The sequence below is a fragment of the Streptomyces sp. NPDC054863 genome (assembly GCF_053610825.1).
Map to the genome: position 1 here is coordinate 1 of NZ_JBSGZD010000031.1, position 47879 is coordinate 47879.

The 47879-nt window shown below is 71.8% G+C and carries 40 protein-coding genes, 1 tRNA gene and 1 pseudogene; 24 read left to right on the forward strand and 18 right to left on the reverse strand.

Annotated features, from left to right (window positions below; all coding sequences use genetic code 11):
* The 10 genes from ACWGIG_RS08900 to ACWGIG_RS08945 all read left to right on the forward strand — a co-directional run.
* Positions 1–620: SIMPL domain-containing protein (locus ACWGIG_RS08900; RefSeq protein ID WP_453320853.1), on the forward strand; the 620-nt coding region annotated here is incomplete at its 5' end.
* A gap of 259 nt (positions 621–879) precedes the next feature.
* Positions 880–2088, forward strand: coding sequence for an MBL fold metallo-hydrolase (locus ACWGIG_RS08905; RefSeq protein ID WP_453320854.1), 1209 nt, complete (start codon positions 880–882; stop codon positions 2086–2088).
* A gap of 288 nt (positions 2089–2376) precedes the next feature.
* Entirely contained in the window at positions 2377–4326 is a 1950-nt protein-coding gene (locus ACWGIG_RS08910) for an ATP-binding protein (RefSeq protein ID WP_453320855.1), read from the forward strand.
* A gap of 4 nt (positions 4327–4330) precedes the next feature.
* A complete protein-coding gene (locus ACWGIG_RS08915; RefSeq protein WP_453320856.1) occupies positions 4331–4768 on the forward strand; it encodes a roadblock/LC7 domain-containing protein in 438 nt (145 codons plus the stop codon).
* Positions 4769–4770: 2 nt separating this feature from the next.
* Entirely contained in the window at positions 4771–5142 is a 372-nt protein-coding gene (locus tag ACWGIG_RS08920; RefSeq protein ID WP_453320857.1) for a DUF742 domain-containing protein, read from the forward strand.
* Complete coding sequence (locus ACWGIG_RS08925) at positions 5120–5815, forward strand: GTP-binding protein (RefSeq protein WP_453320858.1); 696 nt, start codon at positions 5120–5122, stop codon at positions 5813–5815. Before ACWGIG_RS08920 ends, ACWGIG_RS08925 begins: the two co-directional genes overlap by 23 nt.
* A gap of 13 nt (positions 5816–5828) precedes the next feature.
* Positions 5829–6398: a GAF domain-containing protein gene (locus ACWGIG_RS08930; protein ID WP_453320859.1), complete on the forward strand. Its 570-nt coding sequence runs from the start codon at positions 5829–5831 to the stop codon at positions 6396–6398.
* A 151-nt stretch (positions 6399–6549) separates the two neighbouring features.
* On the forward strand, positions 6550–7737 hold the full coding sequence (locus tag ACWGIG_RS08935) for a Gfo/Idh/MocA family protein (protein WP_453320890.1): 1188 nt from the start codon (positions 6550–6552) through the stop codon (positions 7735–7737).
* Between the two features lie 109 nt (positions 7738–7846).
* Positions 7847–8764 (forward strand): alpha/beta fold hydrolase, encoded by a 918-nt coding sequence (locus ACWGIG_RS08940; protein ID WP_453320860.1) that lies wholly within the window; start codon positions 7847–7849, stop codon positions 8762–8764.
* 161 nt (positions 8765–8925) lie between these two features.
* On the forward strand, positions 8926–9285 hold the full coding sequence (locus tag ACWGIG_RS08945; protein WP_453320861.1) for an MmcQ/YjbR family DNA-binding protein: 360 nt from the start codon (positions 8926–8928) through the stop codon (positions 9283–9285).
* 55 nt (positions 9286–9340) lie between these two features.
* Here ACWGIG_RS08945 and ACWGIG_RS08950 read toward each other — a convergent pair whose 3' ends face one another.
* Entirely contained in the window at positions 9341–10237 is an 897-nt protein-coding gene (locus ACWGIG_RS08950; protein WP_453320862.1) for a transketolase family protein, read from the reverse strand.
* An 85-nt stretch (positions 10238–10322) separates the two neighbouring features.
* Positions 10323–11042 (reverse strand): transketolase, encoded by a 720-nt coding sequence (locus ACWGIG_RS08955; RefSeq protein WP_453320863.1) that lies wholly within the window; start codon positions 11040–11042, stop codon positions 10323–10325.
* Positions 11043–11178: 136 nt separating this feature from the next.
* Between ACWGIG_RS08955 and ACWGIG_RS08960 the strand changes: the two genes are divergently transcribed.
* Positions 11179–11252: transfer RNA gene (locus ACWGIG_RS08960), tRNA-Pro, on the forward strand.
* Here ACWGIG_RS08960 and ACWGIG_RS08965 read toward each other — a convergent pair.
* Together ACWGIG_RS08965 and ACWGIG_RS08970 are read right to left on the reverse strand one after the other, a co-directional pair.
* Positions 11218–13140 (reverse strand): BTAD domain-containing putative transcriptional regulator, encoded by a 1923-nt coding sequence (locus ACWGIG_RS08965; protein WP_453320864.1) that lies wholly within the window; start codon positions 13138–13140, stop codon positions 11218–11220. The genes ACWGIG_RS08960 and ACWGIG_RS08965 overlap by 35 nt on opposite strands.
* 177 nt (positions 13141–13317) lie before the next feature.
* Positions 13318–14481 (reverse strand): hypothetical protein, encoded by a 1164-nt coding sequence (locus ACWGIG_RS08970; protein ID WP_453320865.1) that lies wholly within the window; start codon positions 14479–14481, stop codon positions 13318–13320.
* A 201-nt stretch (positions 14482–14682) separates the two neighbouring features.
* On the opposite strand from ACWGIG_RS08970, the gene ACWGIG_RS08975 reads away from it, so the two are divergent.
* Positions 14683–15873 (forward strand): acetyl-CoA C-acetyltransferase, encoded by a 1191-nt coding sequence (locus ACWGIG_RS08975; protein ID WP_453320866.1) that lies wholly within the window; start codon positions 14683–14685, stop codon positions 15871–15873.
* Positions 15874–16497: 624 nt separating this feature from the next.
* On the opposite strand, the gene ACWGIG_RS08980 is transcribed toward ACWGIG_RS08975, so the two are convergent.
* The 7 genes from ACWGIG_RS08980 to ACWGIG_RS09010 form a co-directional block, all read right to left on the reverse strand.
* The gene (locus ACWGIG_RS08980) at positions 16498–18261 is read right to left on the reverse strand and encodes a purine-cytosine permease family protein (protein ID WP_453320867.1); all 1764 of its coding nucleotides are present in this window, start codon (positions 18259–18261) and stop codon (positions 16498–16500) included.
* Positions 18262–18416: 155 nt separating this feature from the next.
* Positions 18417–19580 (reverse strand): anhydro-N-acetylmuramic acid kinase, encoded by a 1164-nt coding sequence (locus ACWGIG_RS08985; RefSeq protein WP_453320868.1) that lies wholly within the window; start codon positions 19578–19580, stop codon positions 18417–18419.
* Entirely contained in the window at positions 19577–20818 is a 1242-nt protein-coding gene (locus ACWGIG_RS08990; RefSeq protein WP_453320891.1) for an MFS transporter, read from the reverse strand. The genes ACWGIG_RS08985 and ACWGIG_RS08990 overlap by 4 nt, the downstream gene beginning before the upstream one ends.
* A gap of 168 nt (positions 20819–20986) precedes the next feature.
* Positions 20987–22597, reverse strand: a complete 1611-nt coding sequence (locus ACWGIG_RS08995) for an ABC transporter substrate-binding protein (RefSeq protein WP_453320869.1) — start codon at positions 22595–22597, stop codon at positions 20987–20989.
* Positions 22598–22615: 18 nt separating this feature from the next.
* Positions 22616–24712 carry an ATP-binding protein gene (locus tag ACWGIG_RS09000; RefSeq protein ID WP_453320870.1) on the reverse strand — a complete coding sequence of 699 codons (2097 nt, stop codon included), beginning with the start codon at positions 24710–24712 and terminating at the stop codon, positions 22616–22618.
* Positions 24713–24849: 137 nt separating this feature from the next.
* Positions 24850–25752: a carbohydrate kinase family protein gene (locus ACWGIG_RS09005; RefSeq protein ID WP_453320871.1), complete on the reverse strand. Its 903-nt coding sequence runs from the start codon at positions 25750–25752 to the stop codon at positions 24850–24852.
* Positions 25753–25832: 80 nt separating this feature from the next.
* Positions 25833–26888 carry an MBL fold metallo-hydrolase gene (locus ACWGIG_RS09010; protein ID WP_453320872.1) on the reverse strand — a complete coding sequence of 352 codons (1056 nt, stop codon included), beginning with the start codon at positions 26886–26888 and terminating at the stop codon, positions 25833–25835.
* Between the two features lie 492 nt (positions 26889–27380).
* Between ACWGIG_RS09010 and ACWGIG_RS09015 the strand changes: the two genes are divergently transcribed.
* The 4 genes from ACWGIG_RS09015 (at position 27381) to ACWGIG_RS09030 (ending at position 31568) form a co-directional block, all read left to right on the forward strand.
* Positions 27381–29099, forward strand: coding sequence for a sensor histidine kinase (locus tag ACWGIG_RS09015; protein WP_453320873.1), 1719 nt, complete (start codon positions 27381–27383; stop codon positions 29097–29099).
* The gene (locus tag ACWGIG_RS09020; RefSeq protein ID WP_453320874.1) at positions 29087–29740 is read left to right on the forward strand and encodes a LuxR C-terminal-related transcriptional regulator; all 654 of its coding nucleotides are present in this window, start codon (positions 29087–29089) and stop codon (positions 29738–29740) included. Before ACWGIG_RS09015 ends, ACWGIG_RS09020 begins: the two co-directional genes overlap by 13 nt.
* A gap of 389 nt (positions 29741–30129) precedes the next feature.
* Positions 30130–30627 (forward strand): hypothetical protein, encoded by a 498-nt coding sequence (locus ACWGIG_RS09025; RefSeq protein WP_453320875.1) that lies wholly within the window; start codon positions 30130–30132, stop codon positions 30625–30627.
* A 155-nt stretch (positions 30628–30782) separates the two neighbouring features.
* Positions 30783–31568 carry an SAM-dependent methyltransferase gene (locus tag ACWGIG_RS09030; protein ID WP_453320876.1) on the forward strand — a complete coding sequence of 262 codons (786 nt, stop codon included), beginning with the start codon at positions 30783–30785 and terminating at the stop codon, positions 31566–31568.
* Positions 31569–31587: 19 nt separating this feature from the next.
* Here the strand turns inward: ACWGIG_RS09030 and ACWGIG_RS09035 are convergent, their stop codons facing one another.
* The 5 genes from ACWGIG_RS09035 to ACWGIG_RS09055 all read right to left on the reverse strand — a co-directional run bounded on the left by ACWGIG_RS09035 (position 31588) and on the right by ACWGIG_RS09055 (position 37632).
* Positions 31588–32496: a helix-turn-helix domain-containing protein gene (locus ACWGIG_RS09035; RefSeq protein WP_453320877.1), complete on the reverse strand. Its 909-nt coding sequence runs from the start codon at positions 32494–32496 to the stop codon at positions 31588–31590.
* A 76-nt stretch (positions 32497–32572) separates the two neighbouring features.
* Entirely contained in the window at positions 32573–32821 is a 249-nt protein-coding gene (locus ACWGIG_RS09040; RefSeq protein ID WP_453320878.1) for a DUF397 domain-containing protein, read from the reverse strand.
* A gap of 596 nt (positions 32822–33417) precedes the next feature.
* Positions 33418–33843, reverse strand: coding sequence for a pyridoxamine 5'-phosphate oxidase family protein (locus tag ACWGIG_RS09045; protein WP_453320879.1), 426 nt, complete (start codon positions 33841–33843; stop codon positions 33418–33420).
* 82 nt (positions 33844–33925) lie between these two features.
* The gene (locus ACWGIG_RS09050) at positions 33926–35818 is read right to left on the reverse strand and encodes a CASTOR/POLLUX-related putative ion channel (RefSeq protein ID WP_453320880.1); all 1893 of its coding nucleotides are present in this window, start codon (positions 35816–35818) and stop codon (positions 33926–33928) included.
* A 155-nt stretch (positions 35819–35973) separates the two neighbouring features.
* Positions 35974–37632, reverse strand: coding sequence for an IclR family transcriptional regulator domain-containing protein (locus ACWGIG_RS09055; protein WP_453320881.1), 1659 nt, complete (start codon positions 37630–37632; stop codon positions 35974–35976).
* Between the two features lie 144 nt (positions 37633–37776).
* Between ACWGIG_RS09055 and ACWGIG_RS09060 the strand changes: the two genes are divergently transcribed.
* The 8 genes and pseudogenes from ACWGIG_RS09060 (at position 37777) to ACWGIG_RS09095 (ending at position 46040) form a co-directional block, all read left to right on the forward strand.
* Positions 37777–38559, forward strand: a complete 783-nt coding sequence (locus ACWGIG_RS09060; protein WP_453320882.1) for a CoA transferase subunit A — start codon at positions 37777–37779, stop codon at positions 38557–38559.
* On the forward strand, positions 38559–39206 hold the full coding sequence (locus ACWGIG_RS09065; RefSeq protein ID WP_453320883.1) for a CoA transferase subunit B: 648 nt from the start codon (positions 38559–38561) through the stop codon (positions 39204–39206). Before ACWGIG_RS09060 ends, ACWGIG_RS09065 begins: the two co-directional genes overlap by 1 nt.
* Positions 39203–40390, forward strand: coding sequence for a thiolase family protein (locus ACWGIG_RS09070; RefSeq protein WP_453320884.1), 1188 nt, complete (start codon positions 39203–39205; stop codon positions 40388–40390). The genes ACWGIG_RS09065 and ACWGIG_RS09070 overlap by 4 nt, the downstream gene beginning before the upstream one ends.
* Positions 40391–40400: 10 nt before the next feature.
* A complete protein-coding gene (pcaH, locus tag ACWGIG_RS09075; RefSeq protein ID WP_453320885.1) occupies positions 40401–41189 on the forward strand; it encodes a protocatechuate 3,4-dioxygenase subunit beta in 789 nt (262 codons plus the stop codon).
* Positions 41189–41758 (forward strand): protocatechuate 3,4-dioxygenase subunit alpha, encoded by a 570-nt coding sequence (gene pcaG, locus ACWGIG_RS09080; protein ID WP_453320886.1) that lies wholly within the window; start codon positions 41189–41191, stop codon positions 41756–41758. The genes pcaH and pcaG overlap by 1 nt, the downstream gene beginning before the upstream one ends.
* Positions 41745–43106: pseudogene (gene pcaB, locus ACWGIG_RS09085) on the forward strand (3-carboxy-cis,cis-muconate cycloisomerase); the annotation flags it as partial. The gene pcaG and the pseudogene pcaB, both read left to right, overlap by 14 nt.
* Before the next feature lie 578 nt (positions 43107–43684).
* A complete protein-coding gene (gene pcaDC, locus ACWGIG_RS09090; RefSeq protein WP_453320887.1) occupies positions 43685–44851 on the forward strand; it encodes a bifunctional 3-oxoadipate enol-lactonase/4-carboxymuconolactone decarboxylase PcaDC in 1167 nt (388 codons plus the stop codon).
* A gap of 4 nt (positions 44852–44855) precedes the next feature.
* The gene (locus ACWGIG_RS09095) at positions 44856–46040 is read left to right on the forward strand and encodes a 4-hydroxybenzoate 3-monooxygenase (protein ID WP_453320888.1); all 1185 of its coding nucleotides are present in this window, start codon (positions 44856–44858) and stop codon (positions 46038–46040) included.
* On the opposite strand, the gene ACWGIG_RS09100 is transcribed toward ACWGIG_RS09095, so the two are convergent.
* Together ACWGIG_RS09100 and ACWGIG_RS09105 are read right to left on the reverse strand one after the other, a co-directional pair.
* Positions 46013–46909 carry an MFS transporter gene (locus ACWGIG_RS09100; RefSeq protein WP_453320889.1) on the reverse strand — a complete coding sequence of 299 codons (897 nt, stop codon included), beginning with the start codon at positions 46907–46909 and terminating at the stop codon, positions 46013–46015. The two genes, ACWGIG_RS09095 and ACWGIG_RS09100, sit on opposite strands and share 28 nt — an antisense overlap.
* A gap of 67 nt (positions 46910–46976) precedes the next feature.
* Positions 46977–47873 carry a hypothetical protein gene (locus tag ACWGIG_RS09105; RefSeq protein WP_453320892.1) on the reverse strand — a complete coding sequence of 299 codons (897 nt, stop codon included), beginning with the start codon at positions 47871–47873 and terminating at the stop codon, positions 46977–46979.
* Between the last annotated feature and the right edge of the window lie 6 nt (positions 47874–47879).

The window sequence follows — 47879 nt, forward strand, 5'->3', positions numbered from 1 at the left end:
CCTCCACGGTGACCGTCACCGGATCGGGAGCGGCCACCGCGGCTCCCGACCTCGCCATCGTCAACGTCGGTGTCGAGGCGACCAGGCCCACCGCGAAGCAAGCCCTCGCCGCCCAGTCCGCCGCCGCCAAGGCGCTGCTCGCCGCGGTCAAGGCCCAGGGCGTCGCCGACCGGGACGTACGCACGGAGAGCCTCTCCCTCAACGCCGTCCACAGCTACGAGAACGGCGTCGCCAAACTGACCGGCTACCAGGCGTCGCAGAGCTTCTCCGTCAAGGTGCGCGCCCTGTCGCGCACCGGGGCCGTCATCCAGGCAGCCATGGACGCGGCAGGCGAGGCGGGCCGTATCAGCGGCGTGACCTTCGACGTCGCGGACCCCGCCGCGCTGCGCGCCGTGGCACGCAAGGCGGCCTTCGAGGACGCCCGCAGCAAGGCGGCCCAGCACGCGAGGCTCAGCGGTCGCGAGCTCGGCAGGCTGATCTCGATCGTGGAGTCCGACGCCGGTCGGCCGACCCCGGTGGACGTGCCCCCGGGAGCCGCTGCCGACGAGCCCTCCGTGCCCGTAGCCCCCGGCCAGATCCAGGACGAGGTCACCGTCACCGCGGTCTACGAACTGGACTGACCCCACCCCACGGCTCGTGCACCCCGCACGGCTCGTGCACCACGTGAGGCTTCGTGCACCACGTGAGGCTTCGTGCACCACGTGAGGCAGGAACGGCGCGCACGGCACATCATGACGGAACGGTCCGGGCATACCACCGGGCCCGCGACCGTTCTGTACACAGTCGCCCCGTGCCGTGCGGCGCCCCGTAACGGCCCCGTTCCCCGGCCGTCGAACACGGTGCACATAATGGAATGAAGCCGACCCCCTTGGAGGTGCCGTGACCAGCGCGGATTCCCCGCAGAAGTCGCTGCGTGCGCAGTTGCGCGGACTGCGGACCGCGGCGTTCGGAGCCGACCCGGCGGGGGAGCGCATGGCGCGCATCCGCCGTTCGCCGAACTTCGCCGACGGCGTCTTCCAGAATCCCGAGGGCACCCGGGGGGACCGGCCCTCGTCCGGATCCATGGCCGGCCTCATGAAGACGTACTTCCGCAAGGAGGAGCGCGTCCTGCGCGCCCCGGCGGGGACCGTCCCGGTGTACGCGACCACCCTCGCCGACATCGCCGAGCCGCCCGCCTCCGGGCTCCGCCTGACCTGGATGGGCCACTCCACCGTCCTCGCCGAGATCGACGGGCGGCGGGTGCTCTTCGACCCGGTCTGGGGCGAGCGCTGCTCCCCGTTCGGCTTCGCGGGCCCCAAGCGGCTGCACCCCGTGCCCGTACCGCTGCGCTCGCTCGGCGAGGTCGACGTCGTCGTCATCTCGCACGACCACTACGACCACCTCGACATGCCCACGATCCGTGCGCTCAAGGCGACCGGCGCGCTCTTCGCCGTGCCGCTCGGCGTCGGTGCCCACCTGGAGCACTGGGGCGTACCGCAGAGCCGGATCCGCGAACTGGACTGGAACGAGACCACGGACGTCGCCGGGATCAGCCTCACCGCCACCCCCGCGCGGCACTTCTGCGGCCGGGGACTGCGCAACCAGCAGCACACCCTCTGGGCGTCCTGGGCGGTCGCGGGCCCCGAGCACCGGATCTACCACAGTGGCGACACCGGATACTTCGAGGGCTTCAAGGACATCGGCGCCGCACACGGCCCGTTCGACGCGACGATGATCCAGATCGGTGCCTACAGCCCGCACTGGCCGGACATCCACATGACCCCCGAAGAGGGCATGCGGGCCCACCTCGACCTCCAGGGCGGCAGCCCGCGCGGCATCATGCTGCCGATCCACTGGGGCACCTTCAACCTCGCCCCGCACCCGTGGGACGAGCCCGCCGAGGGCACTCTCACCGCGGCTGCCGAGGCGGGGGCGCGGATCGCCGTGCCGTGCCCCGGAGAGCCTTTCGAACCCACGTCGGACGTGGTCCCGTCGGCGCCCTGGTGGCGCGGCGTCGCCGCCCGCGGGCCCGGCGGGCGTACGACCGGGGCAGTACGCCCGGTGACGTCCGCGGTCGTCGCGCAGAAGGAGACCGCCGCGTCCGCGTGAGCGTGCCCCGTCCTTCGCGAGCGTGCGTGTGATTCCGGTGAACCGGCCGTCCCCGATCCAGGGGGCGGCCGGTTTTCGTTCGTCCGTACGAAGCCTCATACCAGAGAGGGACCCCGGGCGGGGAACTTCGGCAACAGCCCCTCACCCGTGGATGCGTGCCGACTACTGTGAGTGCCCGGTGATCAACAGGGGCCCACATCACCCGAGTTGAGTGCAGCCCTGGGCGAGTGCTCACACATGTCCAAGACACGCCGAAATCCCTGGGGCCCCCACGTACCGAGGACGCTGATGTCTCATCTTCGCGCACCTGGCGCGCGAGCGGACCGCCGCGAAGGCGGGCGGCACGGCCGGCCGGGGGCACGTACCCCCGTGGCGTCCACCCCCGAAGCGCACCTGCGCTCCCACCTGCTGCGCGCCGCCGTGCTTCCGGCGGTCGTCGTCGCACTGAGCGGGGCGGGCGCCGTGCTCCACACGGTCCGCACCACCGGAGCCCGGCCCACGCAGGGCCTGTGGGCGGGCCTCGCCGTGGCCGCCGTGCTCGCCGCCCTCGCGGTCCTCGTGGCCGTGCTCGCCGCCCACCGCGCCGCCGGATCCGTGTACGTACGGTGCAACGAACTGCGCCGCACCAGCGCCCGCAGCCAGGACGAACTGCGGGCCGTCGTGGACGGGCTGCGGCGCGGCGAGAGTCCCGACATACGGCGCACCGTCCCGGCCGTCGCCCCTCGTACGGGTGATGAATTCGACCTTCTGGCACAGGAGATGGGGCGCGGGCACGACGCCGCGGTGACCGCCGTCGTCCAGGCGTCGCAGTTCTCCAGCAGCGCGGGCACCGACCAGAAGGTCGAGGTCTTCGTCAACCTGGCCAGACGCCTCCAGTCCCTGGTGCACCGCGAGATTCAGCTCCTCGACGAACTGGAGAACGAGGTCGAGGACCCCGACCTGCTCAAGGGCCTCTTCCACGTCGACCATCTGGCCACCCGCATCCGCAGGCACGCCGAGAACCTCGCCGTGCTCGGCGGGGCCATCTCGCGCAGGCAGTGGAGCAACCCGGTCAGCATGAGCGAGGTGATGCGCTCCTCGATCGCGGAGGTCGAGCAGTACTCGCGGGTCAAGCTGGTGCCGCCGATCGACGGCACCCTGCGCGGCCACGCGGTCGCCGACATCATCCACCTGCTCGCCGAACTCGTCGAGAACGCGACGGTGTTCAGCGCCCCGCACACGACGGTGCTGCTGCGTGCCCAGTTCGTGACCGCCGGGCTCGCCATCGAGGTCGAGGACCGCGGCCTCGGCATGCCGGTCACCGAGCAGAACAAGATGAACGCACTGCTCAGTGACCCCGACCAGGTCAATGTGCAGCACCTGCTGCAGGACGGCAGGATCGGGCTGTTCGTGGTCTCCGCGCTGGCCCGCAGGCACGGCATCGCGGTCCGGCTGCAGAACAACATCTACGGCGGGGTGCAGGCCGTACTCGTGCTCCCCGAAGGCCTGTTGGGCGACGACCACGAATCCGGGTCCGCCGGTGCGTCCGCCGCGCGCCGGCCTGCTCCGGTGCCCGCGCAGCAGCAGGGCGACCGGACGCCGATATCCGGGGTGCCCGCGGCGCGGGAGCCCGAACCGGCTGCCTCGTACGTACGGGAGCAGCAGGCCGCCCCGAGGCCAGGGCCCCAGGCGGGGCCCCAGGCCGGACCCTCCGGGGGGACCACCGGCAACCACCCGCTCCCCGTCCGCGGCGAGCGGAGTGAACGGCCCAACCCCGCCGCCGCGGTCCCCGGAGTCACCCACGGACTCGCCGCACCCCCGGAGTTCACCGTGCCGGCCGAGCCGGTGCACAGCGCCGCCCGGGCCACCGCCGAAGGCGTCGTACGCGGGCGGGTCAGCCGGCCCCGACTGCCCACGCGCCGCAGCCAGGAGAACCTCGTACCGCAGCTCAAGGACGGTCCGGCGCCCCGCAAGGACGACGACCGGCCCGCCCTGCCCGACCCCGGGCTGATGGCCGCCTTCCAGCGCGGCATCGGCCTGGCCGAGGCGGCGGACGTACGCACCGAGGACCTCCCACCGGAAGGACTCGCCGCGGAAGCCGCGGAGCGTACGGAACTCGCGGCACGTGCGGAACCCGCGGAGCGTGCGGAACCCGCGGAACGTGCAGGACTCGCGGAACGTGCAGGACCCGTGGCCCGCGCGGGCCGCCCCGAAGACGCCCACCCCGACGACGTGAACTTCCCCACCCCCAAGGAGTAGCCCCATGGTGAGCGATGCGCCGACCAGCCAAGTGACCGACCTGGACTGGCTGTTGAGCGGCCTGGTCCAACGGGTCCCGTACACCCGCAGCGCCGTCCTGCTCTCCTCCGACGGGCTCGTCAAGTCCGTCCACGGCCTCGACACCGACAGCGCCGACCACATGGCGGCCCTCGCCTCCGGCCTCTATTCGCTGGGCCGCAGCGCGGGGATGCGGTTCGGCGACGGCGGCGAGGTCCGGCAGGTGGTGGTCGAGCTCGATTCGACGCTGCTGTTCGTCTCGACGGCCGGGTCCGGAACCTTCCTCGCCGTACTGGCCGGGCGGGAGGCCGACGCCGCCGTCCTCGGGTACGAGATGGCGATGCTGGTCAAGAGCGTACGGCCGTACCTGGCGACGCCCGCACGGCAACGGGCGGGCAGCACGGCGAACGCCCCGGGACACTGAACGTGGCGGCCCCGCAGGACGGGCCGTGGCTCGACGACGCGGCAGGCCGGCTGATCCGCCCGTACACGGTGAGCAACGGCCGTACCCGCCCCACCACCGAACTCGACCTGCTGACACTGGTGATGGCCACCGGCGCCGCCCTGCCCGTGCACCTCGGCCCCGAGCACGTCACCGCGCTCGGCCTGTGCGACGACCCCGTTTCGGTGGCGGAGATCGCGGCCCATCTGCGGCTCCCCGCCGTCGTCGCGAAGGTCGTGCTGTCCGACCTGGTGGACTGCGGCGCGGTCATCACGCACGCGCCGATCCTCCAACACCCCCAGACCGACCGCGACTTGCTGGAGGCAGTGCTCGATGGTCTACGACGACAACTCTGACTACGGCCCCGACGGATACGGCGGTGACGGCCACGACGGATACGGTGACGGCCGCGACGGATACGGCGGCGGAGGAGCGGCCCCCGGGCCAGAGGTGTTCCCCACCGCACTCAAGATCCTCGTCGCGGGCGGCTTCGGCGTCGGCAAGACGACCTTCGTCGGAGCGGTCAGCGAGATCGACCCGCTCAGTACCGAGGAACTCCTCACCCAGGCCGGGGCCGCCACCGACAGCCTGGAGGGCGTCGAGAACAAGTCCATGACGACCGTCGCCATGGACTTCGGCCGCATGACCCTCGACGAACAGCACGTCCTGTACCTCTTCGGCACCCCCGGGCAGGAGCGGTTCTGGTTCATGTGGGACGAGCTCTCCAAGGGTGCGCTCGGCGCCGTCGTCCTCGCCGACACCCGCCGCCTGGAGGACTGCTTCGCCGCGGTCGACTTCTTCGAGCAGCGCGGCATCGGATTCGTCGTCGCCGTCAACGAGTTCGACGGCGCCTTCCGGTACGAACCCGAGGAGGTGCGCGGCGCCCTCGACCTCAGCCCGGACATCCCGATCGTGATCTGCGACGCCCGGCTCGCCAGCTCCGGAATCGCCGCCCTGGTCACCCTCGTCAAGCACCTCCTCAGCAGCACGCCCGCTGTCCCGCCCACGACCCACGGAGCCCACCCATGACGGGAGCCCACATATGACGTACGACAGGATCGGCCACCTGCTGCTCACCCCCGCCGACCGCGAAGGGCCCGAACGGGCGCGCAGGCTTCGGGAGTTGGGTCTGAGCGGGCGGCCCGACCCGGTGCTCGACGCGTTCGCGGTGCGGCTCGCGGAGGCGACCGGCGCGCCGTACTCCATGGTCAACTTCATCGACGAGAACCGGCAGTTCTTCGCCGGACTGCACACCCCGCACGGCACCCTCTCCGGCAGCGACCTCGGGGCCGCCGCGGCGGCCGGGCGGATCGGGCGCGCGATGGCCCGCGACCACGGGTACTGCCCGCACGTGGTGGCCCGCCGCAAGGCCCTCGTCCTGGAGGACGTCTGCGACTACCCGCGCTTCGCGGGCAACCCGGTCGTCGACGAGATCGGCATCCGCTCCTACCTCGGCGCCCCGCTCATCGACCGCTCGGGCATCGCACTCGGCGCGATCTGCGTCGTCGACACGCGGCCCCGGCAGTGGGGAAAGGAGGGACTGGAGACCATCAAGGCGATGGCGGCCGAGCTGATGGCGGGGATCGGGCGCCGTGAGGACGGCGGAATCTGAGCCCGGCCCGCTCCGGCCCGGCCTGCCCCGCTTCGCGCGAGGGCGTTAACGTCAACTCCCGTACCGCACAGGGGACTCTGCCAAGGGAGTACGAACGATGACAGACCTGCCCGACCCGCTCGACCTGCCCGACCCGCCCGGTGCGCGCGACCTGGCCGACCTCCGCATCGGCGTCCTGGGCTACGGGCTGCGCGGCAGCCTCGCCCGTACCGCGCACCGGCCCGGCGCCGGAGCGCGCGTCGTCGCCCTCGCCGACCCCGACGACCGCGCCCGTACGCTCGCGGCGCAGGCCTTCCCCGACGCGGTGACGTCGGCCGACCACCGCAAGGTGATCGAGGATCCGGCCGTCGACGCCGTACTGGTCCTCACTCCCGACCACACCCACGCCGACCTGGCCTGCCAGGTACTGCGGGCGGGCAAGCCGGTGTTCGTCGAGAAGCCGCTGGAGACCACGGTCGAGGACTGCGACAGGATCCTGCGGACGGCGTACGAGACGGGCACCCGGCTCTACGTCGGGCACAACATGCGGCACATGCCGGTCGTCCGGCTGATGCGCGACCTCATCGCGGGCGGTGCGATCGGTGCGGTCAAGACCGTGTGGGTACGCCACTTCGTCGGCTACGGCGGCGACTGGTACTTCAAGGACTGGCACGCCGAGCGGGAGCACACCACGGGGCTGCTGCTGCAGAAGGCGGCCCACGACATCGACGTCCTGCACTGGCTGGCCGGCGGCTACGCGCGCGACGTGCAGGCGATGGGCGATCTCATGGTCTACGGCGACAACCCGCACCGGCGGGCGCCCGGCGAGCCCAAGGCCGACGACTGGTACACCAAGGACGGCCACTGGCCGCCGCACACCCAGCGCGCCCTGAACCCGGTCATCGACGTCGAGGACGTCTCGCTCCTCAACATGCGCCTCGACAACGGTGTCCTGGCCGCCTACCAGCAGTGCCACTTCACCCCCGACTACTGGCGGAACTACACCGTCATCGGCGACGCCGGCCGTCTGGAGAACTTCGGCGACGGTCCCGGCGGGCACGTCAAGGTGTGGAACACCCGCCGCTCCTCGCACCGTTTCGACGCCGACGAGGTCCACGAGATCCCGGCAGCCGACGAGCACGCGGGGCACGGCGGCGCCGACCCGCTCCTCATCGACGAGTTCCTCCGTTTCGCACGCGACGGAGGTACGACGGACACCTCGCCGGTGGCGGCCCGGATGGCCGTCGCGGCGGGCTGCCGGGCGACGGACTCGTTGCGCGACGGCGGGACGCCGCGCCGGGTGCCGGAGCCGGACGCGGAGCTGGCCGCGTACTTCGAGCGGGGGCAGACTCCGGCATAACCGCCCGGCAGCGGGGGAGGGTCAGCACCGTGTACGCACTCACGCACTCACGTTTGCGGGTCCACGCGTCCACGCAACTCACGCCACGGAGAGAGGCAGGCCGACCCTCATGACCACCCCCGGCACGGCGACCGCGCACGACGGCGTCCAGATCGCGACGTACGCCTGGCTCCCGGACAGCGGACGCCCGCGCGCCCTCGTCCAGCTCGCGCACGGCGCCGCCGAACACGCCCAGCGCTACGACAGGTTCGCCCGCCACCTCGTCGCCCACGGCTACGGGGTGATCGCCTCCGACCACCGCGGCCACGGCGCGACCGCCACGGGCACCGGCGGGTTCGGCGTGGCGGGCGACGACGGCTGGCGTTCCACGGTCGCCGACCTGCGCACGGTCGGCGACCAGGCGCGGGCGCTGCACCCGGGCGTTCCCGTGGTGCTGTTCGGCCACAGCCTCGGCGCGATGCTGGCCCGCGACTACGCGCAGGAGTACCCGGACGATCTGGCCGGAGTGATCCTCTCCGGGGTCTTCCGCACGCTGCCCGGCACGGACCTCGAAGCGGCGGCGGCCGGACTGGAGCGGACGGCCGAGGCGGACGGCCGGGACGCGCCCGCCTCGTTCACGGCCGACCGGTTCGCCTCCTTCAACGACGCGTTCCCCCATCGCACCGGCTTTGAATGGCTCTCCCGCGACGAGGCCGAGGTGGACGCCTACGTCGCCGACGAACGCTGCGGCTTTGCCTTCAGCGTGGGCCTCTCCCTCGATTGGGTGCACGGCATCCGCAAGCTCAACGACCCGCGCCACCTCGCCCGCATCCCCGCCGACCTGCCCTTCCACCTCGCGGTCGGCACCGAGGACCCCTGCCACCAGGGCATGACGCTCGTCCACGAACTCCTGGAGGACCTGCGCTACGCGGGCATCGAGGACCTCACCTGGAAGGGGTACGAGGGAGCCCGCCACGAAATCCTCAACGAGACCAACCGGGACGAGGTCCAGGACGACCTGACGGCCTGGCTCGACAAGCACGTCTAGTACGTCCGCACGTCTGGTAGGTCCGGCACGTCCGGTGCATCCAGTTCATCCGGTGCATCCAGTTCATCCGGTGCATCCAGTACATCCGGTACATCCGGCACGTCTGAGGCGCACGTGCGCAGCTCACGGCGATTGTCAGTGGGGGCCCGTACGGTTTTCCCATGACGACTTCCGCAGACGTACGCAGGGCGGCGCTCGCCCTGCCGGACACGGCGGAGAAGCTCTCCTGGGGCAGCCCGACCTTCCGGGTCGCCGGGAAGATCTTCGCCGCCCTGAGCGACGACGACCGGTCGGTGGCCTTCAAGTGCCCGAAGGAGGAACGGCCCGAGCTGATCGAGGCGGAGCCGGAGAAGTTCTTCGTCCGGGCCGGCCACGACGACCACTACGACTGGCTGCGCGCACACCTGGCCGCCCTGGAGGACGAGGAGGAGCTCCGCGCCATCCTCCTCGACTCCTGGCGCCAGGCCGCCCCGCGCAAACTGCTCGCCCTCCACCCGGAACTGGCCGATCCCGACGGGTAGATCCGGAGCGGCTTCACCTGGAACCGGGAGCGGTCCGCTCAGATCCGGAGCGGCTTCACCGGAGCCCGAGGAACGCGCCGATCCGGTCCCGCAGCGAGGCCGCGTCGAGCCCGTGCGCCGCGAGGTGCTCGGCCATGTCCCCGTACCGCCGCAGTTCGCGCCGGGCCACGCCCAGGCCCAGCACCCGGTGCGGCAGGTCAGCCAGCGCGTCGTTCGCCGCACCGGTCGAGGTTCCGGCCATGTAGGGCTCGACCAGTACGACGTCGGCGTGCCCGGCGGCCCGCAGCGCCGCTCCGTCGAAGGGCCGCACCGTGGCCGCGTACAGGACGGTCACGTCCAGCCCCGCCACGGCGGCCAGTACGTTGTCGAGCATCGGCCCGACGGCGACGACGGTCCCGCCGTGTCCCTCCCGTACGGTGACGAACCCGCCGTCGCCCCGTACCTCCCGCGCCTGCGCGTTGCTCTGCAACGACAGCCGTACGTAGACCTGCTCGTCCCCGTCCGCGACGGCGTGCCGCAGCAGCGCCTCCGCCTCGTCGGGGTGGCCCGGCACGTGCACGGTCCACCCGTCGAGCGTGTCCAGCAGGGCCACATCGCCCGGCGCCATGTGGGTGAAGCCCCCGGCGGGCCAGTCGTAGCTTCCTCCCGCACTCACCAGCACGCCGCCCACGCCCTGGTGCCCGAAGTCCAGCTTCACCTGCTCGAAGGGCCGCTCCACCAGGAAGCTGGCGAAGGTGTGCACCACCGGCCGCATCCCGGCCAGGGCCATTCCGGCACCCGCCCCGACGAGCAACTGCTCCCGGATACCGACGTTCACCACCCGTTGCGGATGCTTGCGGCGGGCGGGCGCGAAGCCGTCCGCGCTGATGTCGGCCAGGACGACGGCGACCCGGGGGTCCTCGTCCAGCAGCCGGTCGGTGGTGGAGATGAAACGGTCTCGCATCGTGTCCATGGTGAACTCCCCTTGTCCTGCTGGTCCGTTGGCGATCGGTCCGTTGGTGATCGGGCCGGTGTCGGTCGCGGTGTGGGTCGCGGTGTCAGTTCTTGGGCTCGACGCGGGCCACGACCACGTGCGGGCGGCCCGGGTGCGGTGCGGTGTACGCCGCGTACAGCGCCTCGTGGTCGCGGCCGTCGACCGTGGTGGCCGACCAGCCGGCGGCCTCGAAGCGGGAGGCGATCCCGCCGGGCCAGCCGTGCGTGGCGGAGGAGTTGTCGACCACGAGCGCGTGCAGCTGCCCGAGCCCGGCGGGCCCGGCGAACGCGATCGCCTCGTGGTTGCTGCCCTCGTCGAGCTCCGCGTCCCCGAGCAGCACCCACACCGCGGGGTCGGTCAGCCCCTGCGCCCGCAGCCCCAGCGCCGTGCCCACCGCCAACGGCAGCCCGTGCCCGAGCGAACCGCTGCCGATTTCCGCGCCGGGGACCAGCAGCCGGTCGGGGTGGTGCCCGAGCGGCGAGTCGTACGCCCCGAACCCGGGAAGCAGGTCGTCCCCGAAGAATCCCTTCGCGGCGAGCACCGCGTAGTACGCCATCGGCCCGTGCCCCTTGGAGAGCAGGAAGCGGTCCCGCCCCGCGTCGTCGACGGTCTCGGGCGTCACCCGCAGCACCCGGTCGTAGAGCACCCAGAGCGCGTCCAGCGTGGAGGTCGCGGCGGGGCCGTGCTTCTCGTCGCCGGTCATCAGCCCCATCAGGCGCGGCAGGTCCGGATATCCGTGGGTGGCGTGTGCGTCGCGCGTGGTTGTCCTCGTCCTTGTTTCCATGGATACGACGATGCAACCTCAATCGGACTTGAGGTCAAGGCCGGCACACAGGCAAAGACGTTCGCAACCACGTCCTGAAGTGCGGTATCGTTCTCATGCGCGCTCAGCCAGGGGAAACCCCAGGTCAGGCGGGCATCGGGACGTGGCGCAGCTTGGTAGCGCACTTGACTGGGGGTCAAGGGGTCGCAGGTTCAAATCCTGTCGTCCCGACAGTAGTCGGAAGTCGGAAGAGGCCGTTGGCCGGGAGAGATACCCGGACAGCGGCCTTTTTCGTGATCCGGGCGACCGGCTCCCGGGCCAGTGCCCGGATCAGCCGGTGGAACTGGTACTGGTCCGGAGCATGCTCGGCCGAGGCCAACAGATGGGCGTCGGTCAGGGTGTCGATCAGCTCCATTGCCTCGTCGTCCGAGGTTTCCAGTTGCCTCGCCGCGTGGCGGAGCGAGAAGGGTCCCGGCCGGAGCTGAGCGAGCCGATGCAGCGCGCTGTGTGCGCGGTTGCCCAGCTGGTGGTGGCTCACGGACAGGCTACGGCGGACACTGAGGTCGCCCAGCTCCAGTTCGTCGAGCAGGTTCTCGCCGACGGCGAGCCGCTCGGCCAGCCGGGCCAGGGGCCAGTGCGGGCGGCGGGCCAGCCGGGCCCCGCTGATCCGCACCGCGAGGGGCAGGCGGCCGACGAGCGCGACGATTCTGGTGGCGGCGTGCGGCTCGTCGGCCACCCGCTCCGGGCCGATGAGGTGCGAGAGCAACTCGACGGCCTCCTCGGGGGCGAACGCGCCCAGCCGGACGTGGCGGGCCCCTTCCAGCGCCGCGAGACTGCTCCGGCCGGTGATCAGCACACCGGACTCGGCGGCGGCGGGCAGCAGCGGCCTGATCTGCTGTTCGTCCTCGGCGTCGTCGAGCATGATGAGCAGCCGGCGCTCGGCCACCTGACTGCGGTAGACCCGGATCAGCTCGGACAGGCGGTCGCAGTCCACGCCGGTCACCCCGAGGGCCCGCAGCAGCTCGGTGAGCGCGTCGACCGGGGTGACCGGGTGCGGGCCGCTGCCACCGAGGTCGATGTGGATCTGCCCGTCCGGGTACCGGCCGCGGATCCGGTGCGCGACCTGCGCGGCCAGTACGCTCTTGCCGATCCCGGCCATGCCCACGATCGCGCAGACCGAAGGCGATCCACGCCCGCCGGACCGTATCCGCAGCGCCTCGTCCACCTGCTGCGCCGCCCGCTCCCGGCCGGTGAAGTCCATCGGAACCGGAGGCAGTTGGGCCGGTGTCCAGGCCTGCGGCCGTGGCCCCGGCCGCTGTGGCAGCACCCGGCGGGGCGGGCCGGGGGTCTGCTCGGGCCCGCGCGGGGCGGCGGCCGCCGGCCGGATCCGCTGCTCGTCCGTCAGGATCGCCTGGTGGGCCTGCTTGAGGCGCCGTCCTGGCTCAAGCCCGAGGTCCTCGATCAGCAGCGTCCGGTACTCCTGGTAGGTGCGCAGGGCCTCCACCTGCCGTCCGCAGCGGTGCAGCGCCAGCATCAGCTGGGTGCGCGGGCGCTCCCGGTGCGGGTGGGCCACGACCAGTGCCTGGAGCTCGGCGAGCAGCGCCGCGTGCCGACCCAGCATCAGTTCCGCCTCCATGCGGTCCTCGTCGGCGACCGTCCGGGACTCTTCCAGGCGAGGGGCCTCCACCGCGGCCAGGTGTTCGCTGACCCCGGCGAGCGCGGGGCCGCGCCACAGGGCCAGCCCGTGCCGGAAGTTCTCGACGGCCTCCTCCAGGCGCCGCTCGGCCTTCAGCGCGCGGCCACGGGCGATGTGCTGTTCGAACTCCAGCAGGTCAAGACCGGCGACCGGCAACCGGAACCGGTAGCCGGAGTGCTGCCTTTCGATCCCCACCTCGCTCCCCAGCAGCCCACGCAGCCGGGACGCATAGGTCTGGATCTGCTTCTGAGCGGTGCCCGGTGGCTGTTCGTCCCAGAGCATCGCGTGCAGCACGGCGTCCGAGACCACCCGGCCGCGCGCCAGCAGCAACAGCGCCAGCACCGAGGTGATCTTCGAGCCGCGCAACTCGACCCGTCGGCCGTCCCGCCAGGCCTCGACCGGGCCCATCAGCAGGAATCGCATGGCGTCTCCCCCCGAGGACACGTGAGTGCGAACGCACCGCGTTCCCGTGTCACGCGGTGATCGGTTCGCGACGCAGTCAAACATGCGTCCGGAGAAACCGGCGCCGCTCTTTCCCGGACGGGAAAGAGCGGCGGACGTGGAGGGAGACGCGCCGGCCGGGGCGCCACCTCGTTCAGGTCACCCGGCAGACGGCGCGGCTGCGGGGAGGACGCTCACGAAGTCGTGCGTGCCGCTCGCGTCGGTACCGTTCCCCGCGACGAAGAGGCGGCCGTCGCCGGTCCCGGCCAGGGAGGTGACGGTCGAGGTCGTCGCCAGCGGCCCGGCGTACTGCTCCCAGCCCTGGCCGTTCCAGCGCGAGAGTCCCTCGTTCTTGGTGTGCGAGACGCCGGCGAACAGCTCGGTGCCGTGGAAGGCGAACCCGTTGAGGTAGCCGAAATAGCCGTCTTCCGCGGCGTTCACCGGAAGGTAGCTCTTGGTCCAGTTCTGGCCGTCCCGGTGCAGAGTGAAGATGCGGTCCGACTTTTCGCCACTGGCGCCGGTCTCCTTGCCCCCGACCCAGACCTTGCCGCCGCGGCTGATCACCTTGGTCCACAGGCCGTTGGTCGGGGTGACCTCCGGAACGTTCACCTGCGACCACGCGGTGCCGTTCCAGTGCGCCACGTAGGGCTGGCACAGGTAGGCCCCGGTGAGGGTGCACTGCTCCCCGGCGGCCCAGACGTCATTGGCCGACGACGCGGACACCGAGCGCAGGTCCGTGGACTTGCCGGCGATCGTCGGCAGCTTGGTGACGGTCCACCTGGTCCCGTTCCAGTGGCCGACGGTGGCCCGGTCGTCGCGCTTGGCGTAGCCGGTGTTGTAGGCACCGACGGTCCACACGTCGGTGGGTGACACCGTGGCGATGGCCGTGGAACGGAACGCCTTGTCCGGCTGGCTGCGGTCGGTCCACTTCTGGCCGTTCCAGTGGTGGGCGAGCCCGGAGCTGTTGTACGGCCCCTCCAGGAGCCAGAGGTCGTTGGTACCGGTCCCGGCAGTGACGAGGGAGCGGGAACCCAGCGCGACGGGAACGCTGAACTTGCTCCACGTCCCGTTGGTCAGCCGCCACTGCTGGCGGCACTGCCGGGGATCGGTGGGCCATCCGCAGTTCACCAGGGTCTGCCCGAACACCGTGTCACCGCCGATCCCGGCGAGGCTCTCCAGGGTCCCCGGCGACGGGACGGGAAGCTGCCCCCAGGAAGCGGACTCCGTACCGGCCGTGGCCGGCGCGACGCCGAGGCCCAGGGCGGTGCCCAGTGCCGTGACCGTCGCGAGTAGAGCATTTCGAATGCCATTGCGTCGTTTCATGTTTCTTCATCATCACGACCTGCGCATATTGGTTTCATATCGAGGAATATTCTCCCCATGTGGAGGAGGTCTCCCCGGTCCCCGCTTCGCGTCCGTGCAGTTAGCTTGTTGTGCCGCGCCTCACACCGCCGGGCTCCGGTAGTCAACTCGTCGGTGGGGTAAGCAAGTTGATGACCATGAACTTCTTCCCATGGAGGACTTGTGTCCGGATCCGTCATCCTCGCCGGGGCCCGTACGCCCACCGGCCGGCTACTCGGTGCGCTCAGGGATTTCTCCGGAGCCCAGTTGGGCGGAATCGCGATCAAGGCGGCACTGGAGAAGGCGGGTGTGACGCCCGAGCAGGTCGAATACACGATCATGGGGCAGGTGCTCACCGCGGGTGCGGGGCAGATCCCGGCCCGTCAGGCAGCAGTGGCGGCGGGGATCCCCATGAGTACCCCGGCGCTGACCGTGAGCAAGGTGTGCCTGTCCGGAATCAACGCGATCGCGCTGGCGGACCAGTTGATCAGGGCCGGTGAGTTCGACCTGGTGGTGGCGGGTGGCCAGGAGTCCATGACGCAGGCGCCGCACCTGCTGGGCAAGTCGCGTGCGGGCTTCAAGGCCGGCGACGTACCCCTGATCGACCACATGGTTCACGACGGGCTGTTCTGCCCGTTCGACCAGGTGGGCATGGGCGTCTCGACGGAGAAGTACAACAGCCGCTACGAAGGGCTGACCCGGGAGCGGCAGGACGCGTTCGCCGCCGCCTCGCACCAGAAGGTGGCCGCCGCCATGGCCGCGGGGCGGTTCGCCGAGGAGATCGTGCCGGTGACCGTACCGCAGCGCAAGGGCGACCCGGTGGTGTGTGACGCCGATGAGGGCGTACGCCCCGACACCACGGTGGAGGCGTTGGCGAAGCTGCGCCCCGTGTACGCCGAGGACGGGACCATCACCGCCGGGTCTGCGTCGCAGATCTCCGACGGCGCCGCTGCGGTGGTCGTGGCGAGCAAGGCCAAGGCCGAGGAGCTCGGGCTGTCCTGGATCGCGGAGATCGGCGCGCACGGTGTCGTGGCGGGGCCGGACGCCTCTCTGCACGAGCAGCCGTCGAACGCCATCAGGGCGGCGCTGGCCAAGGCCAAGCTGCAGCCGGGCGATCTGGACCTGGTGGAGATCAACGAGGCGTTCTCCGCGGTCGGCATCGTGTCCACCGAGCAGCTGGGCATCAGCCCGGACATCGTGAACGTCGACGGCGGAGCGATCGCGCTCGGACATCCGATCGGCGCATCGGGTGCCCGGCTCGTCGTGCACCTGGCCTACGAACTGCGGCGCCGCGGCGGCGGTCTCGGTGCGGCGGCGCTGTGCGGCGGCGGGGGACAGGGTGACGGGCTGCTGATCCGCGTCCCGCGGGCCTGACGGTCGATCGGTTCGCTTGCTGGACGGGCGGGTTCGCCGGCCCGTCCGGTGGACCGGGCCGTGGGGCGCTGCTCGGGGTGCCGTGCCCCACAGCCCGGTCGGCGCCTTCACCGGTCGGGGTGGCTGCCGGGCTGCGCGGCGGCGGGGATCTGGCCGCACGCGCAGCAGGTCCTGCTGCCGGCCCCCGTGCCCGAACCGCCGCGCGCGGTCGGGTACGCGGGTCTTGTGCTCCTCCTGGTCGGCGTCGCCGACGAATTGCGGCCGGGCCCCCGCCGCCTGCGGGACCGTGCGGTCGGCCGGACGGTCCTGGGCACCCTGGTGCTCGGCCTGGTGCGGGTCTTCTTCGTCAACACCGGACTCCAGATCTGGGCGCGCTGCTCAACACCAGGGGACTCACCGAGATCGTTCTGCCACAGGCCGGGTACAGCGCCGGATCGCCCACCCCCGCCCTGTACCTCGCGCTGCTGGTCAAGGCGCTGGTCACCACCGCCATGACCGGTTCGCTGCTGATGCTGCTCGACCGGTCCACGGCCAGGGCCGATGCCCGTCCCGTACGGGGCGCGGAGCCAGCGCGGGAGCGCTGTGCGGCACCCCGGCCGGGCGGGGCGGCCGTCCCTCACACTCTCATGCGGCGCCCGACGGCTGCGCGGGCAGGACGTGCGTACCGGACCTGTCGGTCGTGAGGCACAGCGAGCAGATGATGCCGCCCGCCGCACTGGCCAGGACGTCCGGGCGCTCGAAGGGCTGGGCGCAGACACCGCAGTCGTACGTCGTCGCGCTCGGGTTGCCGTCCGCGTCGAGCAGCGGCTCCTCGATGCCGTCGTCCGTGCGGCGCAGGTAGTAGCGGCCCTTGGTGACGATCGCCACGGCCGGGGTCAGGAGTACGGCGACGACGACGGCGACCAGCGGAGAGTACGGCTGGACCGCGTCCCCGAACAGGCCGAAGTAGACGGCGATGGACAGGAGGGAGGAGGCCAGGAAGGAGACCGTGCCGACCGGGTTGACCGCGTGGAGCATGCCGCGGCGGAACTCCGGCTGCTTCGGGGACAGCTTCAGGACGTACTTGTTGATGCCGATGTCGGTGGCGACCGTCACGACCCACGCCATCGCGCAGTTCGAGTAGAAGCTCAGCACGCCGTTGAGGAAGGCGAACATGTTCGCCTCCATCAGGACCAGCGAGATCGCGAGGTTGACCAGGACGAAGACGATCCGGCCCGGGTAGTGCTTGGTCACGCGGGCGTACGAGTTCGTCCAGGCGAGGGAGCCGGAGTAGGAATTGGTGACGTTGATCTTGACCTGGCTGAGGACGACGAGCAGCAGCGCCAGCGGCACGACCAGCCAGCCCGGCATCAACTGCTTGAAGGCGGCGGTGAATTGCTCGATCGGCTCCACCGCGGAAGCGACGCCGACCGCGTCCACGACGTACACGGCGAGGAAGACGCCGATGGCCTGCTTCAGTGCACCGAAGACCACCCAGCCGGGGCCCGCGAGGAGCGTCGCCGCCCACCAGGAGCGCTTGTTCTCCTCGGTCTTGGGCGGCATGAAGCGCAGGTAGTCGATCTGCTCGCCGATCTGGCCCATGAGGGAGAGACAGACACCGGCGCCCAGCATCACCGCCGCCGCCGAGATCCCGCCGCCGCCCGAGCTTCCCCCGTACGAGAGGAACCGGCTCACCGATTCGGGCTCGGTGGCGACGACGTACACCAGCGGCGCGACGATCAGGGCGATCCACAGCGGGTTCGTCCAGGACTGGAGCTTGGTGAGCGCCTTCATGCCGTAGACGACGAGCGGGATGATGACGAGGGTCGAGAAGGCGTACCCGGCCCAAAGGGGCATCCCCAGTGCGAACTTGAGGCCCTGCGCCATGATGGCGCCCTCGGTGGCGAAGAAGATGAAGGTGAAGCTGGCGAAGATGACGCTGGTGACGACCGACCCGTAGTAGCCGAAGCCCGAGCCGCGGGTGATCAGGTCCAGGTCGAGGTTGTAGCGGGCCGCGTAGTAGGCCAGCGGGATGCCGGAGACGAAGATGACGGCCGCGGCGAGAAGGATCGAGAGGAGTGCGTTGCCGGTGCCGTGGGTCATGCCGATGCCCGCGCCGATGGAGAAGTCCGCCATGTACGCGATGCCGCCGAGCGCGGACGCGCCGACCACGGCGGGGGTCCAGCGGCGGTAACTGCGGGGAGCGAAGCGGAGGGTGTAGTCCTCCAGCGTCTCCTTCGCGGCACGGCCTGTGTCGTCGGACTCTGTGTCGTCGGACTTTGCGCCGTCGGGCCGTGCGTCGTCGGGCCCTGCGCCGTCCGGGCCTGCGCCGTCGGGGTCCGGGGTGGGGGAGCCCGGGGCGGGGGCCGTCTTCCGGGGCTCGACGGCGGGCGACTGGTCGACCGTCACGGGGGCCTCCAATGAGGGTGGGGGTACGTGATCGGCGACAGTAGGCAGGGGGTGTTTCCGGCCCCCGTCCCGTGCGTAACACACGTATTTCGGCGCGGGCGTGGCGCGTCGGGTCCCGGGCGCCTTGGGTGCGCCGGTATACGGCGGGGCGTGCTTCAGCGCAGTACGAGCCGTTCGGCCGGGCCGTCCGCCTCCGGCAGCCGCAGCCCGCCGCGCCCGGGCGTGATCGTCCCGAGGACGCGCGGACCGGCGGCCCCGGTGCAGTCCGGCACGTTGCCGGGCAGCCCGTGCCAGGTCAGGAACCCCAGCACGGCGAAGGCGTACGCCTCCTTCGCGTCGGACGGCAGCCCGAGCTCGTCCGACGACCGCACCGGCAGTGCGCCGCCCCACTCGTCCCTGAGCGCCGCCATCAGGACCGGATTGCGGGTGCCGCCGCCCGAGGCGATCACCTCGGTCGCACCCAGCGGGCGCAGTGCGTCGGCGACCGTCCGCGCGGTGAGCCGGGTCAGCGTGGCGAGGACGTCGGCCGCGGGGAGAGTGCCGAAGCCGTCCAGGGCGGCCCGCAGATAGGGCAGGTGGAACAGCTCCTTGCCGGTCGTCTTCGGGGCCGGAAGCCGGTAGTACGGTTCGGCCAACAGGCGTCGCAGCAAAGGCTCGTGGACCTGGCCGGCCGCGGCGAGCGCGCCCTGCGCGTCGTACGCGAGCCGACCGCCGGTCAGGTCCTGGACGGCCGCGTCGAGGAGGGCATTGGCCGGGCCGGTGTCGAAGGCGAGCGGCGCATCGGGCGAGGGGACGGTGACGTTGGCGATCCCGCCCAGGTTCAGGGCGACCGGCACCCCGGGCCGCCCGCGCAGCCACAGCAGGTCCAGCAGGCTCACCAGGGGTGCGCCCTGCCCGCCCGCCGCGAGGTCGCGCGGCCGGAAGCCGGACACCACCGGGCGGCCCGTCGCCTCCGCGATCCAGGCGCTCTGCCCGATCTGCAGGGTGCCGTACGCCCGTCCTTCCGCCACCCAGTGGTAGACGGTCTGCCCGTGCGAGGCGATCAACTCCGCCTGCCCCGCGCAGAGTTCACGGTCCGCCCGCACGGCGAGGGCGGCGAAGGCCTGCCCGATCAGGGTGTCCAGGCGGCACACCTCGGCCATGGTGGTACGGGACGGGGGCAGCGCGGCGGCGAGTGCGGCCCTCAGTCCGTCGTCGTACCGTCCGCTGACCATCCCGAGCGGAGTCAGGGTCAACACTCCCGCGTGCAGGGTGAGTTCTGCTGCCGCTGCGTCGATCGCGTCGTACGACGTCCCCGACATCAGCCCGACGACCCTCATCGCAGCGGCTGCCGGTGGTCGTCGCCGCGCAGCGTCAGCAGGGCGAGCACGCTGACGACGCACGCCCCGGCCGCGTAGTAGGCGGGGATGTCCGCGTCGCCGGTCCGCTTGATCAGCTCGGTGATGATGAGCCCCGCGCAGCCGGAGAACACGGCGTTCGACAGGGCGTACGCGAGACCGAGGCCGGTACAGCGCACGGACGTCGGGAACATCTCGGCCAGCATCGCGGGCCCCGGCCCGGCCATCAGCCCGACCACCGCACCCGCGACGAAGACGGCGGCGCCCTTGGCCACGGTCGAAGTCCCCTGGTCCTGAAGGAGGTTGATGAGCGGAAGGGAGAGTGCGGCGACCAGGGCCGCCCCGGTCAGCATGACCGCACGCCGCCCGATCCGGTCGCTCAGCAGACCCGCCGGGATGATCGACGCGGCGAAGCCGAGGTTGGCGAGCACGGTCGCCACGAGCGCCTCCCGGAAGGAGGTGTGGAGGGTGGACTGGAGGTACGACGGCAGGACCACCAGGAAGGTGTACCCTGCGGCGGCCCATCCCATGATCCGTCCGGCGCCCAGCACGATCGCCCGCAGGACGTCCGCGGTGCGCGGCGATGCGCTGGAGGTCGCCTTCTCCGTACGGAAGTTGGGTGTTTCCTCCAGTCGCAGGCGCAGCCACAGCGCGACCAGGCCCAGCGGCAGTGTCAGCAGGAACGGCACCCGCCAGCCCCAGTCGCTCAGCGCGTCCGCCGTCAGCACGGTGGCGAGCAGCGCCGCCACCCCCGCGCCGCCGAGCAGCCCGAGCGCCACCGTGAAGGACTGCCACGACCCGTAGAGCCCGCGCCGCCCGGCCGGTGCGAACTCCGTCAGCAGCGACACCGCACCCCCGAACTCCCCACCGGCGGAAAGGCCTTGCAGAATCCGCAGCAGGGTCAGCAGCCAGGGGGCCGCCGCGCCGATCGTGGCGTACGTCGGCAGCAGACCGATCAGTGTCGTCGCGGCCGTCATCGCCGCGATGACCACGATCAGCGTCGGCCGCCGCCCGATCCGGTCGCCCAGCCGGCCGAACAGCGCGGCCCCCACCGGCCGGAAGAAGAACGCCAGCGCGAACGACGCGTACGTCTTGACCAGCGCCTCGGCGTCGCCACCGCCCTCGGGGGTGAAGAAGTTCGCCGCGATGACCGTCGCGAAATAGCCGTAGACGCCGAACTCGTACCACTCGACGAAGTTCCCGACCGACCCCGCGACCAGTGCCCGCCGGGAGCGGGCGGGCGGCGGTGGCGCGCCGCCGGGCGGGACCGGCGGGACGGACGGGGCGGGATGTTCGGCCGGGGGAGTCACCCTTCCTCTCTGCCCGGTGGGCGCGCCGGGGAAGCGCCAGGCGACGCGAGCGGCCGGGTGCTCCGCGGCATCACCCGGTCAGGTCAGCGGCTTTCCGCCCCGTGCCGAGACCGCGAGGGTGCGGACCGTGCCGTTGGCTTCGATCTCGATGATCGGGATCGCCTTCTGCTCGGGGGAGCCGTCGTTCTTGAACGAGATCAGCCCGCTGGCGCCGCGCACCGCGTCCTTGCCGCTCAGAGAGTCCCAGATCTGGATGACGTCCGAGCCGGTCACCGTGCCGTTGGTCTCCGAGTTGGCGGCGGCGAGCCGGATCCCGGAGACCGCGGTGAGTACCGCGTCGTGGCCCATGATGGCCTGCCCGTCGTCCAGCGCCTCCCCCTTGAACGACGTACGGAACCGGCCGCCCTCACCGAACGACGACTGCGCCGGGCCCTGGTACGCGTCCTGTCGCAGCGCCCAGCTCCCCGGGTGCGCGAGGCCGGTGTAGACCAACCGCACATTGCCGTACTTCAGTGTGTCCTTGATGTCCTGGAACCCCGCCGCCTGCGCGGTCTGGGAGGCGTCGTCGCCGGAGATCACCAGCACCTGGCGGTCCTTCGCGCACGGGCGGTCCTTCAGCGGGGCCAGGAAGCGCGGCAGGTCGATGCCGCGGCCCGCGAAGTAGATGACGTCCGGCTCCGCCGCGCAGATGGTCGACATCCGGGTCTTGAACGCGGTCGCCACCCCGGCGCGCGAAGAGTCGTACATCTCGGGTTCCGCGGCGGCCAGCCGGTCCTTGGGGAAGGCGGCCAGGAACCTGTCGCCCAGCGTCTGCGTGTACTGGTCGTCCTTCCGCTTGTCCTGGACGACCAGCACCCGCTTCTTCGCGTACTCCTTCTGCTGGAGGAACGCCGCCGCGGCGAACGCCTCGTCCGAGTTGACCGGCGCGACCCGGACCAGACCCGGTACACCGCTCAGGGTGTCGGCGGTCAGCACCGAACCCACGGCGCCCAGGTCGAGGCCGGGCGCGGCGGGGTTCGCCGTGGCCCCCTCGGGTGGCGCCTTCTCCGCCGTGATCCTGCGGATCAGGCCCTCGGTGGCGTCCGTGCTGGTGCCAAGCCCCGCGACCGCGACGATGCGGTCCTTGGGCGTGCGCAGCCGGATCTGCTCCAGCGTCGCGGAGGCCTGGGCCGAGCCGTTGCCGATGTGCGCGAGGAGCAGTTTGATCTTGGGGAGGTCGCCGTACTTGTTGGAGTGGTTGGCCTCCATCTGCGCGGTGTACGCACCCTGTATCTCGTGCCGCACCGAATCGGGGGTGTTGGAGTCCTTCTCGCCCGGAACCATCGACATCAGATAGACCACGCTGACGCGGGTGTTCGGCCGGCCGCTCTTCGCCGCCTGGGCCTCGACCGCGACGTTCTCCTGGTGGATCTTGGCGAACAGGCTGCCGAGGTTCTTCCGGTCGAAGACGTACGAGCCGTCGGTGACCCCGACGCAGGTGCCCCCGACCCGTTCGACACCCGTCGCGCACGAGGTGTCCACCGGCGGCTTGGGCGGGTCGGGCCGCAACCACCAGAAGAGCCCGCCGCCCAGTACCGCGAGCACGGCGACGAGGGCGACCGCTCTGCTCCGCCTCCGCCGCCACCAGGGCGGCAGCACGACACCCCAGTCGTCGGGCCGGGGGCGGGACCTGCTCCAGGGTCGCTGCATGTGCCGGGCTCCTCTCGGTCAGTCCGTGTAGCGGACGGCTTCGGCCAGCAGTGACGTGGCATCCGCACCGGCCACCATGGCCACCTGCCGGAACATGGCGCCGATCTTGTGATTGAGCTCCGGCGCACCGGCGGGCAGCCTGCGGCGCGGGTCGCCGGCCAGCCACAGCGCGGCACAGAGCTCTGCGAGCGGGCGGCCCCTGGCCGGGTCGGTGTACGCACGCGGCGCGTAGTCGTGGGCGAGCTCGCCCGCCAGCCGCTGCGGCGAGGCGTCGGACAGGTGCACGGTGTACATGGGGGCCGCGGTCACGTGGTAGAGCTCGCGCAGCCAGGGCACCAGGTCACCCGCGTTCAGCCCGGTCAGGAAGCGGCTGACGACGGTGTCGAGCTGATTGTTCGCCAGCAGGTGGTAGAGCTCGTCGAGCGGCTGGTGCTGGTCCTTGTGCCACTGCGCGAGGTCGTCGTGCAGCCTGGTCCAGCGGTCCACCGAGCCGCCCGGCACCTCGGCGAGCTCGTCGAGGAGCAGCAGCCGCAGCCAGGGGTGCAGGACCGGCTGTTCGTCGTAGGTGTGGTCGGTCGTGCGGCCGGAATCCGCACGGCGGGTGGGCAGCAGGTAGCCGGAAGGGCCGCGTCCGCCCCGGGTGTGGGCGTCCTCCGGCACCCGCGCCGACAGCCACAACCGGTCCCGCAGCTCCCGCATCAGGGTGTCCCGGGCGTGCTCGGGCCGGTCGTTCAGCAGCCCCGCGTTGACGGCGGCCCTCGGGGTGCGGGCCGCGGCCACGAACGCGGCGGCCTGCCGCTGGTCGGCGGTGAACCCGGACAGCAGCCGCCGGCGGATGACCTCGGCCAGCGACGGGTCGGACTGCGCCCCCTGCGGGTGCGCCTGGAGCAGGCCGCGCAGATCGTCGTCGGTCGGGCCCTCGGCGCGTATGCCCGCCAGGTACCGGTGCAGCGTGCTGACGCTCCAGGGGTGGCCGTACGTCAGCCGGTGGACCAGCGGAGCCGTGCCCCGCAGCACGCGCTGCGCCGGGTGGCCCGTCGCGGCGGGCCTCGCCGCCTCGAACTCGGCCGCCTCCCGCGCCACCTCGGTCTCCGTCAGGTCGCGCAGCAGTACCGGACACCACCAGCTGGGCGGCGGGGCGTCCGGCCGGGGCCGCCAGGCGCCGTACGACAGCTGGCCGGGGGCGAAGATCCGCAGGCCCGTGCCGTTGCCGCTGCCGTCGGCCGACTCGGGCAGGACGCGGGTGGTGGCGCCGGTGGCGACGACGAGCAGCGGGTCGTACGCCCCTCGGGACGCGCGCTCCTGACGGAGGTCCACGAGCAGTTCCAGGAACGGGGTGCCGTGCGGGGAACCGATGTTGTCGAGCAGGACCAGGCAGTGGTAGAGCCTGTCGCCGCCGGCGAAGGCCGCACCGAGGTCGTCGAGGAACGCCTGGCACAGAGTGCGGTCGACGTCCTTCGCGTCCTCCGGGATGCCGCCGTGGTGGAGGTGGTTGAGGTCGATCAGGGCGTCGAAACCCGCCGGCGCGCTGTCGTTCCCGAAGGACTTCAGCGCGCTCTTGAGGAAGGGGTTGAAGGCGGCCGACGACGGGAGCCGCCGGACGCCGCGCAGCAGCAGACCGGCGAGCAACGGCAGGGGGACGGGTATCCCCGAGGGGACCAGACCCAGGGACTCGATGGCCTCCGCGGCGCCCTCCGCCGTCTGGGCGAGTTCGCCGGAGCGGGACGAGTTCAGCGCTTCCTTGAGCTCGCGGCGCGCGACGACGCGGTTGTCGCGGGACAGCGGCGGAATGCTGACCGCGAGCAGCCCGAGCATCAGCCGGGGGAACCGCGGCGCGTGCACGCTGTCGTGCTTGCGGGCGAGCAGGAACGCCAGGTGTCTTGCGGTCTCGTACGGGCGCTGCACACCGCGCGGCCCGAAGTCGACCCGGGCGGTGAGGAACCGCGCACCCTGCCGGGCCAGATGATCGAGCGCATGCGTCTTTCCGCTGCCGGGGCGCCCGAGAAGGACGATCACGGGCAGCGGCCTGGCCGCCTTCCCGCGCTGCCAGCAGTCGCGCACGAATGCGGTGATCTCCGCCTGACCGGCGGGGGGAGTGCTCGAACTCTGGGACATCCGATCTCCCTGGGACAGGAGTGATCGCGGAGGCAGCATCGTTTCACGAACTCACCTGCCCGGCACAGGGAATTGACCTCTTGGCAGCCTCTGCGTCCACTGCTTCGGGTGAGGCGCACGTGACGGCCGGGGCGGGCCTACAGTTCGTGCGCGTACGGCGGTTGCGCACCCGCCCGCGAACAGGTCAGCGCCGCCGCACGGGCGGCGAACCCCAGTACCTCGCGCCAGCCGTCTTCGTTCAGTGCGGCCACCGCGTCGGCGGTCAGCGGGCCGCGTGCGGACAGGGCGTGCAGAAGCGCCGCGTTCACGGTGTCCCCGGCCCCGATGGTGTCGACGACGCCGACCGGGACGCCGGGCACGGAGTGCTCCCCGCCCCGTACGAACGCGGTCAGCCCGGCCGCGCCCCGGGTGACGACGACCGCCGCAGGCCCCGCCGCGAGCCAGCCCTCGACGTCGGACCCCAGCCAGTCGGCGTCCTCCTCGCTCAGCTTCAGCAGCGAGACGTGCGGGAGCCAGCCGCGGAAGCGGGCCCGGTAGGCGGCCGGGTCGGGGATCAGCCCGGCCCTGACGTTCGGGTCGAGCGCGACGAAGGAGCCGCGCGCCGCCTCCCGACGCATCAGCTCCTCGTACGCAGAAGCCCCGGGTTCGAGCACGAGGGAGCAGGTGCCGAACGACAACGCCCGTACGGTGTCCGGAAGGTGGCCCGGCATCTCGAAGAGACGGTCCGCGGTGCCCTGGGCGTAGAAGCCGTACGACGCCGAGCCGTCGGCGCCGATCGAGGTGACGGCGAGCGTGGTCGGCTCCGGGCCGCGCTGGAGCAGGGCGGTGGACACCTTCTCCCGGTGCAGCCGCTCGACGAGCGAGGCGCCGAAGGCGTCGGTCGAGATCCGCGAGCAGAAGGCGACGTCCGCACCGAGCCGGCCGAGCGCCACGGCCGTGTTGTACGGGCCGCCGCCGCGCGCGGGCAGCAGCGGGGCCAGGGCGTCGCCCCCGGCCTGCGGTACGAGGTCGATCAGGGCCTCACCGGCGACGACGATCACGGAAGTGTCCTTTCGGGTACGGCAGCGGGCGGCCGGAGCATAACCGCTCCCGGGCTCCGCCCCCGTACGGCCGTGGCGCGCTACCCCCGCACGGCGAAGTGCCGTACCCCCTCGACCCACGCCCAGGACACCGCGCCCGCCTCGGTCAGCACCTCCAGGTGGGCGTCGATCTCCAGGACCGCCAGCATCCGGTGCTGGTCGGGAAGGTCGTCGAGGCGGCGGAGCCTGCGGGTCCACGGCAGTGCCCGCGCCACCGCGTGCGCGGTGGCCGCCCCCGCCCGCACCTCGCGGAGCACCGCGTCCAGCCGCTCCTCGTGATGGGCGAGGAGCTCGTCGGCACGGGTGTGCACGCTGGTGGTCACCCGGCCGTGCGCGGGCAGCAGGAGGGCGTCGGGCAGCTCCCGTACGAGGCGCAGGGACTGCTGGAAGGAGCGCAGCGGGGACTTCTCCGGTACGCACTCGAAGCCCACGGACGGCGTGATGTGCGGCAGCACGTGGTCGCCCGCGAACAGCAGCCCGGCCGCCGCGTCGCCGAACACCACATGCCCCCGGGTGTGCCCTGGCGTCGCCACCACCGACAGCCGCCGGTCCGTGAGCCGGACCTGTTCGCCGTCGTCGAGCCAGGCGTCCGGCGGGCCGAACGGCATCGCCCACTCCTCGGGCGTGACCGGCCACGCGTCGACCCGGTCCGCCAGATCCCCCGCGCCGCAGGTCCGCAGCTGGGCGGCTGCCCGGAAATGCGGGCCCCGGGTCAGGTCGAGGCCCTCGATGGAGTGCCGCTCGCCGTACCCGATGCGCACCCGGGCGCCCAGGGATTCGCGCAGGGCCAGCGCCTGTGTGTAGTGGTCCCAGTGGGCGTGGGTCACCAGGATCTGGGAGATGTCGCCGAGTCCGTACCCGAGCCCGGACAGTGCCTTGGCGAGGACTTTCTCGGTCTCCGGGCGCGCCCAGCCGGAGTCGATCAGGACCGGTCCTTCGGCGTCCTCGATCACGTAGACGTTGACGGCGGCGAGGGTGTCCAGGGGGAGCGGCAGCGGGATGCGGTGGACGCGGTCGCTCACGGCGTGGGCGCCGGGTTCGGTCCAGTCGTCCGGCTGGTCCGGCAGGGTCATCGGCACGGCTCGCTCCGATTCCATGGCGGTCGCAAGGAGTTCTGAGACTAGCCGCGATCCGGCGAAGTGGGCGGATACCGGGGTGCGTTGAGGGTCACAGGACGCGGGGGTGGACCTGGGGCGGGCCGCGTCACGGTGCACGTCGCCGAGCGGCAGCGCGCGTACGGGGGACACCGGCCGCAGCCGCCGGACCCGCGCGGAGGCCGCCGCAAGGTGTACGTCGGCGCGTCGCCGCGGGACGTACCACCGGGGCCGCGGGAGCGAGGGCCCCGGCACCCGGGTCCGCCATGGGCGCGTCGGCGGCCTCGGCGACGTATCCGGCCGGGAGCACCTCCACCTCGGCGACGACCCGCTCTGCACCGTCCTCGCCGTCCAGCTGAAAGATGCTCTGGACATCTATCGGATCCGCTCCCGCGACTGATCGCTCCGCGCCCCCGATGGCCTACCGTGTGGGCCGTGGAACGGCACCGAGAGAGATCCTCCGACACCCCCCGGACCAGCACCCTCCGGATACGCATGGCCGCGGCAGCACTCGCCGCGGCCGTCTCCGCGTCCGCGGGCAGCTGGGCGTACGTGCGCGCGGGCGGCTCCGCCGGAGACGTGGCCCGTGACCTGGCAGTCGGTCTCGCCTACGCGGGCGGCGGCCTCACCGCCTGGTGGCACCGGCCCGCCAACCGCACCGGACAGCTGATGATCGCCGAGGGCATTACCTGGTTCCTCGGCAACCTCCAGGGCACCGGAGTGCCCGCCCTGTTCGCGCTGGGTGCCTGGTGGGAGGCGCTCAACATGGCCGTCCTCGTCCACCTCGTCCTCTCCTTCCCCGACGGCAGGCTCGGCTCCGCCCTCGCCCGCCGGCTCGTCGGCTTCTCGTACGGCCTGGTCGCCGTCGGCGGTCTGCTGCGCGCCCTGACCTACGACCCCGCCGCCGTCGCCACCGAGGCCACGTACCTGTCCTGCAACGACTGCGGCCCCAACCTGCTGCACGTCCCCGCCCTCACCGACCTCTTCACCCCCGTCGACACCGTCTACCGGATGCTCGGCTGGGTGCTCTCGATCGTGCTCGTCGTCGCGATCGTGCGGCGCTGGCAGCAGGCGTCGGTGGCCCGCCGCCGGGCCCTGCTGCCCGCCTGGATCGCCATCGCGCTCGCCTCCGCCTTCCTCCTGTGGGACCTGCTGCTCCTGCTGCTGCCCACGCCCCCGTCCGGCAGCTTCCAGGAAGCCGTCTTCCTGCTGTCCGACCTCACCCAGGTCGCCGTCCCCGTCGCCTTCCTCGTAGGGCTGCTGCGGATGCGCCTGCAGCGCGCCGAGGTCGGCGACCTCGTCATCGACCTCGGCACCGACCCCGACCAGGACCGGCTGCGCGAAGTACTCGGCCGGGTGCTCGGCGATCCCGGGCTGCGGCTCGGCCTCTGGCAGGAGGAGACGGGCGCCTACACCGACGGGGCGGGCGAGACCGTACGCGGCGAGGGTGCGGGGCGCACCCGCGTCGACTCCTCGCGGGGCACCCCGCTGGCCCTCCTGCACCACGATCCCGCGCTCGACGAGGACCCCGAACTCCTCGAAGCCGTCGGCGCGGCGCTGCGGCTCGCCCTGGAGAACGTATGGCTGCGGACCCAGGCCAAGGAGGTCACGTCGCGGATCGTACGGGCGGCCGACGCCGAGCGGGGACGCCTGGAGCGGGACCTGCACGACGGTGCGCAGGCCCGCCTCGTCTTCGCGCTGATGGCACTGCGCCGCGTCGACAAGGGCCTCGCCGACCACCCCGACCCGTCGCTGCGCCGCTCCGTCGGCGAGGTCGAGGAGAGCCTCACCCTCGCCCTGGAAGAACTGCGCGGCATCGCCCACGGCATCCACCCCGCCGTCCTGACCCGCGAGGGCCTCGGCCCCGCGCTCACCGCCCTCGCCCAGCAGGCCGCCATGCCCGTCGTGGTCGCCGCCGAACCCCGGCGCTACGACCCGGTGGTGGAGTCCACCGCGTACTTCACCGTCTGCGAGGCCCTCGCCAACGCGTCCAAGCACGCCCGGGCCAAGGCCGTCAGCGTCTCCGCCCGGCAGAGCGGGGACCGGCTCGTCGTCGAGACCGTCGACGACGGCATCGGCGGCGCCGACACCTCGCGCGGCAGCGGACTGAGGGGCCTGGCGGACCGGCTGGCCGCCGTGGACGGGATACTGCAGGTGGACTCTCCCGCAGGCGGCGGGACCAGAATCAGGGCGGAGCTGCCGTGCGGGTCATAGTTGCCGAGGACTCGGCGCTCCTGCGACAGGGGATCGTACGACTCCTCACCGACGCGGGCTTCGACGTCGCCGCCGAACTCGGCGAGGCGACGAGGCTGCCCGCACTGGTCGCCGAACACCGCCCGGACGCCGTCCTCCTCGACATCCGGATGCCGCCCACCCACACCGACGAGGGCCTGCGGGCCGCCGCCGGAATCCGGACCCTGTACCCGCGCACGGGCGTCCTGCTGCTGTCCCAGTACGTCGAGACGACCGACACCGTACGGGCCCTGGCCGAGAACCCGCGCGGCTTCGGCTACCTCCTCAAGGAGCGGGTCGCCGACATCGACGAACTCGCCGGCGCGCTCAAACGCGTCGCGGCGGGGGAGAGCGTCCTGGACCCGCAGGTGGTGGCCCGGCTGCTGAACACCCCGCGCCCCCCGGGCCCGCTCGACGAGCTCACCGCCAGAGAACGCGAAGTCCTCTCCCTGATGGCGGAGGGCCGGAGCAACGACGCCATCGCCCGTTCCCTGGTCATCGGTGCGAAGACGGTCGAGACGCACGTCCGCAACATCTTCGCCAAACTGGCGCTGGAGACCGACCTCCACGACCACCGCAGGGTCAGGGCCGTGCTCACCTACCTGAGCCACCGGGGCGCCTGAACCGCACGCCGCCGCAGCCGCCGCCTGTCCGGTACCCCCCCCCGCACCGCGACCGGCCGGCGGCCCGCGCTCCGCGGGCAGCCCCGCCGCCGGGGTCGGCGGCAGGCGCCTTCCTCGCCGCTGGGCGCGGCCCTGGAATCCCGCTGACCTGAATGACAGAAATCTGGCGACGAGTGAGCGGGAACCACTCGGCGAATGATCGATATTGACAACTGGATAGCGCCTCTTTTCCAGCCGAAAATCAGACTTTGCATGGAGGGGGCGAGGAGGGGCATCGCACGAATGACGGCGATACCTTCGAGACGTCTTCGAAATCCAGGGCCCGCCGTCCAGGGCCCGCCCCGGGAAAAGAGTCAGCTCGGTTCGGTAAAAACCTCTAAGGATTCGGCGTGCGGGAAGCCCGGAAAGACCCAGGCAGGCGGGACGCCCTGGGTTTTCTGGCTTTCGTACAGCTGCACCGGGCGCGCTATCTGCGCTATGCGCGCGTCAGGCTGCTGGACGAGGTGGCCTGCCGCGTCGCGGTCGACGTCACGCTGACGCTGCTTGCCGACCGGTGGCCCGAGGTGTTGGAGACCTCCTGTCCCACGGCCGAGGCGTGGGGCGAGCTGCGACACCAGACAGCGCGTGTCGGCCGGGACACGGGGCACCGGAACGAGGCTCTGGAGAGCCTGTACGAATGGCTTCCGAACGCGGCGGCGGACGCAGTGGTGCTGCGGTGTCAGTTGGGGATGCCCGAACGTGAGGCCGCTGATCTCATGGGCGTCGAACCCCCGACGGTGGCGGTGGGCATGCTGGCCGCCAGCAGGAAACTCTCCATAGGCGAGGTGCCCACGTCCCGGCCGGCCTCCCGAAGCTCGGGGGAGATGTTGGTGGTCGCACCTGAATGAGAGGGGCCGCGCCCCCCCTTCCCCCCCTGCGCGTGGACGCGCCGTCGTCACCCTTCTCAGCGGTGGTGCGGTCCGTGCTGCCCTCCTACGATGGGGCTTCGCTCTCTGAGGAGTTCGCGTCGCGAGAGAGGCAGTCTGTGGACGGTAAAAGGCGTGTGGACCTGTCGGTGCCGAGTGCGGCCAGAATGTACGACTGGCTCCTGGGGGGAAGCAACAACTTCGCGGCCGACCAGGCAGCTTGCGAACAGTTGCTGGAGACGGCACCCAGCACGAAAGCACTGGCATTGAACAACCGGTGGTTCCTGCAGCGTGTCGTGCGCACCCTCGCAGCGGACCACGGCATCAAGCAGTTCATCGATTTCGGTTCGGGGCTGCCCACCCAGGACAACGTTCACCAGATCGCTCAGCGGGTCCACAGTGACGCCAGAGTCGTCTACGTCGACAACGATCCGGTGGTGCTCGCGCACGGACGCTCGCTGCTCGACGAGAACGACCGCACCGCCATCGTGTCCAGCGACATGGCGAAGACCGAAGAGATCTTCAACGACGAGGAGTTCAAGCGGCTCATCAATCTCGATGAACCTGTCGCGGCACTCTTCGTCTCCGTACTGCACTGCATTCCCGATGCCGGCGATCCACGCGGTGTGGTGCGTCGCGTGCTGGAGAAACTGCCGCGGGGCAAGAGCTTCGCAGTGATCTGCCAGTTGGTCAGTGACGACGAGCAGCTCCGGAACGAAGTGACGGAGATGATGCGCCGGCAGACCAACGACAACTGGGGCCGCGTGCGCGAAGTGAGCGACGTCGAGGGGTACTTCGAAGGGCTGGAGGTGCAGGAGCCGGGTCTCGTCGACGTGACCGACTGGCGTCCCGACTCCGAGCTCCAGCAGCGCCAGCGGAGCATCGAGTGGACCGAGTTCGGAGGACTGGCCAAACTGCCCTAGCGGGACGGGGCAGTGCCCGTCAGTCCGTGAAGTCCGCGATCGCGGCCAGGAGCATTTCATGGCTCTTGTGCCGCGAGGCCGCCGCTTCTTCGCTCAGGCGCAGCATGAGCTGGTAATAGCGTTCGACTTCGGCTTGCTTCGTGTAATAGGAAGCAGCGTCGTGGGTCTCGACGTAGACCATGTCCTGCGGCCCGCCTGCGGAGAACTTCAGGCAGGTCATCGAACCCACGGCTGTGACGACGCTTCGCTTCAAGGGCACGAAGCGGATGGAAACGTTGGGAATTCTCAGCATGCCGAGCAGCTTGTTCAACTGGCCGCGCATGATCCGGCTGTCTCCGGGGGATCGTGCCAAGACGGACTCGTCCAGGAGGAAAACCGCGCTCGGAGGGTCGGGCTGCTCAAAGAAGCGACGCTGCCGTTCATGCCGTAAAGCGACTCTCTGTTCGACTTGTTCGTTCCCGTTGACCCCGAGGTCGTTGCTGAAGATCTCACGTGCGTACTCCTCCGACTGGAGGAGGCCCGGCATGAGGTTCACCTCGTAGGTCCAGAGGCTGACCGCCGCGGACTCCAGCCCGATGAGGCGATGCGTCCACGATGAGGAGAAATCTTCGTAACGATCGAACCAGGCGGGCTCAAGTGCACGCTTCGTCAGGTGTTCGAGGTGCTGGATCTGAGCAGTGCCGGCTCTGTAGAACGAGGCCAATTCCCGGACGTCGCGAAGATCCGGCGGGCTTTCCGCGCATTCCAGTCGGCTGACCTTGGAGACGGACGCGCTGATCGCCTTGCCCGCGGTGACGAGAGGGATCTTGTGAGCCTTCCGCAGGTTGCGCAGTTCCATGCCCAGGACGACGCCGGCCGCGGTCGGGTTCAGGTCCGTCCGCGTGGCCGGCCGGCGGAACGGTACGGGGCCGTCGGGTTGAGCGGACACGGGGTCTCCCTTCACCTTGAACGAACAGGTTCATGATGACATGTCGGAAACCCGTGTGTCCGCCCGAACTGGCCTCCTAGGAAGCCTGGTTGGTGAAGGTGAGGTGGTCGAACTCGCCGTTCCTGGCGCCGTCCAGGAAGGCGTCCAGCTCCGCCAGGGTGAACACCAGCGCGGGTCCGGCAGGGTCTGTCGAGTTACGCATGGCGACCTTGCCGAGCGGAAGGGACGCCAATTCGATGCACTGGCCGTTCGCGGTGCTCTTCCTGCTCTTCAGCCACGTGGCGTCGATTTCCGTTGCGGGCACCCCGTTGACGAAGTCGTTCATATGCGGCCTCCAGTGAGTCGTTCGGACTTCCTGCCGGCGCTGCCCACAGGACCCCCGAAGATGGCTGGTCGGAAGGCCATGCAATCGCACTGTGCAATTGCATGACTAGGGGAGATCCAGACTCTAGTGGGCCGGGGCGAAGATTTCTGTCCCCCTATGGGGTGGTCGGCCCTGACGGTTCGCCCCACAGGCAGCAGTAGAGGTGTCCCGCAACTCCTGTGCATTCCCGCATGGTTCGGGATCCGACGGGACGTGCCACCGTCGTGGTCCGACACCTGGGGTGAAGTGCTCCGGTGGCCAGAACGGCCCGCGGAGAGAGGCACCAGCAAACCGTTCCGGGATGACGTCTCCCCCGAGACCCCCCGTGCTTCCCCCGTCGTCGCCCCCGGAACGGTGCTGGTGAGAACAACCATAGGCAGCCCGGGCGGGCCTGGCATCAGGGTCAGCCCTGAGATCCGGAATCCGGGCGTCCTGTATGGATCACCGGCTCGCACCGGGCAGTCCCGTCAGGATCACGGCGTCAGGCCGGGCAGCCCTGTCAGGAACGCGGCCTCACGCCGGGCGGCCCAGGTCAGGGCCCCGCGTCGCGCGGGACGTCAGACCGAGCCCATGTCCGCGCTCAGCCACCGCTCGGGGCGCATCGTGAAGACGACCTGCTCGCCGTGCTCCTGCCACGACCAGTCGACGTACCCCTCGACCTTGTCGGCAGGCAGATAGCGGGCGGCCATCTCGGTCAGCTGCTCACGGGTCCCCTTCTCCGAGGAGACGAGGGGCCCTTCCACGGACACGTAGCGGATGGTCGGTTCCGTGACGTCGGCCATGAGCGTGAAGCGGCCGGCGGCCCGGATCAGCTCCGCCTTGCGGGAGTTGATGCCGGTCAGGATCCACAGCTCGCCGTCCGGTGCGTACTGGTACCAGATCGGCACGGTCAGCGGGGCGCGGCCGGGGCCGGCCTCCACGGACAGGGCGCCGATGTGCGGCTCGGCCAGAAAGCGTGCGCGTTCTTCGCGGGAGAGTGCCACGAGGGCTCCTTCGATGCGGGAGTACGGCCAATTGCGGTGTCAACTACATCACATGGCCGGTACCCGGACAGGGGACCTGTCCTCAGTCCTCCGCCATCACGATCACGCTGTCGCCCTCGGCGAACCGCAGCGTCCGCCGCTTGTCCGGGTTGAGGTGGATGCCGAACGACGGCGGTACGGCCGCCTGCGACAGCCGGCGGTAGCCGATCGCCGACTGCCCCTGGCGGCGGGCCGACTCCACCACGGTGTAGAAGTCCGTCTCGCGGCCCAGCAGCACGTAGTCCCGGGCGGGCTTGAGGTAGATCTCGCTGCCCTCCGTCCGGAAGAGGTCGTCGAAGAGCGCGGCCCGGTGGCGGTTCTCCGACACCTGGGTCATCAGCAGGCTGATCAGCCGGTCGCTGACGATGAAGTCGTCGCTCTCACTGATCGGCGCCAGCGCCCGGTTGCGGTCGTCGCTGAGCTCCGCGACCACCGGCAGTCCGTGGGCCAGCCCGGTCGCGATGTGCCGCAGCTGGAGCAGGGTCACCAGGGTGCGGTTGTCGGCGCGCAGCCCCATCGTGCCGTCGGCGTCGTCGCTGAGCACGATCACGTGGTCGTACGCACTGAGGTCCAGGCCCCGCAGCACCTCCGGCTCCGTCACGTCGCCGGTCCGGAAACCGGCCGTCAGCGCGCCCCGCCCCAGGGGCACCGAGGCGACGGTGCCGGCAATCTCGGGCTCCCGGGCGATCACGTCGAGGGTCGAGCCCTTGGCGACGTACTGGTCGAGCTCGGTGATGACCAGGGCGGCCCGCCGGTTCCAGCCCAGCATGAGGGTCCGCTCGGGCTGCGGGACGCGCGGCGCCGGGGTGACGATCGCCGCCGTGTCGATCGCCTCCCGGTGCTCGGAGAGGACCACCGTGCCGTCGTCCCGGGAGATCGCGATGATCTGGTCGCCCGCCCCGATCGAGGTCCCGGACGGCGGGTTGAGGGCGAGCGAGCCGTCGGCCCGCCGCAGACCGATCACCGCGGAGGTGGGGTAGGCCAGGAGCGCGTCGGCGTAGCTGCGGCCCACCAGCTCCGGCTCCTCGGTGAGGTAGAACTCGCTGCCCTCGTAGGTCAGGAGCTCCATGTAGACCACCGACAGGCCGGGCTGCCGACAGGTCTGCACGACGAGCCGGGCGGCGATGTCGTCGATGCTGAGCACGCACGCCCCCGGGCCGGCCGCGAGCCGGGCCGTGTCCCGGTTGCGCACGTCCTGCACGGCGGCCAGTACGAGGTGCGGCATGTCCTGCATGCCCGGGCTCTTGGTGACGGCGAGCAGCGTCTTCACGAGGTCGGCGTCACCGTCCTCGCCGCCCGGCGTCAGCACGATCACCGCCCGGGCCCTCTTCGGGTTGACCCGCTCGATGTCCGTGGGGTCGACCGGGCTTCCGGTACGGCAGATGACCCGGAGGTTGCGGGTGCTCGGCACCCGGGCGCGGATCAGCTCCTCCATCTCGATCTTGTCCTTGGGGGCGAGGATCGCGACCGCCCCCCGGCGCTTGTTGGCATGGGCGTCCACCAACTCCGCGAGGACCGGGTAGATCTGCTCCGACCAGCCCAGGAGCACCGTGTGGTGCTCCTCCAGGACCATGGACCTGCCGCGCCGCAGATCCAGGATCTTGCGGTTGACACCGGCCGCGATCAGTCCGACCAGACAGCTCGCGAAGAACAGCCCCACCAGCGCCAGGAGGACCGACAGCGCCACGAACACGGGCGTTCCGACCGCGCCGCCGCCCAGCTTGAACGCCCAGCTGACGTTCTTCCAGATCTCCAGGGCCTGGTTGTGCAGCGTGGTGGGCCGCCGCCGGTCCGCCCAGACCAGCAGCGCGCTCACCGGGACGACGATCGCCAGGCAGATCATCGAGAGCCAGCCGATCAGGGCCGGGGTGCCGCGGGACATGGTCTTGTCGAACCAGTACCGAAGCCGGGGCCTGACGACAGAGGTGCGGGTCATGCCGCATCTCACCTCCGGTCACACGCAGAAAAGGGGCAGAAAAGTGGAGCATACGGACAAATCATCCGCATTTTCTGATCCTCCACCGGCGGCAGGCCCGCCGCTGCCGACCCCGGAGCGTCATGCGCCCGTTCGGGTGCACCCGGGGCCCTGCGTCAGCAGGTCGCGGTACGGGTGAACCTCCCGGCCGCGGCGAGGTCCTCTTCGATCCGCGCGGCCGTGGCCCGCAGCGCGGGCAGTACCTCGGTGCGGCACTGCGCGGCGGTGCGCCGGCTGCTGTGCATGGCGACGTTGACGGCGGCCACCGCCCGGCCCGCCCGGTCCCGCACCGGCACGGCCACCGACCGCAGCCCCTCCTCCAACTCCCCGTCGGTCATGGCGAACTGCTCCTGCCGTACGCGCTCCAGGAGTGCGCCGAGATCCTCGGTGGAGGTCACCGTGTGCCGGGTCAGCGCACGTGGCTGCGACGCGGCGAGCCGCTCCGCGCGCTCGCCGCCGGGCAGGTCCGCCAGCAGAACCCGGCCCATGGAGGTCGCGTACGCGGGGAACCGGGTGCCCACCGTGATGTTGACGTTCATGACGCGGCTGGTGGCGACCCGCGCCGTGTACTGGATCTCCGTTCCTCTCAGCACGGACAGCGACGTCGAGTCGTGCACCTGCTGTGCCAGCGCGGCCAGGTGCGGCTGGGCGAACTGCGGCAGCGTCAGCCGCGACAGCGGCGGGAAGCCGAGCCCCAGCACCTGCGGAGTCGGCCGGAACAGGCCCGCGTGCACCTCCACGTACCCCAGGTGCGCGAAGGTGATCAGTGCGCGCCGGGCAGTCGCCCTCGCCAGTCCGCACGCCTCGGCCACGCCGGTCAGTGTCAGCGCCGACCTGCCCTCGCCGAACGCGGTCAGTACGGTCAGTCCGCGCGCCAGCGACTCCACGAAACCGGCCCCCAGTTCGTGCTTGGACGCGGTCGTCCAACTCGCCAGCGCCGTCGCCGACTTGACCGGCTGCGCCGCGGGGGCCTCGCGCAGCACGTGCTCCATGTCGGCCACAGCGGTACGCAGCCGGGGCAGCATCGCCTCCCGCAGCGAGGCCGCGCTGTGCCTGCTGGTGTGGCTGACCACGCTCACCGCGCACACCGGCCGCCCGTCGGGGTCCCGTACCGGCAGGGCCAGGGCGACGAGGCCCGGCTCGATCAACTGGTCGTCCAGTGCCCATCCCTGTTTCCCGGCCCGGAGCGTGCGGTCCGCGAAGTGCGCCTCGTCCAGGGCGTCCTGAGTGTCCGTCATGGGTGGTACGGCGTGGAAGCCGAGCCCCTGCGGATCGGCCGCGCGCCGCTCCCGCCAGCGCTCCCACGCGTCCGACTCCCAGTCGGCGGCGAACAGGGCGCCGGGCGCGGTCCGTTCGGCGGGCAGCAGGTCGCCGATGCGGAAGCTGAGCGACATGGCCCGGCGCCGCGTCGACTGGTGGACGAAGCGGATGCCGTCGCGGTCGGGCACCGCCAGGGACACCGACTCGTCGAGCGCGTCCGCGAGGAGCTCCGCGTGCGGGCCGAGCAGGTCGGGCAGCCGGATCGCGGCGAGGTAGGCGTTGCCCAGCTCCATCAGGCGCGGGGTCAGCGCGGCGTCCCGGCCGTCCAGCCGGAGGTGCCCCATCCGGGCCAGGGTCCGGGTGATGCGGTCGACGGTGGAGCGGGCCAGGCCGGTGGACCGTACGAGATCGCCGAGACTCAGCCGGCCGCCCGCGTCGGTGAGCCGGCGCAGCACGTCGAGGCCGCGCAGCAGGGGGCCGACGGCTTCGGCGGGAACGGCGTTCGTGTCTGACATCCACTCTCCAAGGCTGAACTCAAGACAAATCTATCCGGGCGGCGACCGGGCATTGACAGGCCGGAACGGCCGAAGCAGACTCTGGACGAGTCAAGTGTGAACTCTAGTTCATCAGGCGAACAGCCTGGGGTCAGGAATTCCTTCATGGACAAGGTCAGGGCCACTGCCGCCGAAGCAGTCGCCGACATCCCCGCCGGAGCATCCGTCGCGGTCGGCGGCTTCGGACTCAGCGGCGTACCGAACGTGCTGATCCAGGCGCTCCACGAGTCGGGGCCCGACCGCCTGAGCGTGGTCTCCAACAACTGCGGTGTGGACGGCGGAGGCCTCGGCATCCTGCTCGCCGCAGGCCGCATCGTCCGCGTCACCGGCTCGTACGTGGGCGAGAACAAGGAGTTCGCGCGCCAGTACCTGGGCGGCGAGCTGGAGGTCGAGCTGATCCCGCAGGGCACCCTCGCGGAGCGGCTGCGCGCGGGCGGCGCGGGAATCCCGGCGTTCTACACCCCTGCGGGCGTCGGCACCCAGGTCGCCGACGGCGGGCTGCCGTGGCGCTACGGAGCGGACGGCTCGGTCGTGGTGCCTTCCCCGCCGAAGGAGGTGCGGGTCTTCGACGGGCAGGAGTACGTGATGGAGCGCGGCATCTCCACCGACTTCGCGCTCGTACGGGCCGCGAAGGGCGACCGGCACGGCAACCTCGTCCTCCACCGCTCGGCCCGCAACTTCAACCCGCTGTCCGCGATGGCGGGGCGCGTGACGATCGCCGAGGTCGAGGAGCTCGTCGAACCGGGCGAACTGGACCCGGACGCGGTGCACGTGCCGGGCGTCTTCGTGCAGCGCGTGGTGGCCCTGACCCCGGCCCAGGCCGCCGACAAACAGATCGAACGGCGCACGGTCTCCGCGCCCCCGGCACGAAGGACGGTAGGCAACTGATGGCCTGGACCCGGACGGAAATGGCCGCGCGCGCGGCGGCGGAACTGACCGACGGCAGCTATGTGAACCTCGGCATCGGCCTGCCGACCCTCGTCCCCAACCACCTCCCCGCCGACGTCGACGTGGTCCTCCACTCCGAGAACGGGCTGCTCGGTGTCGGCCCGTACCCGACCGAGGACGAGGTCGACCCGGACCTGATCAACGCGGGCAAGGAGACAGTCACCGTCCTCCCCGGCGCCTCCTTCTTCGACTCCGCGCTCTCCTTCGGCATGATCCGCGGCGGGCACATCGACACGGCGATCCTCGGCGCCATGCAGGTCTCGGCGACCGGTGACCTCGCCAACTGGTCCGTCCCCGGCAAGATGATCAAGGGTATGGGCGGTGCCATGGACCTCGTCCACGGCGCCCGCCGCGTCATCGTCCTCACCGACCACACCGCCAAGGACGGCACTCCCAAGATCGTGGGGGAGTGCACCCTGCCGCTCACCGGCAAGGGATGCGTGCACCGCATCATCACCGACCTCGGCGTACTGGACGTGACCGACGCCGGGCTCGTGCTCGTCGAGACCGCGCCCGGTGTGAGCGCCGAAGAGCTGATCGCCAGGACGGGCGCGCCCGTCGCCCTCGGGGAGGTGGTGGGCCGATGACGACGCTCCGTGACGTGTACGTGGTGGATGCCGTCCGTACGCCCGTAGGGAAGTACGGGGGAGCACTCGCGGGTGTGAGACCCGACGACCTGGCCGCCACCGTGCTGCGCCAACTGGTCGACCGCAGCCCCGAGTTGGACCCGTCCCGGATCGACGACGTGTTCTTCGGCAACGCCAACGGCGCCGGCGAGGAGAACCGGGACGTCGCCCGCATGGCCGTGCTGCTCGCCGGTCTGCCGGTGTCGGTGCCCGGCGTCACCGTCAACCGGCTCTGCGGCTCCGGCATGGAGGCCGTCATCCAGGCGGCCCGCGCCATCGCCGTCGGAGACGCGGCGATCGCCGTCGCGGGCGGCGTCGAGTCGATGAGCCGCGCCCCCTGGGTGCTGCCCAAGCCCGAGCGGGCCTTCCCCGCGGCACACCAGCAGATGTACTCCACCACCCTCGGCTGGCGGATGACCAACCCCCGCATGCCCGAGGAGTGGACGGTGGCCCTCGGCGAGGGCGCCGAACTCGTCGCCGGGCGGTACGGAATCGGCCGCGAGGCCCAGGACGACTTCGCCCTGACGAGCCATCAGAAAGCCGCTGCCGCCTGGCAGGAGGGCCTGTACGACGGCGAGGTCGTCCCGGTCGACGGCGTCGACCTCGCCCGCGACGAATGCATCCGGGAGTCCTCCACCATCGAGGCGCTGGCCGGGCTCAAGCCGGTCTTCCGTGCGGACGGCACCGTCACCGCCGGGAACTCCTCCCCGCTGAGTGACGGCGCCGCCGCCCTGCTCCTCGTCGACGAGGACGGCCTGCGCGCCACCGGCCGCGAACCCCTCGCCAGGATCAGCTCCTGCGCCGTGACCGGCATCGAACCGCAGTACTTCGGCGCGGGCCCCGTCGAGGCCGTGCACCGTGCCCTGAAGAAGGCCGGACGCGGGCCGGACGAGCTGAGCGTCGTCGAACTCAACGAAGCCTTTGCCGCCCAGGCCCTCGCCTGCCTGTCGCAATGGCCCGGCCTCGACCCCGCCGTCGTCAACCCGCGCGGCGGCGCCCTCGCCGTCGGCCACCCCCTCGGCGCGTCCGGCGCCCGCATCACCGGAGCCGTCGCCCACCAGCTCGCCGCGGCGGGCTCCGGCACCGGCCTCGCCACCCTGTGCATCGGCGTCGGCCAGGGCCTCGCACTCGTACTGGAGAGGTAGTCAACCACCCATGCCCATAACAGAGCTGACGCAGAATCAGATCAGTGCGGAGATCGCGGCGGCGCACGAAGCCGTCGTCAAGGAGGTCGCGGGCGGCGCCCCCGCCCCGCACCACCCGGCGCGCGACTTCACCCCGTACCGCAGCAGCGTGCTGCGCCACCCGCAGCGGCCCCTCGTCGCGCTCGGCAGCGCCGCCGACCCGGAGGCCGCCGAGCTGTACGGTCCCGTCTTCGGAGTCACCGACATCACCGACCTCGACTCCGACCTCACCCGCCAGCACCAGGGGGAGCCGCTCGGCGAGCGCATCACCGTCAGCGGGCGCGTCCTCGACCGCGGCGGACGCCCCGTGCGCGGCCAGCTCGTCGAGCTGTGGCAGGCCAACGCCTCCGGCCGCTACGCCCACCAGCGCGACCAGCACCCCGCCCCGCTCGACCCCCACTTCACCGGTGTCGGACGGTGTCTGACGGACGATCAGGGCGGCTACGCCTTCACCACCGTCAAGCCGGGTGCGTACCCGTGGCGCAACCACCTCAATGCCTGGCGGCCCGCCCACCTCCACTTCTCCCTCTTCGGCACCGCCTTCACCCAGCGCCTGGTCACCCAGATGTACTTCCCGGGCGACCCGCTCTTCCCCTACGACCCGATCCTCCAGTCGGTCACCGACCGGGCCGCCAGGGAGCGCCTCGTCGCCACCTACGACCACGCGCTCTCCCGCCCCGAGTTCTCGCTCGGCTACCGCTGGGACATCGTCCTGGACGGCCCCGCCGCCACGCTGCCCGACCCCGAGGAGAACCCCTGATGGCTGCCGCCCCTGTGCTTTCCCCGACCCCGTCCCAGACCGTCGGCCCGTTCTACGGATACGCGCTGCCCTTCGCGGGCGGCGGCGACATCGTCCCGGCGGGGCACCCGGACACCGTCACCGTGCACGGCCACGTACGCGACGGAAACGGGGCGCCGGTCCCGGACGCGATCGTCGAAACCTGGCAGGCGGCCCCCGACGGCTCCCTCGCAGGACGGCCGGGCTCGCTCCGCCGCGACCCGGTGACCGGGGGCTTCCTCGGCCGCAACGGTGTCGACTTCACCGGCTTCGGCCGGGTCGCCACGGACGCGGACGGCCACTGGGCGGTCCGTACGCTGGCCCCGCCGGCCCGACTTCCGTACCTCGCGGTCTGTGTCTTCGCACGCGGCCTGATGCACCACCTCTACACGCGCGCGTACTTCACGGACGACGTACGGGAAGGGCCGCTCGCCGAGCTGCCAGGGCCCCGCCGGAGCACGCTGCTCGCGGTGCCCGAGGCGGACGGCGTACGGCGCTTCGACATCTGCCTCCAGGGGGAGCGGGAGACGGTGTTCCTTGACTTCCGCTGACCGTCCTGCATCCCGCCCCGCCTCCCACTCCGCTGCCGCTTCCGGTGACCTCTTCTCGCCGGGTGCGGTCGGCGGTGCGGCCGAGGCCGCGACCGGGGACACGGCGTTCCTCCAGGCACTGCTCGACGCCGAAGCCGCACTGACCCGGGCACAGGCCCGGACCGGCGCGGCCCCGGCGAGCGCCGCGAGAGCGGTGACCGCGGAGGCCGACGCGTCCCGCTACGACGCGCGAGACCTGGCGCTGAGGGCCAGGACGGGCGGCAATCCGGTGATCCCCCTGATCGCCGACCTGACAGCCAGGGTCGCTCAACTCTCGCCCCGTGACGCCGAGTTCGTGCACCGGGGAGCGACCAGCCAGGACATCCTCGACACGGCCCTGATGCTGATGGCATCGCGCACGCTCACGCCCGTCCTCACCGACCTGTCCCGCACCGCCACGGCACTGGCCGCGCTCGCCGCGCAGCACCGCTCCACCCCCATGCCGGGGCGCACGCTCACCCAGCACGCCGTGCCGACCACCTTCGGCCTGAAGGCGGCGGGCTGGCGGTCCCTGGTGCTGGACGCGCACGACCGGCTGGCAGCGGTACGCGACACCCTCCCGGCCCAACTGGGCGGCGCCGCAGGCACCTTGGCCGCATTCGGCGCGTACGCCCCGCAGGGCGCGGACCCGCTCGGCCTGCCCGCGGCCTACGCGTCCGAACTCGGCCTGGCCGCCCCCCGACTGCCCTGGCACACCCTGCGCACCCCGGTCGCCGACCTGGCGGGCGCACTCGCCTTCAGCGCGGGCGCGCTCGGCAAGATCGCCGCCGATGTGCTGGTCCTCTCCCGCACCGAGGTCGGCGAACTCGCGGAAGGCGCAGGCGGCGGCTCCTCCGCCATGCCGCACAAGAGCAACCCGGTCCGCGCCACCCTGATCGCCGCCACGGCACGCCAGGTCCCGGCTCTCGCAGGAGTGTTGTACGGCTCCCTCGCCGCCGAGGACGAGCGTCCCGCCGGTGCCTGGCACGCGGAATGGCAGCCGCTGCGCGACGCGCTGCGTCTGACGGGCGGCGCAGCCCGCGACGCGGCGGAACTCGTCGCAGGTCTGACGGTCCACCCGGACCGGATGCGCACCCATCTGGACCGCACCGGCGGCCTGATCGTCTCCGAACGCCTCGGCGCCGCCCTCACGCCGCTGCTCGGCCGGGCAGCGGCCAAGCAGGCCCTGGCCCGGGCCACCCGGCAGGCGACCGAGGAAGGCATGGACCTGGCAGCGGCCCTCGCCCGCGATCCGGAGGTGCTGGCGGTGTGGGCAGCGCCTGCGTCTGGGGACGATCCCGACACGCGCCACGCGCCCGGAAACACCGGGCGGGACGATGCCGGCGGGCCGGGAGGGGAGACCCCTCGCGGCGGGCCCCCCGGGCCCTGCGCAGTCGCTGACTCAGTCAGTGACGCGCGGATCGGCGGCACCGAGAGGGATGGGGGTGCCCGTGGTTCCGAGAGGGTCGGTGGTGCTGGTGGTGCCGAGAGTGCTGGTGGTGCCGGAGATGCTGGTGGTGCCGAGAGGGTCGGGGGTGCCGACGGTGCCGAGGAGGCCGACCTGGCAGCCCGTTCAGGTGCGGGTGAGGGGCCCGCGGCAGACTTCGGCTCCTCCCCGGGTACTGGACCTGGGTCGATCTCCGGCCCGGCTCCCGGTGCTGGACCTGGGTCGATCTCCGGCCCGGCTCCCGGTGCTGGACCTGGGTCGATCTCCGGCCCGGCCCCCGGCGCTCAGCCCGCAGCGGTCGTCCGCCCCGGCCCTGAGCGCGGCCGTGCAGCGCGTGACGTGCTCGCCGTGCTGCTCGACCTCACCGACCCCACGCGCTACCTGGGCTCCGCCCCCGCCCTCGTCGACCGCGCACTCACGCGTCAGCCCCACGACCCCCGTACTCCCGGTCAGGACCCCCGATGAATCAACCTCTCCTCCACCACCGCGTCGACGGCCCCGCAGGTGCGCCGCCCCTCCTCCTCGGGCCTTCCCTCGGTACTTCCCTTTCCGTCTGGGGCCCCCAAGTGCCCGCCCTGGCACGTCGGTTCAGGGTCGTACGGTGGGACCTTCCCGGGCACGGCGGCTCCGCCGCGCAGCTCGTCGAGGCCGGGGCCAGCGTGGGTGATCTCGGACGGCTCGTGCTCGCGCTGGCCGACTCGCTGGGCGTCGAGCGGTTCTCGTACGCGGGGATCTCGCTCGGCGGCGCGGTGGGCGCCTGGCTCGCCGTGCACCATCCCGCGCGCGTCGAACGGCTGGCCCTCGTCTGCTCGTCGGCGCGCTTCGGTACGCCGCAGATGTGGCACGAGCGCGCCGAATCGGTGCGCCGCGAGGGTGTTGAGCCGCTTGCGGCTTCCGCGCCCGCGCGCTGGTTCACCCCCGGATTCGACGGGCCTGCCGTGACGGACCTGGTCGCCGTGCAACGAGCCGTCGACCCGGCCGCGTACGCCGCCTGCTGCGACGCGCTCGCCGCCTTCGACCTGCGCGACGACGTCGGCAGGATCACCGCCCCGACCCTCGTCGTCGCCGGACGCGCGGACACCGCGACCCCGCCCGTCGACGCCCGCCTCCTCGCCGACTCGATCCCCGACGCCGGACTCGTCGAGATCCCGCACGCCGCCCACCTCGCGGGGGTGGAGCAGCCCGGCGCCGTACTCACCGCCCTCCAAGGGCACTTCGGCAGCGGAGCCGGCCCCGGTGGGCGCACCGCGGGCGCCGCCCACGCCGATGGCACGGCCGTGCGCCGCGCCGTCCTCGGCGACGCCCACGTGGACCGCTCCCTCGCCACCACCACCCCCTTCACCGCCCGCTTCCAGGACTTCATCACCCGCTATGCCTGGGGCGAGATCTGGACCGGCAACGCCCTCGACCGCCGCACCCGCAGCTGCGTCACCCTCACCGCGCTCGTCGCAGGCGGCCACCACGACGAACTGGCCCTGCACGTCGGGGCAGCGGTGCGCAACGGGCTCAGCCACGAGGAGATCGGCGAAGTGCTCCTGCAGTCCGCCGTCTACTGCGGCGTACCCGCCGCCAACGCCGCCTTCGGCATCGCCCAGCGAGTCCTGAACGACATGGAAACGGACAACTGATCCCATGCACACCACAGTTGGCATCATCGGAGGCGGCCCGGCCGGCCTTCTCCTCGCCCGCCTCCTCCACAACGCCGGCATCGACAGCGTCGTCCTGGAAAGCCGCGACCGCGCCTACGTCGAGCGGCGCCAGCGCGCCGGAATCCTCGAACAGGGCACCGTCGACATCCTCCGCGCCGCCGGAGCCGGCGCCCGCATGGACGTCGAGGGCATGCCGCACGACGGCATCGAGCTCCGCTTCGACGGCCGCGCCCACCGCCTCGACCTCCCCGCCCTCACCGGCGGTCGCAGCGTCATGGTGTACGCCCAGACCGAGGTGGTGAAGGACCTGATAGCCCTTCACGCGACCGACGGCGGGCCGCTGCTGTTCGAGGCGAAGGTCACCGCCGTCGAGGGCGCCGACACCGACCGGCCCACCGTCCGCTACGTCCACGAGGGTGAGGAGAAGACCCTCACCTGCGACTACGTCGTCGGCTGCGACGGCTTCCACGGCGTCACCAGGACCGCCGTCCCGGAGTCCGCCCGCACGACGTACGAGCGCACCTACCCGTACTCCTGGCTCGGCATCCTCGCCGACGCGCGCCCCGTCTACGACGAGCTGATCTACGCCCACCACGACCGCGGCTTCGCCCTCGCCAGCATGCGCTCGCCCACCGTCAGCCGCCTCTACCTCCAGGTCCCGGGCGGCACCGACCCCGCCGACTGGTCCGACGAGGAGATCTGGGACGAGCTGGACGCACGCTTCGCGACGACCGCCGACCCGGGATGGAAGCTGGAGCGCGGCACCATCACCGCCAAGTCCGTACTCCCGATGCGGAGTTGCGTCACGGAGCCGATGCGGTACGGGCGCGTGTTCCTCGCCGGGGACGCCGCCCACATCGTCCCGCCGACCGGAGCGAAGGGCCTCAACCTGGCCGCCGCCGACGTCGCCCGGCTCGCCGAGGCGTTCGCCCTGCTGCACACGGACGGCACGACCGACCTCCTCGACGCGTACTCGGACGCGGCACTGCGCCGGGTCTGGCGCGCCGAGCACTTCTCGTACTTCATGACGACGACGCTGCACACGGACCCCGGGCAGTCCGCGTTCCAGACCCGGCTCCAGATCTCCCAGCTCGACCGCATCGCCTCCTCGGAGCACGCCGCGGCCGAACTCGCGCAGAACTACGCGGGGTTGCCCTTCACGGGCTGAGCCGGGGCAGCAGTATCTGCGGAGGGCGGTGCCGCATGCCGCCGCCCTCCGCACCTCACCGCCAGGGGTACGAGCGCGATGGCCACCGCACCGAGCAGCCCGGCCAGCGCGAACGAGGTGAACCCCCAGCTCTGGTTGCCGCTCGACGCCAGCGTCCCGCCCAGCCATGGCCCGAACACCGCGCCCGTGCGGCCGACCCCGGTCACCCAGCCGAGCCCGGCGGCCCGCTCGCTGTCCCGGTACACCGTGTTGCTCGCCGCGTACACCATCACCTGCGCGCTGAACAGCCACACACCGGTGACCGCCACGACGACGTACGTCAGCCCCAGCGACAGGTGCGACTTCAGCAGCAGCGCGCCGACGGCCGTCAGCACGAACCAGATCGCGGACACCCGCACCGCCCCGAAGCGGTCCGCGGTGCGGCCCGCGATCAGCATGCCGACGATGCCGCCCGCGTTGATGACCAGCAGGAAGCTCACCGACGACGTCATGCCGTACCCCGACGCGCGCATCATCTGCGGAAGCCAGGTGGACACCCCGTACACGAGCAGCAGCCCGCAGAACGACGCCAGCCACAACAGCGGCGTCGCCCACCGCGACTCCGGCCGGAACAGCGCCAGTACGGCGGCCAGCCGGCCCCTCGCCCCGGCGGCCGGAGCCTCCAGTGCCGTCGGGCGCACCAGTCCGTACCGGGCGGCGACCGCGTCCGCCCGTGCCCGGTCGCCGCGCGCGAGCAGCACGCCGGGCGACTCCGGCATCAGCCTCAGCAGCAGCGGTACGGCGATCACGGCGGGCAGCACGCCGGCCCAGAACACCCAGCGCCGGCCCGCCGCAGGGGCCAGCGTCAGCCCGAGCGCCGTGGCGACCATGCCGTCCGACCCGGCCCCGTGGGGATGCCGGGCGGGCGGACGGGACGGGGATCGCTGGGGGCGGCGGTCACCCCAGCAGCCGCAGCTCCGTCGCCGCCCGTCCGACCCGCACCGTCTGACCCCAGGTCAGTTCCAGTGCGTCCGCCTCCATTCCGTCGCCGAAGGCGACCAGCCGGTCCGACTCCACCGTCAGCCGAAGCCGCTCGTCACCGGACAGGACGCCCTCCACCAGGGACGTACCGGTCGCGGGTGACGGCCATGCCTCCCGTACGAACCACACCAGCCGGCGGTCCGTCGGGTCCGGCAGCCGCAGTGCGGACCCGCGCTCCAGCCACAGCGAGCGCAGCCACCCGGTGGCCCCGGTCCCGGTGCCGATCAGGACGCCGGACGACGCCTGCGGCTCGATGGTGGCCCGCTCCCGGTCCTGACCGATGCGGTAGCGGGCCGTCTGGTGGCCGGGCGGGCCGAGGTAGATCTCGTTGAGGGCGAGCAGCCGCTGCGTGTCGTCGGCGACGGCCTCCACCATGGTCAGTGAGTCGGCGGCCCCGCCGTTCACCGCCGACCGCAACAGCTTCGCCGCGTCCGCCGCCCGGTGCCGCACCAGTACGCCGGGGTTCCGTCCGGGATCCGTGTCGATTCCCAACACTGCCTGCCCGTCGAGGTACTTGGCGGTGTTCGCGACGAGACCGTCCTGCCCGACCACCACCACGACGTCCTCCGGGCCGAACAGGAACCGGTCCAGGTCCGCCCGCTCCACCCGGGCCTGCCGCCATTGCAGCGGCACCGCGCCCGCCACCTCGGCGAGCGCCCGCCGGGTCCGCTCGTGACGCTCCTGTGCCTCCCGGACGCTGCGACCGCGCGAGCCGAGGAAGAACTCGGCCTGGCCGCGCGTACCGTGCCGGGCGAGCAACTCCTCGTACTCACTGGTGCGGTGGACGAGCACGGCGCGCGGCGCGAGACTCACGACGCG

Coding starts and splice junctions, on each gene's coding strand:
- ACWGIG_RS08910 (WP_453320855.1), top strand. CDS start 2,377: ATGTCTCATCTTCGCGCACCTGGCGCGCGAGCGGACCGCCGCGAAGGC.
- ACWGIG_RS08915 (WP_453320856.1), top strand. CDS start 4,331: ATGGTGAGCGATGCGCCGACCAGCCAAGTGACCGACCTGGACTGGCTG.
- ACWGIG_RS08925 (WP_453320858.1), top strand. CDS start 5,120: ATGGTCTACGACGACAACTCTGACTACGGCCCCGACGGATACGGCGGT.
- ACWGIG_RS08930 (WP_453320859.1), top strand. CDS start 5,829: ATGACGTACGACAGGATCGGCCACCTGCTGCTCACCCCCGCCGACCGC.
- ACWGIG_RS08940 (WP_453320860.1), top strand. CDS start 7,847: ATGACCACCCCCGGCACGGCGACCGCGCACGACGGCGTCCAGATCGCG.
- ACWGIG_RS08945 (WP_453320861.1), top strand. CDS start 8,926: ATGACGACTTCCGCAGACGTACGCAGGGCGGCGCTCGCCCTGCCGGAC.
- ACWGIG_RS08950 (WP_453320862.1), bottom strand. CDS start 10,237: ATGGACACGATGCGAGACCGTTTCATCTCCACCACCGACCGGCTGCTG.
- ACWGIG_RS08955 (WP_453320863.1), bottom strand. CDS start 11,042: ATGGAAACAAGGACGAGGACAACCACGCGCGACGCACACGCCACCCAC.
- ACWGIG_RS08965 (WP_453320864.1), bottom strand. CDS start 13,140: ATGCGATTCCTGCTGATGGGCCCGGTCGAGGCCTGGCGGGACGGCCGA.
- ACWGIG_RS08970 (WP_453320865.1), bottom strand. CDS start 14,481: ATGAAACGACGCAATGGCATTCGAAATGCTCTACTCGCGACGGTCACG.
- ACWGIG_RS08985 (WP_453320868.1), bottom strand. CDS start 19,580: ATGAGGGTCGTCGGGCTGATGTCGGGGACGTCGTACGACGCGATCGAC.
- ACWGIG_RS08995 (WP_453320869.1), bottom strand. CDS start 22,597: ATGCAGCGACCCTGGAGCAGGTCCCGCCCCCGGCCCGACGACTGGGGT.
- ACWGIG_RS09000 (WP_453320870.1), bottom strand. CDS start 24,712: ATGTCCCAGAGTTCGAGCACTCCCCCCGCCGGTCAGGCGGAGATCACC.
- ACWGIG_RS09010 (WP_453320872.1), bottom strand. CDS start 26,888: ATGGAATCGGAGCGAGCCGTGCCGATGACCCTGCCGGACCAGCCGGAC.
- ACWGIG_RS09015 (WP_453320873.1), top strand. CDS start 27,381: ATGGCCGCGGCAGCACTCGCCGCGGCCGTCTCCGCGTCCGCGGGCAGC.
- ACWGIG_RS09040 (WP_453320878.1), bottom strand. CDS start 32,821: ATGAACGACTTCGTCAACGGGGTGCCCGCAACGGAAATCGACGCCACG.
- ACWGIG_RS09050 (WP_453320880.1), bottom strand. CDS start 35,818: ATGACCCGCACCTCTGTCGTCAGGCCCCGGCTTCGGTACTGGTTCGAC.
- ACWGIG_RS09055 (WP_453320881.1), bottom strand. CDS start 37,632: ATGTCAGACACGAACGCCGTTCCCGCCGAAGCCGTCGGCCCCCTGCTG.
- ACWGIG_RS09060 (WP_453320882.1), top strand. CDS start 37,777: ATGGACAAGGTCAGGGCCACTGCCGCCGAAGCAGTCGCCGACATCCCC.
- ACWGIG_RS09065 (WP_453320883.1), top strand. CDS start 38,559: ATGGCCTGGACCCGGACGGAAATGGCCGCGCGCGCGGCGGCGGAACTG.
- ACWGIG_RS09070 (WP_453320884.1), top strand. CDS start 39,203: ATGACGACGCTCCGTGACGTGTACGTGGTGGATGCCGTCCGTACGCCC.
- pcaH (WP_453320885.1), top strand. CDS start 40,401: ATGCCCATAACAGAGCTGACGCAGAATCAGATCAGTGCGGAGATCGCG.
- pcaG (WP_453320886.1), top strand. CDS start 41,189: ATGGCTGCCGCCCCTGTGCTTTCCCCGACCCCGTCCCAGACCGTCGGC.
- pcaDC (WP_453320887.1), top strand. CDS start 43,685: ATGAATCAACCTCTCCTCCACCACCGCGTCGACGGCCCCGCAGGTGCG.
- ACWGIG_RS09095 (WP_453320888.1), top strand. CDS start 44,856: ATGCACACCACAGTTGGCATCATCGGAGGCGGCCCGGCCGGCCTTCTC.
- ACWGIG_RS09100 (WP_453320889.1), bottom strand. CDS start 46,909: ATGGTCGCCACGGCGCTCGGGCTGACGCTGGCCCCTGCGGCGGGCCGG.